Genomic DNA, 52779 nt, shown 5'->3' on the forward strand with positions numbered 1-52779 from the left:
ATCGCGACGGCCACGCGCGCGTGGGCGGACGCCCTGGAGGGCACGAAGACGAAGGTCCGCGACACCCGCAAGACCACGCCGGGCCTGCGCTCCCTGGAGAAGTTCGCGGTCCGCTGCGGCGGCGGCGTCAACCACCGCATGTCGCTCTCGGACGCGGCCCTCGTCAAGGACAACCACGTGGTGGCCGCGGGCGGCGTCGCCCAGGCGTTCAAGGCCGTACGGGAGCTCTTCCCCGAGCTCGCGATCGAGGTCGAGGTCGACACGCTGCACCAGCTCCGCGAAGTCGTGGACGCGGGCGCCGACTTGATCCTCCTGGACAACTTCACGCCGGGGGAGACCGAGGAGGCCGTCGCCATCGTCGACGGCCGCGCGCTCCTGGAGTCCTCGGGCCGCCTGACGCTGGAGAACGCGCGCGCGTACGCGGACACCGGTGTCGACTACCTCGCGGTCGGCGCCCTCACCCACTCGTCGCCGATCCTCGACATCGGCCTCGACCTGCGGGAAGCGGTGCGGGACTGATGCTGCTGACCATCGACGTGGGAAACACCCACACAGTGCTGGGCCTCTTCGACGGCGAGGACATCGTCGAGCACTGGCGCATCTCCACGGACGCCCGCCGCACCGCCGACGAACTCGCCGTCCTGCTCAACGGGTTGATGGGCATGCACCCGCTGCTCGGCGAGGAGCTCGGCGACGGCATCGACGGCATCGCGATCTGCTCGACCGTCCCCTCGGTCCTGCACGAGCTGCGCGAGGTCACCCGCCGCTACTACGGAGACGTGCCCGCCGTCCTCGTGGAGCCCGGCATCAAGACCGGCGTACCGATCCTCATGGACAACCCCAAGGAGGTCGGCGCCGACCGCATCATCAACGCGGTCGCGGCGGTCGAGCTCTACGGGGGACCGGCCATCGTCGTCGACTTCGGTACGGCGACGACGTTCGACGCGGTCTCCGCGCGCGGGGAGTACGCGGGCGGCGTCATCGCCCCCGGCATCGAGATCTCCGTGGAGGCCCTCGGCGTGCGCGGCGCCCAGCTCCGCAAGATCGAGCTGGCCCGGCCGCGCAGCGTCATCGGCAAGAACACCGTGGAGGCCATGCAGGCGGGCATCCTGTACGGCTTCGCGGGCCAGGTCGACGGCGTCGTGCACCGCATGGCGCGCGAACTGGCGGGCGCGGGCGGCGACCCGGACGACGTGACGGTCATCGCCACCGGCGGCCTCGCCCCGATGGTCCTCGGCGAGGCGTCCGTGATCGACGAGCACGAGCCCTGGCTGACGCTGATCGGCCTGCGCCTGGTCTACGAGCGGAACGTCTCGCGCAGCTGACGCACCGTCAAGAAGTCGCGCACAACCATCCCGGCCCTGCAAGAGTCTGCGCAGGGACGGGAATTGGGGCGGTGTCTGATGGGCGTGGCTGGGTGACGAAGACGAAGACCAGGGCGAGACGTACGAGGCGCTGGGCCGCGGCGGCGACGACCGCGGCCGCGCTGACCGCGCTGGCGGGCCAGGCGGCCGCCGCACCCGCCGTCGGCGGACCACCCCAAGTCCGCCCGGACACCGCCCACTTCACGTCGTACGACACCCCAGGTACCCCAGGTGCCCCAGGCACTCCCGGTACCCCAGGCGCCCCCGGCACTCCCGGCGCCACCGCGACGGTGACCGTCACGGAGAGCCCGGCCCCCACCCGCCCGCCGGAGCCCGCGCGCCCGGACGGCGCGCCGCACACCACCAAGGACGCCCCGCTGGCCGACACCGGCGCCGGACTCCTCGTCTGGATCGCGGTCCTCGCGGCGGCGGCACTCGGCGTCGGCGCCGTCGCGTTCGCGCTCTCCCGTCGCCGCCCCGACTGACGCCCGGGCCACGCCAGAAATTGGCGTTAAGAGGATTTTGTCCGATTGGCGCGTAATCTCGGCCCATGCCCACGCCATACGGATCACGCGGAGGCATGGCCTTCGGCGCGGAGGAGCTGCGTGTGCTCCGCCGGGCTCTGGCCCTCGCCCTGCACCCCAGTACTGCTTCCGACGCGGACGTCCAGGACTGCCTCCGCCTCGCCGGCTCGGTCGACGAGGCGGTACGCGAGGCGGCCCGGCTCCGCGCCTTCCTGACGGCCGACCTGGCCCGCTACCGGGCGGCCCTGCCCGGCACCGCGGCCGGCTATCTCACGCTCCTGGAGGAGGTGCTCGGCTCGGGGTACCAGCCGGGCGCCGACGACCTCGCGGCGTTGCGCGCCCTGCGCGGCAACCCCGTGGCGGCCGCCCTCCTCGACCGCTGCCGGATCCTCGCCGAACAGGCCGTGCGCGCCCGCCTCGCGGGCCGCTGCGTCCCCGCGGCGGCGCCCGCCCCGGCCCCGGTGCCCGCGTCGCGCACCCGCCTGCTCGCCCTGCCCGGCGGCCGCGGCGCCGACGACCCCCGCCCCAAGCCGCCCGCCGAGCGCCCCGCCCCCACGCCCGAGCACCCCCGCCCCGTCCCCACCCCGGCCGAGGTCTTCCCTCCCAAGCGCCGCCCCGCCCCGCCCGAGGACCCGGCGCAGCACCTCGAGGCGGGCTAGCTACTCTGGGGGCATGGACTACGTCTCCGCGCTCGTACCCCCCGTAGTGATGGCTGTGTTCTTCATCGGTCTCATCGTGACGATCGTGAAGACCCAGGGCGGCGCCAACAAGGCCAAGGAGGACGCGGCCGTGGACGCCGCCGTCGCCCGCGCCGAAGCCGTCCGGCAGACCCCGAACACCGGCGGCGCCTGACCGGGCGCACGCCCCCGACGCTCACTCAGGGCGCACGACTCGCTCGCATTCCGAGTCGTGCGCCCTTTTTGTTGCGGAAATGGCAGGTATGCCACGTCCAGCACGGCATTAGTGACATCTCCCACTATTGTTCTGCTGTGCCTCGTCCATTGGGAGAACTCGAAGACGCAGTCATGACACGGGTGTGGAAGTGGAACCGCCCCGTGACCGTTCGAGAAGTCCTGGAAGACCTTCAGCAGGAACGGTCCATCGCCTACACCACGGTCATGACCGTTTTGGACAATCTCCACCAGAAGGGCTGGGTGCGCCGTGAAGCGGAAGGGCGGGCCTATCGATATGAGGCCGTCTCCACGCGTGCCGCGTACGCGGCCGCACTGATGAACGAAGCCTGGTCCCAGAGCGACAACCCCGCCGCCGCACTCGTCGCCTTCTTCGGCATGATGTCGCCGGAACAACGAGAAGCGCTCAGCGACGCGATGCGCATCGTGCAAGGACCGGAGAACCCCGGGGCAACGGAGCGGCCCCCGGGGCGATAGCGTCCGTCCATGCCAGCAGAGCCAGCCGAACTCAGCGCGAAAGCGGTTACCGTACGCCGGGCCCGGGCCTCCGATGTTCCGGCCGTGCGCCAGCTCCTCGACTCGTACGCCCGTGAGGGCATCCTGCTCGACAAAGCGACCGTGACGCTTTACGAGTCGATCCAGGAGTTCTGGGTCGCAGAACGCGACGACAACGGGGAGGTCGTCGGCTGCGGCGCCCTTCACGTCATGTGGGAAGACCTAGCGGAAGTGCGCACACTCGCGGTGAGCCCTGTGGTCAAGGGCGCCGGAGTGGGGCACCAGATCCTCGGGAAGTTGCTGCAGACAGCACGTTGGCTCGGTGTCCGACGCCTTTTCTGCCTCACCTTCGAAGTCGAGTTCTTCGCCAAGCACGGCTTCGTGGAGATCGGCGAGGCCCCGGTCGACAGAGATGTCTACAGCGAGCTCCTGCGTTCCTATGACGAGGGTGTCGCGGAGTTCCTCGGCCTCGAACGAGTGAAACCGAACACCTTGGGCAACAGCCGGATGCTTCTGCATCTGTGATCGTCGCGGAGCTATTCCGAGCAGTCCCCTTGCCCCGGTCGCCTATGTCCGAAACGCGCATGTTTCCAGGCCGCTCGGGGCTGTGGGTCTCTCCCAGGGGTTTGTGTTTTTCCAGCAAAAGCGGTTTGCTTTCCGACGTACTGCAGTACTGCATATAACAGGGGACGGCGATTCAGCGGCTCAGCTCACGCCGCGTGGACCGGCCCAGAAGTTATCGATGAAAGGAAATCCGGTGGCACAGAAGGTTCAGGTCCTTCTTGTCGATGACCTCGACGGTGGCGAGGCGGACGAGACCGTGACGTTTGCGCTGGACGGTAAGTCGTACGAGATCGACCTCACCACTGCGAACGCGGACAAGCTCCGTGGCCTCCTCGAGCCGTACCTCAAGGGTGGTCGTCGTACCGGAGGGCGTGCCAGTGGCCGCGGCAAGGGCCGTACGCCCGCCGCGAGCGGCAACCAGGACACCGCGGCGATCCGCGCCTGGGCGAAGGACAACGGTTTCGAGGTCAACGACCGCGGCCGGGTGCCCGCGTCGATCCGCGAGGCCTACGAGAAGGCCAACGGCTGACGGCACATTCGCCGCAGTCGGACCCGGTGGCACTGCGTTGCCGCCGTGTCCACGAGCCGTACCAGACCGGAGCCCGCGGTGCCGCCGCCGGGGAGCGGGCCCTGGCCGTCGGGGGACGCCAGGGAAGGCAGCGCCGGAAGCGTCGGCTCCACCTCACATCCCGGTTCGGGGGGTCGCAGCCAGACAGCGGCCCCCTGTACGTCTGTGAGGCCCGGGTGGCCGCCTGCCAGCTCCGGGGGCAGCGGGGCCTCGATCGTCCCGCCCGCGCCGATCGCGCTGAGATCGAGGGGCAGTCCGCCCCACTCCAGCCAGTCGAGCAGCCCCGGCAGTTCGTCCGCCCCGCCCGCGGCCACCAGGATGCGCATCACCCCGCCCTGCACCGCCACCGGCGCCTTCGGCCCGAGGTGGTGGAGCACCGCGCGGCCCGCCTCCACGGGCAGCTCCAGGACGTCGAAGCGCAGCCCCGTGCGCAGCCGCACCGGGGTGCCCGGAGCGGTCGCCCAGCCGAGCTCGTGCTCGTACCACCGCCGGACCGGATCGTTCCGGTCGAGCGGGGGCCGGGGGTGGGGCACCGTGGGGACCATGTCCGGAGCAACACCCCAAGCCCCCCAAGGGTTACGCCGGGTCGCCACTCGGATACGGTGAGTGTCCGAATTGGGGGCGTGCGAGGTGGTTCGGCGGCGCAAGGGTGTTCGCCCGTAGCGGAGGGAACCGGGGTGCGCCGCATGGAGTGTCAGTCCTTACGGGTAAGACATCCCTTGTGGGGAGGGGCGACACGCTCGCGAAGCAGCCGCACGTTCGCCATCGGCGTAGTGGCGGAGTGGGTAACTGCTTGGCCTGCGGGAACATCGTCTCGCACCATCAGGTTGGAGCAGATGTCGGCGTTCGGGGCAGGAGGCCAAGGACGGGTGTCGGCAGTTGGAATGAGCGGTCCCCGCTTGCGGGACTAAGCTGCGGAAGGACAGGGAGGGGACCGACCCCTTACTGCCTGACCGCTCTGAGGAGCGATTAACGATGTTCGAGAGGTTCACCGACCGCGCGCGGCGGGTTGTCGTCCTGGCTCAGGAAGAAGCCCGGATGCTCAACCACAACTACATCGGCACCGAGCACATCCTCCTGGGCTTGATCCATGAGGGCGAGGGTGTCGCCGCTAAGGCCCTGGAGAGCCTCGGGATTTCGCTCGAGGCGGTCCGCCAGCAGGTGGAGGAGATCATCGGTCAGGGCCAGCAGGCCCCGTCCGGCCACATCCCCTTCACCCCCCGTGCCAAGAAGGTCCTGGAGCTCTCGCTCCGCGAGGCCCTTCAGCTGGGCCACAACTACATCGGCACGGAGCACATCCTGCTCGGCCTGATCCGCGAGGGCGAGGGCGTCGCCGCCCAGGTCCTGGTCAAGCTGGGCGCCGATCTCAACCGGGTGCGGCAGCAGGTCATCCAGCTGCTCTCCGGCTACCAGGGCAAGGAGACCGCCACCGCCGGCGGTCCTGCCGAGGGCACGCCCTCCACGTCCCTGGTGCTCGACCAGTTCGGCCGGAACCTCACCCAGGCCGCTCGTGAGTCCAAGCTCGACCCGGTCATCGGGCGCGAGAAGGAGATCGAGCGGGTCATGCAGGTGCTGTCCCGCCGTACCAAGAACAACCCGGTCCTGATCGGTGAGCCCGGCGTCGGCAAGACCGCCGTCGTCGAGGGTCTCGCCCAGGCCATCGTCAAGGGCGAGGTGCCCGAGACCCTCAAGGACAAGCACCTCTACACCCTGGACCTCGGCGCGCTGGTCGCCGGCTCCCGCTACCGCGGTGACTTCGAAGAGCGCCTGAAGAAGGTGCTCAAGGAGATCCGCACCCGCGGCGACATCATCCTGTTCATCGACGAGCTCCACACCCTCGTGGGTGCGGGTGCCGCCGAGGGCGCGATCGACGCCGCGAGCATCCTGAAGCCGATGCTCGCCCGCGGTGAGCTGCAGACCATCGGTGCGACCACGCTCGACGAGTACCGCAAGCACCTGGAGAAGGACGCCGCGCTCGAGCGCCGCTTCCAGCCCATCCAGGTCGCGGAGCCGTCGCTGCCGCACACCATCGAGATCCTGAAGGGCCTTCGCGACCGGTACGAGGCGCACCACCGTGTGTCCATCACCGACGAGGCCCTCGTCCAGGCCGCGACCCTGGCCGACCGGTACATCTCGGACCGCTTCCTGCCGGACAAGGCGATCGACCTGATCGACGAGGCCGGTTCCCGGATGCGCATCCGCCGGATGACCGCGCCGCCGGACCTCCGCGAGTTCGACGAGAAGATCGCGGGTGTCCGCCGCGACAAGGAGTCCGCGATCGACTCGCAGGACTTCGAGAAGGCCGCTTCCCTGCGCGACAAGGAGAAGCAGCTCCTGGCCGCCAAGGCCAAGCGCGAGAAGGAGTGGAAGGCCGGCGACATGGACGTCGTCGCCGAGGTCGACGGCGAGCTGATCGCCGAGGTCCTCGCGACCGCCACCGGCATTCCGGTCTTCAAGCTCACCGAGGAGGAGTCCTCCCGCCTGCTGCGCATGGAGGACGAGCTGCACAAGCGCGTCATCGGCCAGAAGGACGCCGTCAAGGCGCTCTCGAAGGCGATCCGGCGTACGCGTGCGGGCCTCAAGGACCCGAAGCGCCCCGGTGGTTCGTTCATCTTCGCCGGTCCGTCCGGTGTCGGTAAGACCGAACTCTCCAAGGCGCTCGCCGAGTTCCTCTTCGGCGACGAGGACGCGCTGATCTCCCTCGACATGTCGGAGTTCAGCGAGAAGCACACGGTTTCGCGTCTCTTCGGTTCGCCCCCCGGTTACGTGGGTTACGAAGAGGGCGGCCAGCTCACCGAGAAGGTGCGGCGCAAGCCGTTCTCGGTGGTTCTCTTCGACGAGGTCGAAAAGGCCCACCCGGATATCTTCAACTCGCTCCTGCAGATCCTGGAGGACGGTCGCCTGACCGACTCCCAGGGCCGCGTCGTGGACTTCAAGAACACGGTCATCATCATGACGACCAACCTTGGAACCCGTGACATCTCGAAGGGCTTCAACCTGGGCTTCGCGGCTCAGGGCGACACGAAGTCCAACTACGAGCGCATGAAGAACAAGGTGTCGGACGAGCTCAAGCAGCACTTCCGCCCCGAATTCCTCAACCGCGTCGACGACGTCGTGGTCTTCCCGCAGCTCAGCCAGGACGACATCCTCCAGATCGTCGACCTGATGATCGGCAAGGTGGACGAGCGCCTGAAGGACCGGGACATGGGCATCGAGCTCTCCCAGTCCGCGAAGGAGCTCCTCTCCAAGAAGGGTTACGACCCGGTGCTCGGCGCGCGGCCGCTGCGTCGCACGATCCAGCGCGAGGTCGAGGACACCCTCTCGGAGAAGATCCTCTTCGGCGAGCTGCGCCCCGGCCACATCGTGGTCGTCGACACGGAGGGCGAGGGTGAGAACCAGACCTTCACCTTCCGCGGCGAGGAGAAGACGGCGCTGCCGGACGTCCCGCCGATCGAGCAGGCGACGGGCGGCGGAGCCGGACCGAACCTGAGCAAGGAGGCATAGCCTCCGGGCGCGACCGCGCCCGCATGCTTGAAGGGGCTGCCCCGGACCGTTTCCCACGGTCCGGGGCAGCCCCTTTCTTCAGGGGATTACGCCGTGATCGTGATTCCCTCCGGGACATTCCGCACCCGCGGCAGCCGTGGGTTCACGCGCAGCACCCGCAGGTTCGGGAATTGCGCCAGCCACGCCATGTCGGGGTCCACGGGCCCCGCGTTGAGCCAGAGGTGGGTGAGGCTCTCGCGCTCCAGGCCCTCACGGAGTTCCTCGGTCTCCATGACGCCGACCAGCTCGACCCGGGGCCGCCCGCCCAGGCTCCGCAGCGCCGCGAGCTCGGCCGTGTCGGAGACCGGGAAGTACAGGCCCTTCGGGTCCAGGTGGGCGATGATCTCGCGGGCGTACCGCTCCGTGTCGAAGCGGCGCCAGGAGCGGGCCAGTTCGTTGCGGACGCTGAGGGAGGAGCGGTCGCGCAGCCGGGCCAGGTAGTCGATGGCGGCGTCGTCCTCGACGCGGGTCGCGGTGATGGCGAGCAGCAGCGCCTGCGCGTCGTCGGGGACCTGCTCGGGGTCGGGGAGCTGCTCCAGGACGATCGGGCCGACCCAGCCGAGGCCCCGGGCGGCCAGCTCCGTCGTCGGGCGCAGAAGGTGCTTCGTGCGCTCGTGGACGAGGTCCCGTACCGCCGGGTCGAGCTCCGTGACGTGCTCCAGGCAGGCGACGGCCATCAGACGGCGGTGGTTGACCTGCGGGCGGCGCAGCTTGGGGGCGGCGGACAGGAGCCGCTCCAGGAACTCGGCGCACTCCTCGGGGCGCGCGTGGGCGGCGGCCATGCGGATGACCTCCTCCCAGGCGGGCTTGTGGGCGTGGTCGACGAGGGAGAGCAGCCGGCCGCGGGCCACCAGCTCCTTCGCGGCCAGGTAGTCCTGGAAGGTGCGGTGCGTGAAGTCGACGGAGACGTCCGCCTGTTCGCGCAGCAGGCCGGTGCGGTGCAGGAGATGGCTGAAGATCTTCTCGCCGTCGCCCTGGGCGCGTGCGGAGGGGATCGCGGGCAGCGCCCCGTCGAGGATCGCCACGACCCGCTCGCGCGGCAGCTCCGAGACGCCCTCGTCCAGCATCGCCTGCGCGAGCTTGCGCAACAGGAGCTCCCGCGGGCCCTGTTGGAGGTGCACGTCGTCCGCGTACAGGACGTCGCGCTCCGGGTCGCGGCGCTGCAGGAGCATCTCCAGGGCCGCGTCGTAGAGCTCCTTGCGGCCCTTGGGCAGGGAGCCGGAGCGGTCCCGGTTCAGGGCGCAGATCAGGCCGCACATCAGCGGGTTGGTGGCGAGCTGGCGGAGCTCGCGGTAGAGCCGTACCGAGTGCAGGAGGCGCTGCTCGTACTCCTTCAGCTCGTCCCGGTCGCGCTGTTCGCGGCAGTGGTCGTCGCTGCGGGCCGCCGTGTGCCAGTCGCGGACGAAGCGGGTGACCTGGTCGCGGGACATGGGGGCGAGGGACAGCTCCGCGAAGCCCTCGTCCGCGAGGCGCTCCTCGGCGAGCCAGCCGTCCGCGACGGCGGAGGGCCGCGAGGTGACCAGACAGCCCGTGCCGGAGTAGATGCGCAGCAGACGGCGGAGCTGGTCGCGCAGGGCGCCCCTGGTTTCCTCCGGAGCCTCGTCGATGCCGTCGACGAGGAGGAGGGCGCGGCCCGACAGCAGAGTGCGCACGACCCAGCCCTCCGGGGCCCGGTCGGCCAGCGGGTGGCGCACGGCCTTCAGGAAGTCGTCGGGGGCCGGGAACCCCTCGCGGGCGAACCGGCGTACCGGCAGGACGAACGGGACGCGGGCGCCCGCGCGGGCGGTGGCCACCGCGAGCCACTGCACCAGCGTCGTCTTGCCGGAGCCCGCGACGCCGCGCAGCATGACCCGCTCGTGCCCCTCCAGGGCCCGGTCGGCGAGGAGTACGGTGCGCTGCTCGCCCGCGACGCCGCTGCCGCTGGACTCCTCGGCCTCCAGGCTGAGGTAGGTGTCCTCCAGGGGCCAGCGGTCCGGCGCGTTGGCGAAGTCGACGCCGACGATGCGCAGCCAGCCGTGCTGCCGCACGACCTCTTCGGCGTACGCGGCTTCGAACTCGACGTCCTCGCGCGGGCGTTCGGGCTGGCGGGCGGCGGCCTCGGTGTCGTTGAGGTCCACGAGCTGACGGATCCGGCTGGAGCGCTCCGGGAGGTGGCGCTGGATGTACGGGGAGTGGCGCACGAGGTGGTGCAGGACGTGCAGGCAGACGGCGACGAGCAGTTCGTCGTGGAACCAGGCGGCGTCCGGCGTCAGCGCCCGGTCTGCGCCCTGGACGGCGCCCCGCAGCCGGCGCGCGTAGTCCTGCGGGCCGAGCCGCACCGCGTCGGCGTCCGTGAGGTCGAGCTCTCCGGCGGCGAGCAGCGTCCGCGTCAACACCTGTGCAACGGCTTCGAGTTCGGCCGTCGGGGCGGAGTGGGTCTCGGCGGCCAGCTGGATCAGCTCCCCCGCGATGCGGTGCACGTCATCCGGGCCGGCCGGGGCGTGCGGGCCGCGCCAGGTGGTGCGGGCGGCGATGAGCTCGGGGGCCGTCGGGGGGTCGGGCGGGACCCGGAAGAGCCGTTGGATCAGGGGCGCTGCGCTGGTGGAGGGGATGCGGACGACGGGCTCCATGGGCATGGGGGCGTCCTGGGATCGGTGGTGGGCTCACGTAGTCAGGGGCAAGTAGTCAAGGGTAGGTCAACTCCCTTGGGCAGGCAGGGTGATGACGGTGATTCCGGCCGGTACCCGGGCGTCGGCGGCGACCCAGGACGGGGACAGGTCCACCTCCACGTAGATCTCTTGGAGGTTCGGGAAGGCCGTGAGCCAGGCGAGCTTCTCGACCGGGTCGGGTGCCTCGACCCTGAGGTGGGTGAGCAGGTCCGCGACGATGAGCTCGGTGAGGTCTTCCACCCGGTAGGCGCCCTTGACACGGATGTTCCGCCAGCCGCCGATGGCGCGGAGGGTCTCCAGGTCCTCGCGGCCGTGGACGATGACCGGGTGTTGTCGGGGCAGATGGGCGAGGATGTCCTGGGCGTAGCGCTCCCGGTCGAAGCGGCCCCAGGCCCCGGCCAGGGTCCGCTGGACCTTGGCGCCCGGGTGGCCCCGGAAGGCGACGAGGAAGTCCAGGGCGCTCTCGGTGGCGAGCCGGGCCGCGGCCTCGACCACGCGGTAGGCCGTGGTCCCGCTGTCGATGTCCTCGGGGCCCGGCAGCAGACCGAGGATCAAATCACCGCCTGCTTCGGCCAGTTGGTCGGCCTCCATGAGGGAGCGCGGCGGAATCAGCGACCCCACGCCCTCCTCCACCAGGGCCCGTACGTCCGGTGCCACCTCCGCCGCGTACGGCAGCCCGGCGGCGGCCAGAAGCTTGCCCCGGAACGTGCCCGTCTCCACGAGTCGGCGCAGCATAAACTCGGCCTCCCGGGGCCGCCCGTGGGCGACGGCAAGCAGAATGACGTCCTCCCACTCGGGCTTGTCGGCGTTGTTCAGGAGCAGGTCGAAGTCCAGCTCCTGCACGGCGAGCCGCGCCCCCAGATAGTCCTGGAAGGTCCGGTGCAGGAAGTCCACGCGCCCCTCGGCGGGTTCGCGCAGCAGCCCGGACCGCAGCATCAGCGCGTCGTACACGTCCTCGGGGGTGCCGCCCAGGCCCATCGAGGGCGTCGCCTGCCCGATGATGTGCAGCGCCTCCGAACGGTCCAGCTCCGCCCGGCTGTTGCGGATCAGCCACCAGGCCAGCTTCTGGATGAGCTGGATCTGGGTCGCGTACGGAAGGGCCGCCTCCCTGCGGTGGACCTCCCGCTCGACGTCCCGGCGTTCGAGGAGCATCGTCAGGGCGGCCTCGTACAGGCGCTTGCGGCCCTGGGGCAGGAAGCCGCGCCGGTCGTGGTGGAGGGCACAGAGCATGCCGCACATCAGGGGGTTGGTGGCGAGGCGGCCGAGTTCGTCGGAGATCCGCACGGAGCGCAGCATGGCCGCCCCCACGGACTCGTCGGCCCCGGCGGCGCGGTGCCACCGCCGGATGAAGGTGGCGATGCCGTCGCGGGTCATCGGGGCGAGCGTGACCTCGGCGAAGCCGGTGGCGTCCAGCCAGTTCTCGGGCACGGCCGAGGGCCGGGACGCGACCAGCCACAGGTTGCCGGGGAAGGTCTCGGCCAGCTCGCGCAGCCACCGCCTGGCGGACTCGCGGCGCTCCTCGGAGATCTCGTCGATCCCGTCGACGAGGAGGATGCCGCGCCGGGCGCGCAGGACCCGCTCCACCCAGCCGGGCGGCTGTTCCCCGGCGATCGGGCAGCTGACGGCCCGTAAGAAGTCTCCGGGGATGGGGAGTTCGGATGCGGGGCGCACGATCCGCCGCATCGGGAGCACGAACGGCACGCGCCCGATGAGATGGGTCAGCCCGTGCTCATACGTCCGGTCCGCCGCCTTCACCGCGAGCCACTGGATGAGTGTGGTCTTGCCGGACCCGGCGACGCCGCGCAGCAGTACCTGCTCCTGCATGGCGAGGATCCGCTCGGCGGCCACCGGGGCCCCGTCCTCGCCACCGTCCCCGAACCGCCCCCGCTCGGCCTCCAGGCTCAGATACGCGGTGTCCAGCGGCCACTCGCTGGTCCCGGCGTAGATGTCGAGCCCGTAGATGGTGAGAGTGCCGTGCCGCTGGGTGATGTGCTCGGCGTACCGCGCCTCGAACGCGGCGTCCTCGGCGGACTGCGACGGCAGGCGTTCCAGGAGTACGTCAACTGCCTTGATCAGACGGCCGAGTTGCTGGGTCTGCCGGGTCTGCTGGCGGGCTATGTACGTGGAGCGCTGCGTGAAGAAGTTCAGGATGTGGAGGGCGGCGGTGTGCAGAAGGCGCTCGTAGAAGAGCTCGCCGCTCTCACTGAGCCGGGAGGCGCTGATGAAGGCGCCGGACTGCTGCCGCAGCGTGCGCGCGAACTCCTCGGGGCCGAGCGCGACCGCCTCGTAGTCCTCGATGGTGAGGGTGCCGAGACCGGCGAGGGAGTGCGCGAGGGCGTTGCGGACGGAGAGGGCCTCGGAGGCGTCAACGGGGCGTTCGTGGGCGGGTGTTGAGGTGAATGCCCGGCGCACGAGCTCGTCGGCGATCTTCTGGACGTCCTTCGGCGTGACGCTGTTCTTCTCCCGCCGGAAGGAGACAAGGCCGGATATGCGTACGGGTTTGTCGACGAGGGCCGCGCCTGGCTGGTCCGTGACGAAGAGCTTCTTGATGAGGGGGGTGAGAGTGGAGGAGGCGAGGCGGGCACCGAGGGCTGCTGCATCGACCATGGGATGAGGGTAGGTCAACCGGCGTCTGCTGAACGGGTGTTGTGCGTCCCGGCCGGGCTCACGGAGTCGATGGCGTTCTGGACGACACGGGACAGGTCCTCTTCGGTGGGGATCAGTTCGCGCTCCGCTGGTGCGAGGGTGGAGTAGGAGGGGACAGCCATCGGGTTGTTGCTGGCGTCGAGGGCCAGCTGGACCGCGGCCCTGTTGTGGCGGGCGCCGATGAGGAAGCCGATGGTCGCGTCGTCGCGCTGCGGGTCGCGCACCATCTGGTCGACCACGCTCACATAGAAGTTGAGCTTCCCGACGTGCTCGGGGCGCACGTCCTTCGTCTTGAGCTCGAAGACGAAGTAGCGGTGCAGCCTGAGGTGGTAGAAGAGCAGGTCGATGCGGAACTCGTCGCCGCCGATCTCGACGGGGTACTGGCGGCCCACGAAGGCGAACCCGACGCCGAGTTCGGTGAGGAAGCGGATCATTCCGTCGACGATGGCCGTTTCGAGCTCGCGCTCGGCGTGGTGCGCGTCGAGTCCCAGGAAGTCGAGGCGGTACGGGTCCCGGGCGAGCTCTTTGAGAGCGTCGGAGCCGTCGGGGACGGTCGCGGCGAAGTTGTTGGCGGCGGCGCCCTGGGTGAGGTGCAGCTTCTGGTGGATGAAGCGGTCCAGGAGGGCGCGGGACCAGCCGTTGCGGACGGCTGCGGTGGCGTAGAAGTCCAGCTCGGGGCGGGTTTCGAGCTTGCTCATTAGGACGGTGATGTGGCCCCACGGCAATTGTGCAACGGCCTGTTGCACAATTGGCTCCGGCCAGGTGCGGGCCATCTGCTGCATGTACATCAGGTTGCGGCGCGAGAAGCCGCGCTGATTGGGGAAGGTCGCCTTCAGGTCCGCCGCGAGCCGCGCCACGACCTTGGTGCCCCAGCCCTCCTTCTCCTGGCGGGCCAGGATGAGCCGGCCGATCTGCCAGTACGTGTGGACCAGCTCTGTGTTGACGGCCCGCTGGGCGCGGATCCTCGCGCCGGTGACGGTTTCCTTGATCTCGGAGAGTAGGTCGCCGTACCAGGAGGGGAGGGCCGTCTGGGTGTTCTGCTGGGTGCTCGGCTCGGTGTTCTGCTGGGCGGGGATGGTCTTGGCCTCGGGCCTCGTGTTCTTGTTCACGGGGCTGAGATTTGCGTAAGAGGGATTTACAGGTGGGGAGTTGGTGTCATGTCATCCGAACGTGTGGGTGGGTGGCGAGGGTTCGTATGAGGGCGGCGAGGGCCTCGGGTGTGGTGGTGAGGATGGTGTTCGGGGTGTCGCTTTCGCGGAGGTGGATGGTGTCGGTGTCGGGGTTCGCTGCGACGTAGACGCAGTTGGCACCTCCACCTTCGCTGAAGGAAGACTTCTGCCAGGTGAGCTCGGTCATGAGTGGCCTCCGCTGTGCGTGTACAGGATGTGCTGAACGAGGCCCAGTGAGTCCCGTTCTTCGTGGCGGTCGGGTGCGACCTCGTTGTCGATGGGCGGCAGTGCACTGTGGACCAGGGCGTCCAGGGTCGCCTGGTATTGGGACACGGCCTCGGCGTCGTGCAGGGTCATCCCTGCGGCCGGGTGCTCGACGAAGACTGTCTCCAGGCCCGTGATGCCGGGATCGAGGAGGAGGAACGGGGCGCTTCGCCACGCCTGCGTTCCCTGGTCGAAGGGCAGGACCTGAATCGTCACCTGTGGGTTGGCGGCCATGCGGATCAGGTGTGCCAACTGGCCGCGCATGATCGGGGGGTTGCCTACGACCATGCGCAGTGCGGCCTCGTGAATGACGACGTGGAACTGGGGTGGATGCTCCCCGGCGAGGACGCGTTGGCGTGCGAGGCGGAAGCGTACGAGAGTGTCGATCTCTGTGGGGGTGGCATCCGGGCGTGCGTTCTGGAACAAGGTCCGCATGTACGGCTCGGTTTGCAGCAGCCCCGGTACCAGCAGTGTCTCGTAACTCGCGATGACAGTTGCGCGATCCTCCAGTTCTGCCAGATCGAGCATCTGCTGGGGCAGTGCCTTGCGGTACTCGGACCACCAGCCTTTGCCGCTGCTCTCCGACATGCGCACCAGCTCATTAATGTACGGCCCACTAGTAGCACCGTAGCGACTGACGAGCGCGCGGAGGCGTTCCGTGGACATCCCGGTCTTGGCCGCCTCGATGTGGGTCAGCTGCGGGCGCCCCATGTTGATGAGTGCCGCCGCCTCGATGAGGTTGAATCCGGCGTTCTCGCGCAGCTTTCTGAGCTCGATGCCAAGCCGTCGCTGTCGCTCGGTGATGTGCAGCCGCAGAGCCAAGGGTCGTCCTCCTGGGAGTTCGCGCTCAGTTTGCCGCTTTGGGGGCGAAGGATCCACCGATCGAGGCAAGTAGGTTGCACTAGTGGCCCGATGAAGTCTACGTTGAGTGTGGCGACGCTCACACAGCGATGTCGGAAGCCTCGCTGTCGACACAGCAGTACCGCCACGCCTGCCCGGCCCCTGCCCTGCCCGCAGAAGCGCACCGCCCGATCCAACTTCCCGTTCCGGACGAGGAGTTGTTCGTGAGGAGCGGTAGAGCCACTGCGGCCGGGGCGAGGGCGGCGGCCATCCATCCGTCGATCAGTCGAAGAGCGACCCATCGCCTTGGAGGCGCCCCATGGGGCTACCCGACGTCGTACCGCAAACCGGAGTCGATGCCGAACTCCCCTGTAGCTACACCCTGTTCGCTCCCAGTAATCCCCAATCCGTCAAGATCTGCCGCGACTTCGTCCGTGGCGCCCTGGAGGCCCTCGGTCTCTCTCATCTCGGTGACGCCGCCGCGCTCTGCACCTCGGAGCTGGTCACCAACGTGCATCGGCACGCCAAGGGGGACGTTCATCTGAGAGCCGCCGTCGGGGCGAAGCACGTACGCATCGCCGTGTATGACGGGAGTTCCCGGCTGCCGTCGCCCCGGCGGGCGGACGCCGAAGACGACGGTGGGCGGGGGCTGTTTCTCGTGACCGCGTTGTCGGATCTGTGCGGGGTGACGCCCGCGGGGGTGGGGAAGGGGGTGTGGTTTCAGCTCAATCGGTGACGAGGTCGTAAGTCCGTACCTCGACATGGGAGGGGAGGGCGTCGATGCCGGTCACCTGTGGGGCCGGGACGAACATGTGCCGGAGGTTCGGCGGCAGTGCCAGGCGCGTGAGGTCGGCTGTGGCCTGGACGGGGAGCGAGTTCAGTTGCAGGCGGGCGAGGCCCGGAAAAAGGTCCGCGACGAGGGACGCGCCGATGTCCCAGCCTTCGGTGCTGCTCAGCACCAACTCGTGGACATGCGGAAAACGGGACCCTGAAGGCGCCGTCGCGAGTAGGGCGGGTGACAAGGACAGGTGCCTGAGGTGGGGGAGCTGGGCGAGGGCCTGCCACGTTGTGTCCGAGTTCGGACCCTCTCCGGGGCCGAAGCGGACCCAGTCGAGCTCCGCCCACCTGTCGATGTCCTGGAGATCGGCGAGGTGAACCTGCGAGTCGAAGATGCCGAGCGTACGCAGCGGAGCCTCGGCCGGGAACAGGGAGAGGCTCCAGGGTTCATTGATGTTGATGACGCGCAGGTGGTCCAGCTCGTCCAGTGCGGCGAGCGCCTCTGGGGTCAGCTGGCTTGGGGGGATCGCCAGCGCCAGCTGGGTGGGCTTGCAGGCGATGAGCAGGCGGGAGGCGACCTTGGGGGAGACGGCGGCCCGTAGGTCCAGAAGCCTTGGGCGCAGGCCGAGGCGGTCCAGCTCTGCGACCTGCTCGTCGTTGTGGATGTTGAACTCCGTGGTGCTGACGTCGAGTTGGGTGATGACCTGCTCCGCGTACGTGCGGCAGTCATGGCGGGTCCACCCCCACATGACTTGACCGCCTGCGGCGGGATCCGGGTGGCGGGCGAGTCGGGAAAGGAAGGGGATCGCGGCGTCCGAGGGGACGTGAGTCGCGGTGATCGCCACCCGCCAGGCATCCTCGTTGCTGAGCCCGTCCGGGGCGGGCAGCAAGTCGAGGACCATGGGGCCGGCGGTCGCCAGCTCTTGGGCGTCCTTCCGGTTTCGCGGCGGGATGAGCCCCGCCGCCCGCAGCTCCACCTTCTCCCGTACGGCGGGCGTCAGCTCCGCCGCGTGCTCCAGGCAGGCGGCGGCGAGCAGGTGGACCCGCATGCGGTCCGACTCGTCACGGGCATCCCCGAACGCGATCAACTCCTCCAGGAGCTCCGCCCGGTCCCGCGGCCGCCCCTGCGCCACAGCCATCCGAATGACGTCCGCCCACTGATCGTCCGCCCCGTGCCGCGCGAGCACCCCGAAGTCGCCCTCGTCGACGGCGGCCCGCGCGCCCAGGAAGTCCTGGAACGTACGGTGGACGAAGTCGACCGTGTCCGGGCCCGGTTCGCGGAGCAGGCCGCTTCGCTGGAGGAAGTGGTCGAAGACGGCGTGCGCGTCGCCGAGCGCGGCGACCTCCGGCACGGACGGGAGCGCGTCCGCGATGATCGTCTCTGCCCGTGAACGGTCCATCACCGTACGGCCGTTGCGTATCAGCCAATACGCGAGCCGCTGGAGGAGCTGGAGCTGGGGCTCCTCGCGCAGATCCGGCACGTTCATGTGGCGCTCGCGGTCCCGGCGGGTCAGGAGCATCGACAGGGCAGCCGTGTAGAGGTCTTTCCGACCGAGAGGGAGGAAGCCGCGCCGGTCCCGATGGAGGGCGCAAATGAGGCCGCACATCAGGGGGTTGGTGGCGAGGCGGCCCAGATCGGGCTTGGTCCTGACCGCTTCGAGCAGCTGATTCTCGTACGAGGAGAGGGCGGCGTCCTCGTCGGGGGCGCCCGTCGTCGCGGCGCTGTGCCAGCGCTTGATGAAGGCGGCGACCTCGCGTCGGCCCATGGGGGAGAGGGTGAGCTCGGTGAACTCCTCGTCGGCGAGCCAGTCCTCGCGTACAGCGGAGGGGCGGGACGTGACCAGCCAGCGGTTGCCGGGGTACGCGTCGATCAGGTCGCCGAGCCAGGCGCGGGTGCGGGCGCGCTCGGTGTCCGGGACCTCGTCGATGCCGTCGATGAGGACGAGGGCGCGGCCTGCTCGTAAGACCCGGGACTCCCAGCCGCCGGGCTGCTCGCCCGAGAGGGGGCAGTCCACGGCGGCCAGGAAGTCCTTGGGGGCGGGGAGCCGCTCGCCGTGGCGGGTGAGGGTGCGCAGGGGCAGGACGTAGGGGACGCGGTCGTGGAGGTGGGCCATGCGTTCGTCGGCCGGGGCGTCCTGCCGGGCCGCGCTCACCGCGAGCCACTGGACCAGCGTCGTCTTGCCGGAGCCCGCCTCCCCGCGCAGGAGGACGCGGTCGTGGGTGATGAGGGCCTGGTCGGCGGGGAGGGGCTCCTCTGCCCACGGGTTGTTTCCGCTTCCGGACGACAGGTCGTTCCAGGCGGTCAGGTCCTGCCTGCGCGCCGTCGCCTCCAGCGACATGTACGCCACATCCAACGGCCACTTCCCCGGCGAGTTCGCCAGATCGATCCCGAAGATCGTCAGCTGCCCGTACTTCCGCGCCACATACGCCAGATACCGCTCCTCGAACCCCACGTCCTCCGCCCCCGGCAACGGATTCCGCGCGATCAACTCATCGACGAGCGCGATGAGTTCACCCTGCCTCCGGCTCTGCGCCACCAGCGTCGCCGCCACGAACGTGGAGCGCCGCGTGAAGAAGTGCAGGATCTGGAGGCAGGTCGCGGTGAGCAGGCGCTCGTAGAAGTACGTGGCGTCCGCCGAGAGGTGCCCCTCGGGGGAGCCACTCGCGGCCCGCAACCGACGCGCCAGCGCCTCATGCCCCAGCTCGACCGCCTCCACATCCGTGAGCGAGAGGTCACCCAGCGCGTGCAGCGTCCGCGCGAGGGCGTCCGCGACCGCCCGCTGCTCGTCGGGGGCGATGGGGCGCTCGCCCGCCCGCAGGGCCTGGTGGACCAGTTCCCGGGCGAGCTTCGCCAGGTCCTTCTCGGTCAGCTTCCGCTTCTCTCCCGTGAAGGAGATGAGAGCGTCGAGGCGTACGGGCTTGTCGACCAGGCCCGCGCCCGGTCCCGGCCGTACGAACAGCTTCTTCACCAAGGGGGAGACAGCCCGCGAGGCGAGCCGCGAGCCGGTGCCGATGACCGCGGGATCCATGCGCGTGAGCGTAGTGGCCGTCACATTCGCGGGGCAGTGGATCTTAGGGCGCGGTGACATGACGCACAGGCGATTTGTCCGGTACTAGGCGGAATAGTGGATGCGCCCGTGCGCGACGTCGGGACTTTCGGTCCGCAACCTCCGGGACCTTCGTCGCGTCCGGCGTGACGAGCGGCCGGGCCGCAGGTGGCGGGGGAGCGGGGCGGGTGCGACCTGGGGCCAAACCTTCGCGGCCCGAGAGATTTCGATACGAGACCGATGGGTGTTTGTCCCATTTTGGTCGTGTCAAGGAGGGGAAATCCGGACCTTTCACTACGGCTTTGGGTAGTAGAAGGGCGTTTTGGGCGGGGGTGGGGCGGCGGGTTACCAAGGTGAGGCCGACCCGGCGACACGTGCTGCACGTGGGCCGGGTCCCGTCGTGTCTGTCATGGCCGCCATGCCCCCAGGGACCCCCGGGATGTGGCGGCCCCACGTACCCCCTCAGCCGTAAAGCCCCGGAGGTCATTCGAAATGTCGAAGCGCGCCAAGTCCCACCATCCCGGCTCCCCCCTGCTCCGCACGCGGGTCGCGGCCGTCGCCGCGGGCGTCGGAGTCACCGCGATGCTGGGTGCCGGCGTCGCCTCCGCCGCGGACGGCGACGTCCAGGCCGGTGCGCTGCCCGCCGTGGCCGCTTCCTCCCTCGACGCGCAGGCCGCCGCCCAGGCCAAGGCCGCGGGCCAGGCCCAGCAGGCCGCCGCGAAGAAGGCCGCCGCCTGGCAGGACCCGGTGCAGCACTACACGCTCTCGGCGACCTTCGGTCTCGGCGGCAGCATGTGGTCCCACAAGCACTCGGGCCAGGACTTCGCGGTGCCGGTCGGCACCCCTGTCTCGGCCGTGCACGGCGGCACCGTCGTGAAGGCCGGCGGCAACGGCGCCGGTGACGGCCCGGCGTACGGCAACGCGGTCGTGATCAAGCACAGCGACGGCACGTACTCGCAGTACGCGCACCTGTCGCGGGTCGACGTCCGCATCGGCCAGGCCGTCGGCACCGGCCAGCAGATAGCCCTCTCCGGCAACACGGGCAACTCCAGCGGCCCGCACCTGCACTTCGAGATCCGCACGACGCCGAACTACGGCTCCGCGGTCGACCCGGTCGCCTTCCTGCGCGCGCAGGGCGTGACCGTCTGACGGACCCCCCGTATCCGCGTCTGTGTCACGCGCCCTCGTGTGCGCGCGTGACCAGTTCGACGGCGACTTCGAGGATGGCCTTGCGCTTCTCCTCGGGGTCGCCGTCGACGTCTTTGAGGGCGAACATGCCCGCGTGCATCGTGAACAGGGCGCTGAAGCAGCGCACTTGGTCCGACATGGGGGCGTCCGGATCCTTGAGGATGTCGTACAGCGCGAGCATCCGGCCGCGGAACTCCTCGCCCGACTTCAGGTCGCGGACCGTGCCCTGGTTCTCCTGCATGAAGCGGAAGAGCGGGGCCGCCGAGACCAGGATGGTGCCGTAGCGGCGCAGCAGCTCCTGCTTCGTCTCCAGGGTGCGCGGCTGCTCCTTGCCCCAGACGATCAACTCGTCGATGGGGCCGGTCAGATCCTCGAAGAGGCTGCTGAGGATGTCCTCCTTGGTCTTGAAGTGGTAGTACAGCGCCGCCTTCGTGACCTCGAGCCGCTCCGCGATCTCGCGCAGTGACGTCTTCTCGTACCCCTGCTCGGCGAAGAGCTCCAGGGCCACGTTCTGAATGCGCTCGCGGGTGTCCCCGCGTCGCTGCTGCTTGCCAGTGCCCGTGCCCATCGTGGTGCTCCTCGTGCCGATGTATGCCCGACGTCTGCCCGCCCGTCATGAACTTACTTGACGCCCGGCTAGTTAGGGGTCTACCTTCCCTCAGTGTAGTCAACTTGCCGGGCGGCAAGTAAGTAGCTGGGGAACCGGACCATACGGGGAGTGGGGATCATGACGACGGAACTGAAGAAGCCGGGGGAGACGGAAGGGGCGGCCGCGGCCGCGGCCGGTGCCGCCGAGCCGCAGCCGCGCAGTCTGCGCGTCGTGCTCATGGCGCTGATGATCACGATCCTCCTCGCGATGCTGGACAACATGATCGTGAGCCCCGCGATGCCGACCATCGTCGGCGACCTGGGCGGCATGGAGCACCTGTCGTGGGTGGTCACCGCCTACACGCTCGCGACCGCGGCCTCCACCCCGATCTGGGGCAAGGTCGGCGACATGTACGGACGGAAGGGCGCCTTCCTCTCGTCCATAGTCATCTTCCTGGCCGGCTCCGCGCTCAGCGGGATGGCCCAGGACATGGGGCAGCTGATCGGCTTCCGGGCGATCCAGGGCCTCGGCGCGGGCGGACTGATGGTCGGCGTCATGGCGATCATCGGTGAGCTGGTCTCGCCGCGCGAGCGCGGCAAGTACATGGGCATGATGACGGCCGTCATGGGCGTCGCGATGATCGGCGGACCGCTCGTCGGCGGCACCATCACCGACCACCTCGGCTGGCGCTGGGCCTTCTACATCAACGTCCCGATCGGCATCGTCGCCCTCGCGATGGTGACCGCCGTCCTGCACCTGCCCAAGAAGCGGGCCGAGGGACGGATCGACTACCTGGGCGCCGCGCTGCTCACCATCGGCATCACCGCGTTCGTGCTGGTCACCACCTGGGGCGGCACGGAGTACGCCTGGGGCTCGGCCATGATCATGGAGCTCATCGGGATCGGCATCGCCTCGCTCGTCGGCTTCGTCTTCGTCCAGCGCAAGGCCGCCGAGCCGATCATGCCGCTGCACATCTTCCGCAGCCGCAACTTCTCGCTGATGTCCGTGATCGGCTTCATCACCGGCTTCGTGATGTTCGGCGCGATGCTCTTCCTGCCGCTCTACCAGCAGGCGGTGCAGGGCGCCTCGGCCACCAACTCCGGCCTGCTGCTCCTGCCGCTGCTGCTCGCGATGATGGCCGTCTCGTTCTTCGCCGGCCGCTTCACCACCAGCACCGGCAAGTACAAGCTCTTCCCGATCGTCGGCGGCGTGTTCATGGTCGCCGGGCTCGTGCTCCTCGCGCAGATGGACACCGGCACCTCGCGGTTCACCACGGGGCTGTACATGGTCGTGCTCGGCATCGGCATGGGCTGCCTGATGCAGATCACCATGCTGGTCGCGCAGAACAGCGTGGAGCTCAAGGACATGGGCGTCGCCTCGTCCTCGGCCACGCTCTTCCGCACCCTCGGCTCGTCCTTCGGTGTCGCGATCATGGGCGCGCTCTTCAACAACCGGGTGCAGCACGAGATGGCCGAGCGGGCCGGTGCGACGGGCGGCCAGGCCACCGAGAAGTCGGCGCAGCTGACCAAGGAGGCCCTGGAGAAGCTGCCCGCCGTCGCGCGGGAGGCGTACCAGCACGCGGTGTCGTCCGGCACGCACGCGGCCTTCCTGCTCGGCTCCGCGATCGCGGTGGCCGTGCTCATCGCGGCCCTCTTCGTGAAGGAGACGCCGCTGCGGGGCTCGGGCCCGTCCGAGTCCGGCGACAAGGGACCGGCCGGGGGTGCGGCTGGGGACGCCGCACCTGAGGCGCGCGACAAGGCGGTGGCAGAGGCCGTCTGACCCGCCCGTCACTTCCCGGCCGCGCAGGCCCCTGGCGTCCCCCCGGCGCCGGGGGCCTGCGCATGTCCGGGGGTCTGCGTATGTCCGGGGCGGGCGCTGCGGGGTGCGGGCATCGCAGTTCTACGGGGGTACGGCGGTACGGCGGTAGGGCGGTACGGGGATGTGGGGGCCTGGCCGCTCAGTGGGCCTGTGTCTCAACGGCCGCCCGGCGCCCGGCAGTTGCTACTTGACCCACTTGCTCGGCTTGTCCGGGAGCTGCAGCATCGGGAAGCTGCCCGTGTTCGTCGGGGCGTGCTCCGGGAGCCAGAGGACCGCGACGGCGCCCTCGGCCGGGGCGTGCGCGACGCCGCCCGGGGGGCGGATGTTGCGGAAGGTCAGGCGGGCGCCGAGCACCCGGGCCTGGCCCGCCGCGATGGTCAGACCGAGCCCGTGGCCGTGGCCCGCGCGGTCGGCGCTGCCGGTGCGGAAGCGGCTGGGGCCCTCCTCGAGGAGGGACTCGGGGAAGCCGGGGCCGTGGTCGCGCACCCGGACCACCCGGCCCTCGACGCTGACCTCGAAGGGCGGCTTGCCGTGCTTCGCGGCGTTGGCCAGGAGGTTGCCGAGGATGCGCTCCAGGCGGCGCGGGTCGGTGGTGACCTCCGACTCGTGCACGACAGTGACCGTGATGTCGTCGTTGAGCACGCCGATGCGGCGGGTGACGAACTCGCCGAGCATGATGTCCTGCAGCTCGGCCCGCTCGGACGCGCCGTCGAGGCGGGCCACTTCGAGGACGTCCTCGACCAGCGTGCGCATCGCCTGGGCGCGGTCCTTGACCAGCTCGCTCGGGCGGCCCGGCGGCAGCAGTTCGGCCGCCGTGAGCAGCCCCGTCACCGGGGTGCGCAGCTCGTGCGCGATGTCCGCGGTGACCCGGCGCTCGGCCTCCAGGCGCTGCTTGAGGGCGTCGGCCATGGCGTCGACGGCGCGCGCGAGGTCGTCCGTCTCGTCCCGTACGACACCGCCGATGGCGTCCCGCACCCGTACGTCCGACTGCCCCTGCGCCACCTCTCCCGCCGCGGCCGCCGCCTTGCGCAGCCGCCGGGAGAGCTGGCCGCCGATCAGCACGCCCAGGGCGCAGCCGCCGAAGATCACCGCGACGCCGCCGATCACCAGGGCCTGGTCGAGGTCCTTCATCACGGTGGAGCTGCGGTCCGTGAAGCGGTCGTGCACGGACAGGATGTGGCCGTTGCTCAGCGGGACGGCGGCCCAGATGTCGGGCACCCCGTCCGAGTTCTCCTTGATGTACGTGGCGCGCCGCCCCGGAGCGATCTTCGCCCGCAGCTCCATGGGCAGCTCGGGGTCGTCGATCTTCTGGCCGAACGGGTAGGGGGTCAGCTTGCGCTTGGGCGACCCGCCCGCCTCGTAGTTCCGCTGGGCGATCTGGACGCGCTCGTCGGCCAGGTCGCGCGCGTTGTCGAGCATCGTGACGCGCGCGGAGTTGTGCACGACCAGGCTCAGCGCCACCGCGACCAGGGCGCTGACCGCGGCGACGGCGGCACTGATCTTCCAGCGCACGCCTGTGCGCAGCCCCTCGCCGAGCGCCGTGCGGACGCGCTCCCGCAGGCCCTCGTCACCCTTGCCGAGTGCCGAACGCACCCGGTGGCGCAGGGTCCCCGCTGCCCCGCTGTTCATTCCGGTCCCCCGTCAAGCCTTGAGCTTGTAGCCGAAACCGCGGACGGTCTCGATGCGGTCCTGGCCCACCTTGGTCCGCAGCCGCTGCACATGGACGTCCACGACGCGGGTGTCCCCGCCCCAGCCGTAGTCCCACACGCGCTCCAGGAGCTTGTCGCGGGAGAGCACCGTGCCCGGCGCCGAGGAGAACTCCAGCAGGAGCCGCATCTCGGTCGGCGTGAGGGCGACGTGCTCGCCGCCGCGGCGCACCTCCATGCCCTCCGTGTCGATCTCCAGGTCGCCGAAGTGCAGCACCCCGCCGTCCCCGGGGGCGCCCTCCTCGCCGGCGGGCGCGGGCGAGCCGGGGCCGCCCGCGTGGCCGAAGCGGCGCAGCACGGCGCGGATGCGGGCGACCAGGACCGCCCCGTCGAACGGCTTGGTCACGTAGTCGTCGGCGCCCGCCTCGAGGCCGAGCACCACGTCGATCGAGTCGGCGCGGGCCGAGAGCATGATCACCGGGACCGTCGACTCGTCCCGGATGCGGCGGCACAGACTCACGCCGTCCAGGCCCGGCACCATCACGTCGAGCAGGGCGATGTCGGGGCGGTCGGCCCGGAACGCCTCGAGGCCCGCGAGGCCGTCGGGCATGGCGGTCACCGCGAAGCCGTCCCGCTCGAGGGCGAGCTGGGTGGCCTCGCGGATGACGTCGTCGTCCTCGACGAACAGGACATGTGTCTGTTCTGCCATCGGTGCTCTCAGTCTCCGGGGTTGTTCTGGTCGGTGCGGTGGTGCGGTGGTGCGGTGGTGCGGTGGTGCGGTGGTGCGGTGGTGCGGTGGTGGTGCGGTGCTGTGGTGCGGTGGTGCGGTGGTGGTGCGGTGCTGTGGTGCGGTGGTGCGGTGCTGTGGTGCTTCGGTGGTGCAGTTCCGTGTGAAGCGGTGCTTCGGTCCCAGTGTGAAGGGGCGGCGGTCAGCTGTCCGGAGTGGGGTCGCTGCCGTTCGTCGTGTTCCCGTAGTCGTTCCGGACCGGCTTGCCCTGCTGCCGGAACCTGCCCTCCTCGCTGTCCCACCTGAACGTGGTCACCAGCTGGCTGGAGGGGTACGCCAGGTCGTCGTCCTTGTCGTACAGCTGCCGGGTCACGACCAGCTCGCCCCGGTCGATCTCCGAGTAGGCCGACGGGTCCTCGGCCCGGAAGACATTCTGGTACTTCTTGCCCTCTTCGCGATACACGTAGGTGCCGACGCCGACGGCGTCTCCGCAGGTCATCACGTTCACGATGATGTCCGGGGCCGATCCGCCGGTCAGGTCCCCCGAGCTCACGTCGACCGGGTACTCGTCCGCGACGCAGGGCTGCAGGTCGCGCTTGATGGACTCGCTGACCTTGGGGTCGTCCTTCACCAGCTTGACGGCCTCGCTGTTGTTCATCGCCGTCGCGGACGGGGCGGGCTCGGCGGGGACGGCGGAGTCGGGGGCCGCGGGGCGCACCGAGTTCGCGGGGTCCGTGCGTGCCGGTCCCTCGTCACGCGTGCCGGAGCCGCCGGTCGAGCAGGCGGTGATGAAAAGCCCGAGGGCGGCGAGCACGACCGCTGCCGTGCTCCCCGCCTTCAACGCTGTTCCCCAGACCCACCTGGAAGGTGGACCCGGGGGTGGCTCGTTGGCCCCAGTACCTAGGCCGCGCAACGCTCCCGCTCCTCACGTTCGAACGCGCGGGCAGCGGGCCCAGCCGACTCCTCGTCGGCGGCGCGGCTCTCCAGCTCCTGACGGAGCCGGGCCAGGGCCCGGTGCAGCGTGCTCTTGACCGTTCCGGCCGACATGCCGAGTGCGGCGGCCGTCTCCTCGGTGGACATCTGCTCCCAGTGTCGCAGCACCACGACGCTGCGCTGCTTCGGTGCGAGCACCTTCATGATGTCCATCAGGAGGGCGCGGTCGGCGTGCTGCTCCGTGGAGTCGTCCACGGAGGCGTCCGGCAGCTGCTCGGTGGGAACCTCTTCGAGCTTGCGGGCGCGCCACCACTCCGTACGCGTGTTGATCATGACGCGGCGGAGGTAGGCGTCGGCCAGCCGCTTGTCGGCTATGCCCTCCCAGCGGCCGTACGTCCGCACCAGCGCCGTCTGCAGCAGGTCCTGGGCGTCCACCGGGTCCGGGACCAGGCGCCGGGCACTGCGCAGCAGGGCGTCCTGCCGAGTGCGGACGTACTCTTCGAACTCGAGCACCTCGCCGTGCGCCATACCCAACCGCCTCCGTTCCGACCCGTTGCCTCGTCGTGTCTCGCTGACAGAAATGAAGCTACGGAGGCGTTGTCACGAGGCTGTGCGGAGCAGCCAGCGGAGGGCGCACGGCTGTCCGTCGGTTGTGTAACAGAAGTAGGCGACGCGTAAACCTGCAGGTGAGAGCGGGGTTTTATGCGGCGTTATGCCCGTTTTGCGGGTCGGGGTGACGGTCGGGTGGGCGCGGGTGAAGCGTTACGAGCGATGCGTGTGTGTTGCGCGGTGTGTTGCGGGTGTTACGTGAGGGGTAGTCGGTACAGGCCGTCGGGCAGGGGTTCCACCAGGCCGTCGGAGACCAGGCCGTCCAGGGCGCGGGCCCGCTGCACCGGTTCGTCCCAGACCCGGTCGAGCACCGCCTGCGGCACCGGTGCGACGGCTTCCCGCAGGACGGCGAGCAGCTTGCCGCGGACCTGCCGGTCGGTGCCCGCGTAGGTCTGGGCCCGGCGTGCGGGACCCTCGTGCGCGGGTTTGCCCGCCCCGTGCCAGGCGCACTGGGCGGCGATGGGGCAGCGCGCGCAGTTCTCGTTCTTGGCGGTGCAGACGAGGGCGCCCAGCTCCATGGAGGCGGCGGCCCAGCGCGAGGCGGTCCGCTCGTCCTCGGGCAGCAGGGCGCGGGCGAGCTTGCGCTCGGCGGCGGTGGTGGCGTTCGGCGGGTACTGGACGCCCGTGACGGCGCGGGCGAAGACCCGGCGCACGTTCGTGTCCAGGACCGCGTGCCGCTGTCCGTACGCGAAGGAGGCGACCGCGGCGGCGGTGTACTCGCCGATGCCGGGCAGCGCGAGCAGCTGGGAGTGGAGAGCGGGGACGTCGCCGCCGTGCCGTTCCGTTATGGCGACGGCGGCGCCGTGCAGGCGCAGGGCGCGGCGCGGGTAGCCGAGCCGGCCCCAGGCGCGGACGGCCTCGCCCGGCGCTTCCTTGGCCAGGTCGGCGGGGCGCGGCCAGCGGGCGAGCCACTGCTCGTACACGGGCAGGACGCGGCTGACGGGGGTCTGCTGCAGCATGAACTCGCTGACCATCACTCCCCAGGGGCCGGCGTCGGGGCGCCGCCACGGGAGGTCCCGGGCGTTGGCGTCGAACCAGGCGATGACGGGGGTGTGCAGCGGGGCGCCGTCGGGGGTCGGGGCTGCGGACGGCCCGGACGGCTCGATCGGCTCGGTCGGCTCGGAGGGCTGGGGCGGCATGGGCTTCGTGGGCGCAGTCATGGCACGCCCGATCCTGCCACGGGGGCGGTGGGGGTGGGGACAACGGCGCGGGGGTGGGTGGCGGGTGCTGGTGGGCGGGTGCTGGCGGGCGGGTGCTGGTGGGTGGTGGGGCGGGGTGGGGACGCGGCGGTATGTCCGTCCTCGAAACGCCTCGGGCGCCGGACGGGTGCATGAGTACTGGCTTGGGTGGGGTGCTGTACTGCGGGCGGACATACCGCCGCGTCCCCACCCCTTGCGCCGGTCCTCCGTCTGCAGGCCGTCTCGCCTTGCTGCGCGGGGCCCTCCCCCCCCATCCCGCGCGAGGGCAGGCCCCTTCAGCCTCGGGGGGGGTCTTTCAGCCCGTCCGGCGTTTGAGGACGAGGCGCGTTCAGCGCCGATGGGGGGTCCGGGGGCGCAGCCCCCGGCAGGGGCACCCGCACCCTGACGATCGGCAGGGGCGCCGCCCCCACCCGCCCCCGTACCGTCGGCACCGTGAAGAGCCCTCGCCTCGCCGACGCCCTGCTCTGGGCCGCCCTCGCCACCCCCGCGCTCTCCGTGGACCGGCTGGGCTTCAACGAGCCGACCGGCCCCGCACAGCAGCTCGCCTCGCTCATGGCCCTCGCCCTGGCCTGCGCGGTCCGGCGCAGGAACCCCCTGCTCGCCTTCCTGCTCGCGGCGGGCCTCGGCCTGGCCGCGGGCCCGTCCCTCTTCTCGCTCTCGTACGGTGCCGCGCTCGCCGTCTTCGCCTTCCAGCTCGGCCGCCGGGCGCGCCGTGAGCGGCCCGCGCTGCTCGCCTTCGGGGCGGTCGCCCTGGTGGGCACGGCCAAGATCGTCGTACGGGACGTGGATCCCGTCGTGGAGTGGCTCGTCCTCATGGGGACGTTGCTCTTCGGGGCGGTGTTCCCGTGGCTCGCGGGCCGCTACGGGCGCCAGGGCCGCGAGCTGACCACGGCCGCGCTCGCCCGCGCCGAGCAGCTGGAGCAGGAGCAGCGCATCGTCGCCGACCGGGCCCGGCTGCGCGAACGGGCCCGCATCGCCCAGGACATGCACGACTCGCTGGGCCACGAGCTGAGCCTGATCGCCGTCCGCGCGGGCGCCCTCCAGGTCGCCCCCGACCTGCCGGACCGGCACCGCGAGGCCGCCGCGGACCTGCGTGCCGCCGCCTCCGACGCCACGGACCGGCTCCACCGGATCATCGGCCTGCTCCGCGAGGAGGACGACGAACCGGCCCCGCTGGCCCCGCCCGGCGAGACGGTCGAGGCCCTCGTGGCGCGCGCCGCGGAGTCGGGGCTCGACGTGCGCTACGTCGGCGGGGAGCGGGCCGGCGAGGAGGCGGGCGAGGAGGCGGGCGATGAAGTGGGTGATGAGGTGGGTGATGAGGTGGGTGACGGGGGAGTTCGGGAGTTGACCAGGGGCGATCGCATGGCCGGTCGCCACCACATGGTCCACCGGGTCGTCCAGGAAGCCCTCACGAATGCCGCCAAGCACGCACCCGGCGCGCCCGTCGAGGTCAGCGTCGACCACGAGCCCTCCGCCACCCTGGTCACGGTCACCAACGAACGCCCCCGGCAGGCTGGTTCAGGACTGGGCGGGGGCTCCGGTCTCGCCGGGCTGCGGGACCGGCTCGCGGCGCTCGGCGGGAGCCTCGACGCGGGGCCGCACGGTGACGGCGGGTTCCGGATCCGGGCCCGCGTCCCGGCCGGGGGCACCCCGCGAGTGCCGGAGGAGCCGCGGGGCACCCCCGGCACCGTGCTCGCCCTCGCCCGGCGCCGCACCGCCCTCGCCTTCGGCGCCGCCGTCGGCACGGGAGTGCTGCTCGTGGGCGGGGCCTTCGGCTGGTACGCGTACTCGCGCTCGCACTCCGTCCTCGACCCCGACGACTACGCGCGCCTGCGTCTCGGCGCCGCCCTGACCGACGTACAGCCCCTGCTTCCGGACCGGGCCGAGGACGACCCGCCGGCCGACCGGGCACCCCGCGCCCCGGCAGGCGCCGACTGCCGCTACTACCGCGCCAGCGGCCAACTCTTCACCACGGTCGCGCACTTCAGGCTGTGCTTTGCGGGGGCCGGACCCGACGGGCCGAGGCTGGTGGCGAAGAGCGTGATCCCCAAGGCCGGTACGGGACAGGAAGTGCAGGAGGAGGAGAAGGAGTGGATGCGGTGAGCGTGGTGAGCGCAGTGATGCGAGTGGTGCGTGTTGGTCGTGGACGTGGCAGTGATGAGGATGGCCGCGTGGTGCGGGGGGCGGTGTCGGGTGCCTGCCCGGCGGCCGAGGAGGGTGCGTCGTGATCCGCGTCCTGCTCGCCGATGACGAGGCCATGATCCGGGCGGGCGTGCGGGCCATCCTCGCCGCCGGGCAGGACATCGACGTCGTCGCCGAGGCCGCCGACGGGCGTGCGGCGGTCGCCCTCGCGCAGGCCCACCGGCCCGACGTCGCCCTGCTCGACATCCGCATGCCGCGTCTCGACGGGCTCGCGGCGGCGGAGGAGATCGTCCGGACGGTACCGGGGAGCGCCGTTGCCATGCTGACGACCTTTTCCGAGGACGCCTACATCGCGCGGGCCCTCAGCGGTGGTGCCACCGGGTTTCTGCTCAAGTCCGGTGATCCGCATGAACTCATCGCGGGCGTACGGGCGGTGGCGGGCGGCGCGGCCTTCCTGTCGCCGAAAGTGGCCCGCCACGTGATCGACGGCTTCGGCGCCCAGCGGCTCGGCCGGGCCGCCGAGGCCCGGGCCCGCACCGAGGTCCTGACGCCGCGCGAGCGCGAGGTGCTCGGGCTCGTCGGCGAGGGGCTGTCCAACCCGGAGATCGCCGACCGGCTCGGCCTCGTCGAGGGGACGGTGAAGGCGTATGTGAGCGCGGTCCTCGACCGGCTGGGGGTCAAGAACCGCGTCCAGGCGGCGATCGTGGCGTACGAGGCGGGCCTCGTGACCCGGTGACGGTGAGCCGGGCTCAGCGGCGGTGCGGGCGGCCGTCCGAGGGCGTGTGCGCCTGGCCGTCGGACGGTGCGTGGGGGGCGTGGCCCGCGGACGGTGCGTGGGGGTCGTGGCCCGAGGCCGGTGCGTGGGGGTGGTGGCCTGCGGCGGGCGTCTGTCGGGGGTCGTGGCGCGGCAGCGTCATCGTCGGGGTGTCGGGGACCTGCGGCGGGGCCGTCGTGAGGTGGGCGGGGCGGGCCGGGCCGGGGCCCGCGAACCAGCGCACGAGCCCCGTCGAGGACCCGCGCATCGCCTCCACCACCCGCGTCGCCGGACGCGTCGCGAGCCGGACGACGACAAAGGCGAGGACGGCGCCGAGCACCAGGCCGACCGCCACGTCGTGCGGGTAGTGCACGCCGACGAAGACCCGCGAGAAGGCCATGAGCACCGCCATCGGCACGGTCAGCGCCGCGATCCGCGGCCAGGCGAGCGCGAGCCCGATCGCCGCGGCCGCCGCGATCGTGGAGTGGTTGCTGGGGAACGACCAGTCGCCGTGCGGCGGGCACTCGACGAGCGAGGTCACGGCGCCCGAGACCGCCCGGCAGGGCCGCTCCTCGTCCACCGCGGACTTGATCAGCTCGCTGCAGACGTACGCCACCGCCGTGGCCAGCGGAGCGAGCACCGCGACCGCGACGGCGCGCGGATCACCGCGCCGCGCCCGCCACCACGCGACGACGAAGAGCACGCCGAAGAGCAGCAGGCCCAGCTCCGTCCACACCTCGGCGAGGTGCTGCACCCACGAGGGAGTGTCGTGGGCGAAATCGGTGATGTCGCGGTAGAGATCGTCGTCCATGGTGTCCATGATTACGGACGGTACGGAGTGGACCCGAATCGTCACACCTGGCGATCGGCCCCTCGTACCCCTGACGAAAGACAGGGGAGACGCCCGGATCCGGGATGATGATCGGCAAAAGATGTGGCCGAGGGCGGCGGGTGGGGCAGGAGAAGCCGCGGATCTCTCGTAAGGTTTGGGCCGTGGGATCTCTGCGCAATCCGGTCGGGCCGCTTCCCTCCTCCATCTACTGGCGACGGAGGGCCGTTCTGCTGTCCGTCCTCGGACTGCTCCTCCTCCTCGTCCTATGGGTCGTCACCTCCGGTGGCGGGGACGGGAAGAACGGTGCGGGTGGACCCAACGACAAGGGCCCCGCGACCTCCATCACCCCCGGCCCCTCGGGCTCCGGGCCCGCCATCAGCGAACACCCGGGCGGGCGCGACGAGTCGAGCGGCAGCGGTGCGGGAGACGGCGGCGGTGACGGCTCCGGTTCGGGGGGCGGCGGGGGTGACGGGTCCGGCTCCGGCGGGGCCGACGGCTCCGACGACGGCGCGAAGGGCGGAGGCGGCTCGGGCGACCGGCTGCCCGCCGGGTCCCGCCTCCCCAACTGCACCAGCGGCGACGTGAAGTTGACGCTGCGCAGCGTCAAGAACTCGTACGAGGTCGGGGAGAAGCCCAAGTTCGAGGTGACCGCGACGAACGGCTCGGGCGGGGCCTGCAAGCTCGATCTCGGCGGCGCCGAGACAGTGCTGACGATCACTCAGGCCGACACCGACGACGAGATCTGGTCCTCGGACGACTGCCCGGGCGGCAGCGGCTCCCTGCTGCTGCGCGTCCCCGCCGACGGCAAGGTCACCCACGCCGTGGAGTGGGACCGCAAGCCGAGCGCGGACCACTGCGCGACGCCGCCCGCGGGCTCCGCGAAGCCGGGCACGTACCTGGTGGAGGCGAAGGCGCCGGGCCTGGGGTCGGCGCGGGCGTCGTTCGTGCTGGAGAAGGACTGAGGCTCACGGAGTCTTACGGAGGTGCGGCGCCCCAACTCCCTTGAGGGCGCCGACCGTTACACGTAGCGCTCGAGGATCGAGGACTCCGCGAGCCGGGAGAGGCCCTCGCGCACGCTGCGGGCCCGGGCCTCGCCCACGCCGTCCACCGTCTGCAGGTCGTCCACGCTCGCGGCGAGCAGCTTCTGCAGGCCGCCGAAGTGCTCCACGAGGCGGTCGATGATGGCCCCGGGGAGGCGGGGGACCTTCGCGAGGAGGCGGAAGCCGCGGGGGGAGACCGCCGAGTCCAGCGCCTCCGGGGAGCCGGTGTAGCCCAACGCGCGGGCCACGATGGGCAGTTCGAGCAGCTCCGCGTGGCTGAGCGAGTCCAGCTCGGCGAGCGCCTCGTCCACCGTGCGGGAGCGCTTGGCGGTGGGCTCGGGGACGTAGTCGCGCACGACGAGCTCGCGCTCCGGCTCGACGCCCGCGATCAGCTCGTCCAGCTGGAGGGCGAGGAGGCGGCCGTCGGTGCCCAGCTCCACCACGTACTCCGCGATCTCCGTGGCGATGCGGCGGACCATCTCCAGGCGCTGGGCGACCGCGGTGACGTCCCGCACGGTCACCAAGTCCTCGATCTCCAGGGCGGAGAGGGTGCCCGCGACCTCGTCCAGGCGGAGCTTGTAGCGCTCCAGGGTCGCGAGGGCCTGGTTGGCGCGGGAGAGGATCGCCGCCGAGTCCTCCAGGACGCGGCGCTGGCCGTCGACATAGAGGGCGATGAGGCGCATCGACTGGGAGACGGAGACGACCGGGAAGCCGACCTGCTTGCTGACGCGGTCCGCGGTGCGGTGGCGCGTGCCCGTCTCCTCCGTGGGGATCGTCGGGTCCGGCACCAACTGGACGCCCGCGCGCAGGATTTTGGTGATGTCCTTGTCGAGGACGATGCCGCCGTCGAGCTTGCAGAGCTCGCGCAGGCGCGTCGCCGTGAACTCGACGTCCAGGTTGAACCCGCCCGTGCACATCGACTCGACGGTCTTGTCGAAGCCGAGGACGATCAGGCCGCCCGTGTTGCCGCGCAGGATGCGCTCCAGGCCGTCGCGCAGGGCCGTGCCGGGCGCGACCGCGCTCAGCGAGGCGCGCATCAGACCATCGGCACCAAAGGCGCCACCGGGCTTGCCGGGGCCTGCTGCCCGGTCGTTGGCTGCCACTGCACTCCTCGGGTCGCAGGTTGTCCAAGCCCCCCGCCGCACGCCTTGCTTCGTACGGATGGGCGAGACCAGGGCAAAGTCTACCGGCGGTCTTCCTCCTCCCGTGGGGCCTCTCGGCGACGGGACCGGGGAAGGACACGCAGCGCGTCCCCCATGTCGGCGACTTCGGTGACCTTCATACCGGGCGGGACCTTGCCGGGGTCGGCGGGGACCAGGGCGTGGGTGAAGCCGAGGCGGTGCGCCTCGGCCAGCCTGCGCTGCACGCCCGTGACCCTTCTGACCTCGCCCGCCAGGCCCACTTCTCCGATCGCGACGAGATTCTTCGGCAGCGGGGTGTCGCTGGCCGCGCTGGCCAGGGCGAGGGCGACCGCGAGGTCGGCGGCGGGCTCGGAGAGCTTCACGCCGCCCACCGTCGCGCTGTAGATGTCGCGCTTGCCGAGCGCGCTGATGCGGCCGCGCTGCTCCAGGACGGCCAGCATCATCGAGACGCGGGAGGTCTCCAGGCCGGACGTGGTGCGGCGGGGGGAGGGGATCTGCGAGTCGACCGTGAGGGCCTGGACCTCGGCCACGAGGGGGCGGCGGCCCTCCAGGGTGACCGTGAGACAGGTGCCGGGGACGGGCTCGGCGCGGCGGGTGAGGAAGAGGCCGCTGGGGTCGGCGAGGCCGGTGATGCCCTCGTCGTGGAGCTCGAAGCAGCCGACCTCGTCCGTCGTCCCGTACCTGTTCTTCACGCCGCGGACCAGGCGGAGGCGGGCGTGGCGGTCGCCTTCGAAGTGCAGCACCACGTCGACCAGGTGCTCCAGGAGGCGGGGGCCGGCGATGGCGCCGTCCTTCGTGACGTGGCCCACCAGGAGGGTGGCCATGCCGCGCTCCTTGGAGGCCCGGATCAGGGCGCCCGCCACCTCGCGGACCTGGGCCATGCCGCCCGGCGCCCCGTCGATCTCCGGGGAGGCGACCGTCTGCACCGAGTCGAGGATGAGGAGGGACGGCTTCACCGCGTCCAAGTGGCCGAGGACGGCGGCCAGATCGGTCTCCGCCGCCAGGTACAGGTGGTCGTCGATCGCCTTGATGCGGTCGGCGCGCAGGCGGACCTGGCTCGCCGACTCCTCGCCGGTGACATAGAGGGTGCGGTGGTCGTCGCTGGCCGCCTTCGCCGCGACGTCCAGGAGCAGCGTCGACTTGCCGACGCCGGGCTCGCCCGCGAGCAGCACCACGGCGCCGGGCACCAGGCCGCCGCCGAGGACGCGGTCCAGCTCGGGCACGCCGGTGGAGCGGGCGGTGGCCTGGCGGCCGTCGACCTGGCCGATGGGGACCGCGGAGGAGGTGACGCGGCCGGGGGCCGTCGTGCGCACAGCGGGCGCGCCGTACTCCTCGACCGTCCCCCACGCCTGGCACTCGGGGCAGCGGCCGAGCCACTTGGCCGTCTGCCAGCCGCACTCGGTGCAGCGGTAGGACGGCCGGTCCTTGGTCGATTTCGTACGGGCAGCCATGCACGGAACCGTAGCGGGGGAGACTGACAGTCCCGCTCGCGCTCCCGAGTCAGGGGCGCGTGGTCGCCGGAATCTGCGCTTCCTGTCCCCTTTTGAGGGATCTGTTCACCCGTAAGGATTAAAAGTGCTCAAGGGGGGAGAAGGGCCCGGCATCATCCGCCTACGGTCGCACGGGTGATGAGCAGCAGGCCGGAAACCTCCCCGTACGCAACCGGCGCACACCGGGCGCACAGAGACGCGCGAAAGCGCGCGCCGTCCCGGTCCGCGGCGCGCTCGGCGAAGAGTGCGCCCGAATCATCCGCCGCGTCCTCGTCGGCTTCCCCGTCGACCCCGCGCCACGAGCCGTTCCTGGACGGCCTGTTCACGTACTGCCTCTCCGTGCTGTGCGACCACGACGCCGCCACCGCCGCCCTCGCCGACGTCCTCACGCTCGCCGAGAGCCGGGGCGCACGCGCGCACGCTCCGGCTGCCGAAACGGATCTGCGCCCCTGGCTCTACGCCCTCGCGCGCTGGGTCTGTCTGCGCCGGCTCGCCGAGGCCAAGCGCGGCCGCCAGGCCCACGCCGCCACGGCGGTTCCCGCCCCCGCCTCCGTCCCGTCCCGCCGTCACTCCCGCGACCCCGGGCCCGCCCCGCTGTCCCCGGAGGCCGAGCGGCAGCGCACCCGCGAGCTGGCCCAGCTGGCCTGGCCGGAGGCGGCGGGCACAACTCCCGAGCAGCGCGAGGCACTTGAGCTCGCCGTCCGCCACCAGCTCGGCCCCGCCGAAGTGGCCGCCGTCCTCGGCATGGACCCCGCCCGCGCGCGCGAGCTGCTCGCCTCCGCGGCCTGCGAGGTCGAGCGCACCCGCGCCGCGCTCGCCGTCGTGGAGACCGGCACCTGCCCGGCCGTGGCCCGCCTCACCGGCGACAACCAGCTCCTCCTCGGCACCGCCCTGCGCCGCGAGCTCGTCCGGCACGTCGACGACTGCCCCCGCTGCCGCCGCACCGCCGAGCGCGCCGGAGCGGGCACCTGGCCCGGCACCGCCGCCACCCCGGCAGGGTCCTCGGTGCTTCCCGTGCTCGAAGCCCCGCGCGCGGCCCTGCACATGGCGCTCGCCCACGGCCCGCGCGCCGGCCGCAGGGGCGGGGCGCCGCGCTTCGACCGGCGGGGCTTCCCGATGGACCCGAAGGACCACGCCGCCCGCCGCGACCGCCTCCGCGCGCGTGCCGTCACGACGACGGTCGTCGCCACCGTCGTGGCCGCCCCCGTGCTCGCCCTCTGGGCCGCCTACCGCGGCCCGCTCACCGGCGAGGGCCAGGGCGGCAGCTCGGTCTCCGCGAGTGAGGCCGAGGACCCGGGCGGCATGGACGGCGACCGCGCGCGGGACCGGTACGAGAACGCGGGCAACGCCGACACCACCCCCGACCCCCGCTTCACCGCGGGCAGCCGCTCACCCGACGTCTCCGTAGAGGTCATCAGCGGCGGCGAGGCACCCAGCGACTCCCGTACGGGCCCCGGGCGGCTCACCGTGGAGGCCCAGCCCAGCGGCGGCACGACGCTCATCACGCTGACGGCCTCCGGGGGCGCACCGGTCCACTGGTCGGCGCGCACGGGCGCCTCCTGGCTCTATCTGAGCCAGTCCTCCGGGACGCTGCGGCCGGGCGAGACGGTCACGATCCAGGTGTACGTCGATCAAAGAAGGGAGCCGTCGGGCCACTGGCGCGCGCGCATCGCGATCGCCCCCTCCGGAGCGGTCATCTCCATCGACGGCCACGGCAGCGGCGGTTCGACCTCGCCGCACCCCACGGACCCCACCACCCCCACCGACCCCGGCACCCCCACGGACCCGACGCCGACAGACCCCACGCCCACGGACCCGACCCCGACGGATCCGACCCCCACGGACCCCACGCCCACGGACCCCACCCCGACCGATCCGACCCCCACGGACCCGACCCCGACGCCCACCGACTCGGACCCCACGACCACCCCGTCCGACCCGGGCGACACGTCGCCGCCGCCCAGCGACAGCGGCGACCCGGGCCCGAGCGGCAACTGACCTCCGTAAGACGTCCTAGCGCGGATCCGCCGGATGCGGTGCCAGCAGCGGGAGTTGAGAGGCGAGCCGCTCCTCGCACAGCTCGGCGAGCCGGTCGTAGCCCGCCTTGCCCATCAGCTCGATCAGCTCCGGCCGGTACGAGACGTACACCGGCTCGCCCGCGCCGTGCGCCGACGTCGCCGAGGTGCACCACCAGTGCAGGTCGTGGCCCCCGGGGCCCCAGCCCCTGCGGTCGTACTCCCCGATGGAGACCTGGAGGACGCGGGTGTCGTCGGGCCGGTCGATCCACTCGTAGGTGCGCCGCACCGGCAGCTGCCAGCAGACGTCCGGCTTGGTCTCCAGCGGCTCGCGGCCCTCCTTGAGCGCCAGGATGTGCAGCGAACAGCCCGCGCCGCCCTTGAAGCCCGGCCGGTTCTGGAAGATGCAGGAGCCGTTGTACGGGCGGGTCTGGCGCTCGCCGTCCTCGTCCTCGGACACCCAGCCCGTCTCCGTGCCGATGTCGTGGTGCTGCCAGATGTCGGGCGTGAGGCGCGCCACGAAGCCCGCCACGCGCTTCTCGTCGTCCTCGTCCGAGAAGTGCGCGCCCAGCGTGCAGCAGCCGTCGTCCGCGCGCCCCGCCTGGATGCCCTGGCAGCCGCTGCCGAAGATGCAGGTCCAACGAGAGGTCAGCCATGTCAGATCGCAGCGGAAGACCTGCTCGTCGTCCGCCGGATCCGGGAACTCCACCCAGGCACGGGCGAAGTCGAGGCCCTTCTCGTCCGGCGCCGGACCCTTGGCGTTCTTCGCGCCCTTTGCCTGCTTCGCGTCCTTCGGCTTCCCCGACTTCGATGCCTTCGTTTTGTCGGTCTTCGCCTTTTTCGTCTTTGGCACGACTCAAGGGTATGCGCGCTGAAGCCTGGCCGAAGACCGACGGAGCCCCGACCCGGCGTAGCGTTCCGTACATGAGACTCGGAGTCCTCGACGTCGGTTCGAACACGGTGCACCTGCTGGTGGTGGACGCCCACCCCGGTGCCCGGCCGCTGCCCGCGCACTCGCACAAGGCCGAGCTGCGCCTCGCCCAACTCCTCGACGACGCCGGGGCGATCGGCCCCGAGGGTGTGGACCAGCTCGTCGCCACCGTGCGGGAGGCGCTGCAGGCCGCCGAGGACAAGGGCGTCGAGGACCTGCTGCCGTTCGCGACCTCCGCCGTGCGCGAGGCCAGCAACGCGGACGAGGTCCTCGGCCGCGTCCGCGAGGAGACCGGCGTCGACCTCCAGGTCCTGACCGGCGAGGAGGAGGCCCGGCTCACCTTCCTCGCGGCCCGCCGCTGGTTCGGCTGGTCCGCGGGCAAGCTGCTCGTGCTCGACATCGGCGGCGGCTCCCTGGAGATCGCGTACGGCATCGACGAGGAGCCCGACGCGGCGGTCAGCCTGCCGCTCGGCGCCGGGCGGCTCACCGCGTCCTGGCTGGCCAAGGACCCGCCGGACGCCGCCGACGTGAAGGCCCTGCGCCGCCACGTCCGCGCCCAGATCGCCCGTACGGTCGGGGAGTTCAGCAGGTTCGGGAAGCCGGACCACGTCGTGGCGACCTCGAAGACCTTCAAGCAGCTGGCCCGGCTCGCGGGCGCCGCCCGCAGCGCCGAGGGACTCTACGTTCAGCGGGAGCTCAAGCGCAGGTCCCTGGAGGAGTGGGTGCCCCAGCTCGCCGGGATGACCGCCGCCGAGCGCGCGGAGCTGCCCGGGGTCTCCGAGGGCCGGGCCGGACAGCTGTTGGCCGGGGCGCTGGTCGCCGAGGGCGCCATGGACCTCTTCGGCGTCGAGACGCTGGAGATCTGCCCGTGGGCGCTGCGCGAGGGCGTGATCCTGCGGCGCCTGGACCACCTGCCGACGTAGGGGGACGGGGAGAGGCGGGGACGCGTATCGGCCGAGACCGGATGCCCCGGATCCCCCGGGCTCCCCGGGGCGAAGCGAGGGCCCGTACTCTGTCCCTCGTGGCAGAACCAGTGGTGCGCATCCCGGATGCGAAGGTCGCCCTGTCGACGGCCTCGGTCTATCCGGAGTCGACGGCGACGGCCTTCGAGATCGCCGCGCGCCTCGGCTACGACGGTGTCGAGGTCATGGTCTGGACGGATCCCGTCAGCCAGGACATCGAGGCGCTGCGCCGCCTCAGCGACTACCACCAGATCCCGATCCTCGCCGTGCACGCGCCCTGCCTGCTGATCACGCAGCGCGTCTGGTCCACCGACCCCTGGGTGAAGCTCCAGCGGGCCCGGGCCGCCGCCGAGAAGCTGGGCGCCTCGACCGTCGTCGTGCACCCGCCGTTCCGCTGGCAGCGCCAGTACGCCCGCGACTTCGTCACGGGGATCTGGCGGATGGCCGACGAGACGGATGTGCGGTTCGCCGTCGAGAACATGTACCCGTGGCGCTACCGCGACCGCGAGATGCTCGCCTACGCCCCCGACTGGGACGTCACCAAGGACGACTACCGCCACTTCACGGTCGACCTCAGCCACACCGCGACCGCCCGCACGGACGCGATGCAGATGATCGACCGCATGGGCGACCGGCTCGGCCACGTCCACCTCGCCGACGGCAAGGGTTCCGCCAAGGACGAGCACCTGGTCCCGGGCCGCGGCACCCAGCCCTGCGCCGAGCTCCTGGAGCGCCTCGCCACCACCGGCTTCGACGGCCACGTGGTGATCGAGGTCAACACCCGCCGCGCCATGTCCAGCGCCGAACGCGAGGCCGACCTCGCCGAGGCCCTCGCCTACACCCGCCTGCACCTGGCCTCCTCGGCGACGGCCTCGCGCCCGTGACGGCCACCGCTCCGCGCCGCAGGGGACGGCCCTCCCGCACGGAGTCGGCGGCGGGGCCGGCCACCCGCGACCGGATCCTCGCGGCGGCCCGCGAGGAGTTCGCGCAGCGCGGGTACGAGAAGACGTCGGTGCGCTCCATCGCCAAGGCCGCCGGGGTCGACTCGGCGCTCGTGCACCACTACTTCGGCACCAAGGAACAGGTCTTCGAGGCGGCCGTGGAGGTGGCCTTCCTGCCCGCGCTCTCGGCCTCCGGGGCGATCGACGAGGGCCCGCTCGACGGCGTCGGGGAGCGCCTGACCCGCTTCATCTTCGGCATCTGGGAGAACCCCGCGACCCGCGCCCCGCTGCTCGCGATCGTGCGCTCCGCGGTGAACAACGAGACGGCGGCCGCGGTCTTCCGGCGCCTGGTCGCGGCCCAGCTGCTCGGCCGGATCGCCCGCCGCGTTCAACTGCCCGACGCCGAACTGCGGGCCACGCTCGCCGCCGCCCAGCTCGTGGGCACCGCGATGCTCCGCTACGTGATCAAGGTCGAGCCGCTGGCGTCGGCGGACGCGGAGCAGGTCATCGCCCGGGTGGCGCCGGTGGTGCAGGGGCATCTGACGGGGGACTGAGAGACCCCGGCCCGCACCTGGGGATCTGGTCGCTCAGCGAGACAGCCGTCCCGTCATCCGGACAGCCTGTCCAGATCTTGGAGCGGCGGCGTACGCTCGACCGCAGTCTTAACGTCACGTCTCTGACGTCCCTGAAGGAGCGAGCGACGATGCCCGAGCTGAGGTCCCGCACAGTCACCCACGGCCGCAACATGGCGGGCGCACGCGCCCTGATGCGAGCCTCCGGGGTACCGGGCGCGGACATCGGCAGGAAGCCGATCATCGCGGTCGCCAACTCCTTCACCGAGTTCGTGCCGGGCCACACCCACCTCGCCCCCGTAGGCCGCATCGTCAGCGAGGCGATCACGGAGGCGGGCGGCATCCCGCGCGAGTTCAACACGATCGCGGTCGACGACGGCATCGCGATGGGCCACGGCGGCATGCTCTACTCGCTGCCCTCCCGCGACCTGATCGCGGACAGCGTGGAGTACATGGTCGAGGCCCACTGCGCCGACGCCCTGATCTGCATCTCGAACTGCGACAAGATCACCCCGGGCATGCTGAACGCGGCTCTCCGCCTCAACATCCCCACGGTCTTCGTCTCCGGCGGCCCGATGGAGTCCGGCCGCGCGACCCTCGTGGACGGCACGGTCCGCACCCTCGACCTGGTCGACGCGATCTCGGACGCGGTGAACGACAAGGTCTCGGACGAGGACATCCTCCGCATCGAGGAGAACGCCTGCCCGACCTGCGGCTCCTGCTCCGGCATGTTCACGGCCAACTCCATGAACTGCCTGACCGAGGCCATCGGCCTGAGCCTGCCCGGCAACGGCTCGGTCCTCGCCACGCACACCGCCCGCCGCGCGCTGTACGAGAACGCGGGCCGCACGGTCGTCGAGCTGACCAGGCGCTACTACGAGCAGGACGACGAGACGGTCCTGCCGCGCAACATCGCCACCTTCGACGCCTTCGAGAACGCGATGGCGCTCGACATCGCGATGGGCGGCTCCACCAACACGATCCTGCACCTGCTGGCCGCCGCCCAGGAGGCGGGCGTCGACTTCGGCCTGGACGCCATCGACGCGGTCTCGCGCCGGGTCCCGTGCCTCGCCAAGGTCGCCCCGAACGTGGCGAAGGACCGCACGTACTACATGGAGGACGTGCACCGCGCCGGCGGTATCCCCGCCCTCCTCGGCGAGCTCTACCGCGGCGGCCTGCTCAACGAGGGCGTGCACACGGTCCACTCCGCCTCCCTCGCCGACTGGCTCAAGACCTGGGACGTGCGCGGGGGTTCGCCCTCCGCCGAGGCCGTCGAGCTGTGGCACGCGGCGCCCGGCTGCGTCCGCTCCGCCACCGCCTTCTCCCAGTCGGAGCGCTGGGAGGCCCTGGACACGGACGCCGAGGGCGGCTGCATCCGCTCCGTCGAGCACGCCTACTCGAAGGACGGCGGCCTGGCGGTCCTCAAGGGCAACCTCGCCGTCGACGGCTGCGTGGTGAAGACGGCGGGCGTCGACGAGTCGATCTGGACGTTCGAGGGTCCCGCGGTGGTCTGCGAGTCCCAGGAGGAGGCCGTCGAGAAGATCCTCAACAAGCAGATCACGGACGGCGACGTGGTGGTCATCCGCTACGAGGGCCCCAAGGGCGGCCCCGGCATGCAGGAGATGCTCTACCCCACCTCCTTCCTCAAGGGCCGCGGCCTCGGCAAGACCTGCGCCCTGATCACGGACGGCCGCTTCTCCGGCGGCACGTCGGGCCTCTCGATCGGCCACGCGTCGCCCGAGGCGGCCTCGGGCGGCACGATCGCCCTGGTCCGGGACGGCGACCGGATCCGCATCGACATCCCGGGCCGCACGATCGAACTCCTGGTCGCGGACGACGAGTTGACCCGCCGCGAGTCCGCCCTGAACGGGGTGTACGCCCCCGCGAACCGCGAGCGCAAGGTCTCGGCGGCACTGCGGGCGTACGCGGCGATGGCGACGAGCGCGGACAAGGGCGCGGTCAGGGACGTCTCCCGACTGGGGTGACCGTCCGGGGGCTTCGCCCCGAGCCCTTAAGGCGATATCGGGTGCCCCGGGGCCGACGGAGTCGGCCCCGCGCGCGGAGCGCGCCAATAGATGCAGTCGGGAAGGGGCGGGACCGGGGAAAGGAAACGCAACCAGCCCACCCGCCCCAGACGTCTCCGCCCCCGACACCACACACACGGGGGAGACACCCATGAGCGACCAGCTCGCCAGAGAGACCGTCACCGAGGCCGCCGCCACCGGGGCCAAGTCCTACCCCCTGGCCGCAGACGTCAACGTCCGCTCCGGCCCGGGAACCTCGTACCCCAAGATCGGCCACCTGCCCAAGGGCACCCGCGTCACCATCACCTGCCAGCGCCCCGGCGAACTGGTCAAGGGCCCCACCGGAACCTCCCGGATCTGGGACCGCATAGGCAGCGGCCGCTACGTCTCGGACACCTACGTCCGCACCGGCAGCGACGGCTACGTGGCCCCGCGCTGCTGAACGGCTCCGCGCTGCTGAACGGCTCCGCGCTGCTGAACGGCTCCGCGCTGCCGAGTGCGGCGGAACTCCCAGCCGGAAAAGCCCCGGGTCAGCCGGACTCCGGCGGCCGCACCGCGTCGAACGCGAACACCACGTTCTTGTCCGCCGCCACCACCACGACCCGCCCCGCGACCGCCACCCGCCCGCTCGCGTTGGACTCACCCGTGAGCCCGTCCGTCCGCGGATCCGTCGTCCACAGCCGGGCCCCGCCCCGCTCGGCCAGCGCCGTGACCCGGCCGCTGGCCGAGCTGACGTACAGGACGCCGTCCGCCGCCACCGGCCCCGACGCCCCCTCGATCCCGGACTGCCGCGACCACTTCAGCGCCCCGCTCGCCGGGTCGAACGCGGTGACCTGCCCGGTCTGCGCGGTCACGTACACCGTCCCGTCCGCGAGCCCGGGCGTCCCCGGATACGTCTTCTTCAGCGGCTCGTACGTGGCGGAGCCGCTCTTCGGGTCCACCCGCACCACCGCGTCGTACCCCAACAGCTCCGGCCCCTTCACGCGCTGGCGCACCAGCACGAGCGAGCCGTCGTCCGCGGTCCCGAGCGGCTGGAGCTGGCCCTTCAGCGCGATGGTCCGGCCGAGCTCGCCGGAGGAGAGGCCGAGCGGGTGCAGGGAGGGGTGGCGCACCGCGGTGCTGTCGGTCTCGCCGAGCGGCGCGCACATCGCGTACGCCCGCTTGCCCGCCGCCACCGGAGTGCACTCGGAGCCCGCGGGGAACGGCGCCCGCCAGCGCAGCTTGCCGCTGTGCGCCTGCCGGGCCTCGATGTGGGTCCGGCTCCCGTCGACGGTCAGGACGGTCGAGCCGGCCACCACCGCGTCCTGCGAGCGGCCCCCGGCGACGGCGGCGGACTGGGCGCCGGACGGCGCGGACCACAGCTCGTCGCCCTTCTCGGCGTCGAGGGCCACCACTTCCTCGCCGCCCTCGGCGGGGATGCGGTAGCCGAGCACGGTGTCGGAGGTGACCCCGACCAGGTGCAGGCCGCTCACCGGTACGCCGGGGCTCTTGACCGTCCACACCCGGGAGCCGTCGGCGGCCCGCAGCCGGGTGCCGACGACGCCGCCGCCCCCGCAGAACACCGAGTCGTCGCGCGCCACACAGCGCAGCTCGTCCGGCATCGAGCCGCCGCGCACGGTGTGGTGCCAGGGCTTGAAGTCGCCGGGCAGCGGCTGCTCGGCCGCCGCGAGGGTGCGGCCCTTGCCGTCCCGGCCGCTGTCCTTGCTGACCCGGGCCCCGGACCCGTCGCCGCCCGCCGTGAGCGCCGCGATCCCGCCGCCGATCGCCGCGACCGCGACGGCGGCGGCGAGCACGGGCCGCCACCGCTTGCGCAGCCGCTGCCGTATGAGGGTCCGCTCGGAACCGGAACCGGAACCGGGACCGGGACCGGAGGCGGTCCCGGAGGCGGGGGCTGGTTCTGATGCTGGTTCTGGTTCTGGGTCTGATGCGGCCGAGGGCTTGCCCCGCCCGTGCGACGGCGGCCCCGCGTGCTCGGTGTCCATGTCCCGCGTACGACGGACGCCGCTCCCGGTTCCCGCGGCACCTGCTCCCGCCCCGCCGAGGTCCGTCGGCAGGTCCCGCAGCTGCTCCAGGAGCCCGTTCGCGGAGGGCCGCGTGTCCGGCGTCTTCGCCAGACACGGCTCGACGACGGCCCGCAGCACCTCCGGGACGTCCCCCAACTCCGGCGCCTCATGAACGACTTGATAGGCCGTCATGTACGGGCTGTCCGCGTCGAAGGGCCCCTGCCCGGTCGCCGCGTAGACGAGCAGCGTGCCCAGCGAGAACACGTCGGAGGCGGGCCCGACGCCGCGCGGCGCCTGGAGCTGCTCCGGCGACATGAACGGCGGCGTGCCGATGACCCGGCCCGTCATGGTGAGCGTCTGCTGGTCGGCGGCGCGCGAGATGCCGAAGTCGATGACGCGCGGGCCCTCGGGGGAGAGGACGACGTTCGACGGCTTGAGGTCGCGGTGCACGACGTCCGCGCGGTGGATGTCACGCAGCGCCTCGGTCAGGCCGATGGCGAGGCCGCGCAGCTCGGCGCCGCCGACGGGGCCGCGCCTCGCGATGCGCTGGGCGAGCGTGGGGCCCTCGATGTAGGTCGTGGCCATCCACGGCTGCGCGCCCTCGGTGTCGGCGTCCACGACGGCGGCGGTGAAGGCGCCGCTGACCCGGCGGGCGGCGGCGACCTCCTGCCGGAAGCGGGTGCGGAACTCGTCGTCGGCCGCGAACTGCTGGTGGATCAGCTTGATCGCCACGGGCCGCCCCGACGCGGTGCGCGCCAGATAGACGGTGCCCATCCCGCCCGAGCCGAGGCGCGCCTCGAGCGGATAGCCGCCGATGTCCTGCGGATCTCCCTCGCGGAGCGACACAGTCTCCGACCTCCCCTGTGCGGCCCCGGCCGCCCGTACTAGTGCTGCTACTGCTGACCGCTGCCGCTACGCGTCTGCACTTACTTGTCTGCGCTTGTACTTGTCTGCGCTTGCTTGTCTGAGCTTGCTTGTCTGCACTCGTGCTGCCTGTGCGCACAAAGTAGCGGTCCGGCCCCCTGGCGAGGCAAGGAGGGGGACGAATAGGGCGAGCCCGCGGGCGGCCCGGCGACGGCGGCCGGGCGATAATCGAAACGTGAGCGATGTGAACGAGGCAGACCAGGTATCAGCGCCGGGCACCCCGCCCGGCCCGCAGCCCGAGCCGATCCGGTTCTTCGGCACGACCTGGGTCGGCCACGACAACGGCTACGGGGCGCGCCGCGCGGGCGTCGCCGCCGGGGCGCTGCTCGCCGCGGCAGCGGGCTGCTTCGTACTGCGCTTCGCGTACCAGGGCCTCGCGATCGCCGACGTCGGCAAGTTCGTGAACCTCCTGGTCGTGGTGATGTTCGCGATCTGCAGCGCGATCGCGTTCCGGCGCACGTGGGACGGCTTCTCCAAGCGCCACGACCCGCAGTCGGTGGCGTCGATGCGCAGCCTGATGACGATCGGCTTCATCGGCGTCCTGCTCGCCTACTTCTTCCGCTCCCTGACCGAGGCCCCGGGCGAGAAACTGCACCGCGAGGAGTACGAGACGGCCCGCGACCAGTACGAACGCCGCACGTCGCGCAGGACGGGCAACCCGTCGAAGAGCTCGAAGAAGAAGCGCAAGAGCTAGCGGCGTGCCGCCGGGGACGGCTGAGGGGGCTGAGGCCGAGGGGCCGGCGGCTGAGAGGGCCGGCGGTTGGTGGGGCTGACGTCTGCTGGGACTGACGTCTGCTGGGACTGACTGCCGTACGGGCTGACGCCCCCAAGCCCGGTCGCCAAGATGGCCCCATGCCGGACACCTCCCGTACCTCCCAGCCCGAGCCCACACCCCCTCACCACAGCGCCGCCCCCGACGCCCCCTCGGCCCCGTCCGCCCCCACCACCCCTGATCACCCCGGCCACCCCGGCGACCCCGGCCACCCCGACCGACCCAGCCAACTCTCCGAACCCACCGGCGACTTCGCCCTCTCCTTCGACTCCGTAGCCGCCCAGTACGCCGCCGCCCGCCCCGGCTACCCGCCCCACCTCTTCGCCGCCATCGAGGAACTGGCCCACCGCCCGATCCACGGCGCCCGCACCGTGGACGTCGGCGCGGGCACCGGCATCGCCACCCGCCTCCTCCTCGACCACGGCGCCCGCGTCGTCGCCGCCGTCGAGCCGGGCCCCGGCATGGCCGCCCAGTTCCGCACCGGCCTGCCCGCCGTCCCCCTGATCCGCGCCACCGGCGACGCCCTGCCGCTCGCCGACGCCTCCGCCGACCTCGTCACCTACGCCCAGGCATGGCACTGGACCGACCCGGCCCGCTCGCTCCCCGAGGCCCTGCGCGTGCTGCGCCCCGGTGGATCCCTCGCCCTCTGGTGGAACGTGCCCGACCCCGACGTACACACGTCCGTCGCCCAGGAGGAACGCCTCAAGGCCCGCCTGTCCGGCTACCACGCGCACGGCATCACGGGGGAGGCGCCGGCGATCATCCGGGGACTCGCCCCCAAGCTGTCGGCGACTCAAGGCCAGGCCCAAGGCCAGGCCCAAGGTCAGAAGCAGGGCCCAATCACGGTCGCGTCCCGGCGCCTGCACTGGCGCCGCCGGGTCCCCGTCGACGTCAGCCTCGCCCACCTCGGCAGCCGCTCGTACTTCGCTGTGCTCGGGCCGGAGGCGGCGGCGCCCGTCCTGGAAGACGAGCGCAGGCACCTCCTGGCCGCCTTCCCGGACGGGATCGTCGAGGAGGCGTACGCCGTGGACGTGACGGTCGTACGCAAGGAGGGCCCGCACTCGTAACGGCGCAGCCCGTACCTCCAAAGCGGCGGCACCCGAAAGCGACGGCACTCCAAAGCGGCGGCACCCGTAAGCCCGCTTGACCCCGCACCCCCGCACGCGCAATATTCATCGCATGGTGAATATTGCGCGTGACCCCGCCACCACGGAAACCGCCGCCGCCACCCCGGCCGTGGAGGCCGAGGCCCTCACCGTCGTCCGCGGCCCCCGCACCGTCCTGAAGGGCATCAAGTTCACCGTCCCCCCAGGGCAGATCACCGGCCTGCTCGGCCCTTCCGGCTGCGGCAAGTCGACCTTGATGCGCGCCGTCGTCGGCACCCAGGCCAAGGTCAGCGGCACCCTCCGCGTCCTGGGCCGCCCGGCGGGCGCCGCCGAGCTGCGCTCCCGTATCGGCTACGTGACCCAGAGCCCGTCCGTCTACGACGACTTGACGGTCCGTCAGAACCTGGACTACTTCGCCGCCGTCCTCGACCCGGGCCGCGGCGCCGCCGCCGAACGCCGCCGCGCCCACGTCGCCCGAGCCATCGAGGACGTCGACCTCACCTCGCACGCCGACTCCCTCGCCGGCAACCTCTCCGGCGGCCAGCGCGGCCGCGTCTCCCTCGCCGTGGCCCTGCTCGGCACCCCCGAACTCCTCGTCCTCGACGAGCCGACCGTCGGCCTCGACCCCGTGCTCCGCCGTGACCTGTGGCAGCTCTTCCACACCATCGCCGCCGAGCGCGGTGCCGCCCTCCTCGTCTCCTCGCACGTCATGGACGAGGCCGAGCGCTGCCACCGCCTGCTCCTCATGCGCGAGGGCGAGATCCTCGCCGACGACACCCCCGACGCACTCCGCGCCCGCACCCGCTCCGAAACCGTCGAGGAGGGCTTCCTCCACCTCGTGGACGAGGCGAACAGAGCGAACAAGGCGAGCGAAGCCATCACAGCAACCCCAGCCCCCCGCGACGCCAACCCCCGCCACCCCGAATCCAGGTGACGCCATGAACCCCCACCGCACCCTCGCCACCGCCGCCCGCGTCCTGCGCCAGCTGCGCCACGACCCCCGCTCCATCGCGCTGATGATCCTGGTGCCCTGCGTGATGCTCCTGCTCCTGCGCTACGTCTTCGACGGCAGCCCGCGCACCTTCGACTCCATCGGCGCCTCGCTCCTCGGCATCTTCCCGCTCATCACGATGTTCCTGGTGACCTCCATCGCCACCCTCCGCGAGCGCACCTCCGGCACCCTCGAGCGCCTCCTCGCCATGCCGCTGGGCAAGGGCGACCTCATCGCCGGCTACGCCCTCGCCTTCGGCGGCCTCGCCATCGTCCAGTCCGCCCTCGCCACCGGCCTCGCCCTGTGGGCCCTCGGCCTGGACGTGACCGGCTCGGCCTGGCTGCTCCTGCTCGTGGCGCTGCTCGACGCGCTGCTCGGCACGGCGCTCGGCCTGTTCGTCTCGGCGTTCGCGGCCTCCGAGTTCCAGGCCGTCCAGTTCATGCCCGCGGTGATCTTCCCGCAGCTCCTCCTCTGCGGCCTGTTCACCGCACGCGAGAACATGCAGCCGGTCCTGGAGAAGATCTCGAACGTCCTGCCCATGTCGTACGCGGTCGACGGCATGAACGAGGTCCTGCGCCACCCCGCCGTCACCGGCGCCTTCGTCCGCGACGCCGTCATCGTCGCGGGCTGCGCGCTCCTGGTCCTCGCCCTGGGCGCGGCCACGCTCCGGCGCCGTACCGCTTGAGCGGGCCCGATGCGAGGATGACCCCGGAACACGACACTCCCGGAGGGCCCGCGCATGAGCAGTCAGAAGGTCGCCGTACTCGGCACAGGGAAGATCGGTGAAGCCCTGCTCAGCGGGGTGATCCGCAGCGGCTGGGCCCCCGCCGACCTGCTGGTCACCACCCGCCGCCAGGAGCGCGCCGACGAGCTCCGCACCCGCTACGGCGTCGAGGCCGTCTCCAACCCCGAGGCCGCCAAGCAGGCCGACACCCTGATCCTCGCCTGCAAGCCGCAGGACATGGCCAGGCTGCTCGACGAACTCGCCCCGCACCTCACCCCCGACCGCCTGATCATCAGCGCGGCCGCGGGCATCACGACGGCCTTCATCGAGGAGCGCCTGCCCGACGGCGTCGCCGTCATCCGCGTCATGCCGAACACCCCGGTCCTGGTCGACGAGGGCATGTCCGTCATCTCGGCGGGCAGCCACGCCAACGCCACGCACCTGGCACACGCCGAGCAGATCTTCGGCGCCGTCGGCCAGACCCTCCGCGTCCCCGAGACCCAGCAGGACGCCTGCACGGCGCTCTCGGGCTCCGGGCCCGCGTACTTCTACTACCTGGTCGAGGCCATGACGGACGCGGGCATCCTGCTCGGCCTGCCCCGCGACAAGGCCCACGACCTGATCGTCCAGTCCGCGATCGGCGCGGCCACGATGCTCCGCGACAGCGGCGAACACCCGGTCAAGCTCCGCGAGAACGTCACGTCACCCGCGGGCACGACCATCAACGCCATCCGCGAGCTGGAGAACCACGGCGTACGGGCGGCCCTCATCGCCGCCCTCGAAGCGGCCCGCGACCGCAGCCGCGAACTGGCCACCGGCAACAACAACTGACACCGGGCCGAGAGGGGGCGGGCTACCGCCCCAGGACGACGTGCAGCTGCCGCGCGACATCCCGCCCCGCGCGCAGCCGCCGCTCCATGGCCCGCGCCTCGTCCGCGTCCCCCCGCGTCCGCAGCCGGTGCACCTCGGCCTCCATGCGGGCATTGATCCGGTCCAGCACATGCAGCCGCAGGACGACGACATGCACCTTGTGATCCTGACCCGCGGCACTCACCGCACTCACCGCACTCACGGCACTCACGGCACTCGCCGGGGCCGCCGACGCCGCCACGCTCAGGGCGACGGCGGCCCACAGCACGGCCGTACGAGAACGCGAGCGCGGACGCGACTGCATCGGCGGACTCCAACCAGAAGAGACTCAAACCAGACAAAGCTTGCCTGAGTCACCCTAAGCCTCTTAAAACCAGCCACTATCGTCCAAAAGTACGGTCTATGGGCGGCCTACGAGCTCCCGCGTCGTCACGACCTTCGCGAACCCGCCCCCATGAAGCGACACCGCCGTCGCCTCCGCGAGCTCCTGCGCACTCCGTCGCCAGCCGAAGGGGCCTTCGAGATCGAAGGTGTGCGTCGCGTCCAGCGGGACGATCACCTCGTACCCCAGATTCCCGCCCATCCGCGCGGTCGTCTCCACACACATGTTGGTCTGGATCCCCACCACGACGAACTGCGCGACACCGGCCCCCTTCAGCCACGCGTCGAGATCCGGCTCCCCGTAGAAGGCCGAGTTCACGCTCTTCGTCACCAGCAGCTCGGCCCCCGCCCCCTTCCCGCGCCGCTGCTCGACGTACTCCTTGAAGCCGTTGCCCGCGTACCCGGGCCGCAGCGGCGACTGCGGCTTGGGCGAGTCATGCCGTACGAAGACGACGGGCCGCCCCGCCTCCTGCCAGGCATCGATGAGTGAGGCGATGTTGTCATCGGCCCCGGGATTGTTCCGAGCTCCCCAGAACCCCTCCTCCTCGAACCCCTGCTGCACATCGACGACGACCAGCGCTGCGTTCTCTGCGATCTCCATGCCCACGATCCTGCCGCGCGGCCCCACACCTTCCCAGGCCACCAAAAGCCACTGATCGATGGTTTACTGCCAGTCACCGCCGCGCCCGCAGGCACCCCGTCGCTGGGCGACTCACGAGCAGGAGGGCCACCAAGATGCAGCCCAGGTCCACCGACCAGCCGGCTCAGCGCATCGCCATGCTGGCCTTCCCCGGGGTGAGACCCTTCGACGTCTCAGTGATCCAAGAGGTCTGGGGCACCCCCCGCACCGACCGTGGCGCACCCCCCTTCTCCCTCCACCGCCCCGCAGCGAGCCCCACGCCCATCCCCCTCCGCGGCGGCCTCACCCTCACCCCCGACCGCACGCTCTCCTGGCTGAACCGCCTCACCCCCGCCGACCTGATCGTCGTCCCCGGCCTCGACGACCACCTCGGCCCGGCCCCCGCCCCCCTCCTCGACGCCCTCCGCCGCGCCCACACCCGCGGCATCCCCATCGCCGCCCTCTGCGGCGGCGCCTTCACCCTCGCCCAGGCGGGCCTCCTCGACGGCCGCCGCGCGATCACCCACTGGCGCCTCACCGACCTCCTCCGCACCCAGTACCCCGAGGTCACCGTCGTCCCCGACGCCCTCTTCATCGAGGACGGCAACATCTGGACGGCGGCCGGCACCGCCGCGGGCATCGACCTCTGCCTCCACCTGGTCCGGCTCGCCCACGGATCGGAGGCCGCCGCCACCATCGCCCGCTCGATGGTCACGGCCCCCTTCCGCACCGGCTCCCAGGCCCAGTTCATCGAGCACCCCACGCCCCGCGCCGACCGCGACGCGGACACCCTCGCCGCCGTACGCGAGTACGCGCTCCGCAACCTCCAGGACCCCCTCACCGTCAAGGACCTGGCCACCCGCGCAGGAATGTCCCCCCGCTCCTTCGCCCGCCACTTCACCGCGGCCACCGGCACCACCCCCCTCAGCTGGCTCCTGGACCAGCGCATCGCCGCGGCCCAGAAGCTCCTCGAGCAGACCGACCTGCCCATGCCCGAGGTGGCCCGCCGCGCGGGCTTCGGCAGCGAGGTCACGATGCGCCAGCACTTCGCGGCCCGCCTGACCACCAGCCCCCGCGCCTACCGAGCCTCCTTCACGGGCCCCCGGCGGCCCGGCAGCCGAGGTTGACAGCCCCTACCCCGATACGTAGTGTTCTCCGAGTTGCCCGACGTGAGCGCCGACCACTTGGCCGGTCCCCGGGCAGCCATTCCGCAAGACCCACTCAAGTGATCGATGTCGTGCCTCATGGCTCGTCGTCGTTTCATTTCCGTGCGCTTTTACGGAATGTGGAATCCGCGTTCGAAGGACGCAGCCCGATTAGGTCGGGAGCCGAGATTCCGCTAAAGTCTCACTCGTCGGAACGGCCCAACAGCCGCAAAGACAGCCCGAGTTGACCGGGAATCAGGCCCGAAAGGATCTGATAGAGTCGACACCGCCGGAAGGCCGAAAGGCCGGAAAGCGGAGCAAGACCCCGAA

Annotated in this window: 46 protein-coding genes and 1 pseudogene (1 of these 47 cut by a window edge); 27 read left to right on the top strand and 20 right to left on the bottom strand. The window is 71.6% G+C overall.

The features are described from left to right. The 8 genes from nadC to ACQB60_RS30560 form a co-directional block, all read left to right on the top strand. On the top strand, nucleotides 1–519 hold the 3' portion of the coding sequence (gene nadC, locus ACQB60_RS30525) for a carboxylating nicotinate-nucleotide diphosphorylase (protein ID WP_496929323.1). Its footprint begins 498 nt before the window's first position; only the last 519 of its 1017 coding nucleotides appear in the window; its start codon lies beyond the left edge, outside the window; its stop codon occupies nucleotides 517–519. After that, on the top strand, nucleotides 519–1325 hold the full coding sequence (locus ACQB60_RS30530) for a type III pantothenate kinase (RefSeq protein WP_384835159.1): 807 nt from the start codon (nucleotides 519–521) through the stop codon (nucleotides 1323–1325). Before nadC ends, ACQB60_RS30530 begins: the two co-directional genes overlap by 1 nt. Nucleotides 1326–1417: 92 nt before the next feature. Continuing rightward, complete coding sequence (locus ACQB60_RS30535) at nucleotides 1418–1849, top strand: LAVTG motif-containing sortase-dependent surface protein (protein WP_496929324.1); 432 nt, start codon at nucleotides 1418–1420, stop codon at nucleotides 1847–1849. Between the two features lie 95 nt (nucleotides 1850–1944). Continuing rightward, on the top strand, nucleotides 1945–2547 hold the full coding sequence (locus ACQB60_RS30540) for a hypothetical protein (RefSeq protein ID WP_496929367.1): 603 nt from the start codon (nucleotides 1945–1947) through the stop codon (nucleotides 2545–2547). A gap of 13 nt (nucleotides 2548–2560) precedes the next feature. Then, complete coding sequence (locus tag ACQB60_RS30545) at nucleotides 2561–2740, top strand: hypothetical protein (protein WP_384835168.1); 180 nt, start codon at nucleotides 2561–2563, stop codon at nucleotides 2738–2740. Between the two features lie 137 nt (nucleotides 2741–2877). Next, nucleotides 2878–3276: a BlaI/MecI/CopY family transcriptional regulator gene (locus ACQB60_RS30550; RefSeq protein WP_496929325.1), complete on the top strand. Its 399-nt coding sequence runs from the start codon at nucleotides 2878–2880 to the stop codon at nucleotides 3274–3276. 9 nt (nucleotides 3277–3285) lie between these two features. Next, nucleotides 3286–3819: an amino-acid N-acetyltransferase gene (locus tag ACQB60_RS30555; RefSeq protein WP_384835175.1), complete on the top strand. Its 534-nt coding sequence runs from the start codon at nucleotides 3286–3288 to the stop codon at nucleotides 3817–3819. Between the two features lie 232 nt (nucleotides 3820–4051). Further along, the gene (locus ACQB60_RS30560) at nucleotides 4052–4387 is read left to right on the top strand and encodes a histone-like nucleoid-structuring protein Lsr2 (protein ID WP_384835178.1); all 336 of its coding nucleotides are present in this window, start codon (nucleotides 4052–4054) and stop codon (nucleotides 4385–4387) included. Here ACQB60_RS30560 and ACQB60_RS30565 read toward each other — a convergent pair. After that, the gene (locus tag ACQB60_RS30565) at nucleotides 4366–4971 is read right to left on the bottom strand and encodes an SCO3374 family protein (protein WP_496929326.1); all 606 of its coding nucleotides are present in this window, start codon (nucleotides 4969–4971) and stop codon (nucleotides 4366–4368) included. The genes ACQB60_RS30560 and ACQB60_RS30565 overlap by 22 nt on opposite strands. A 430-nt stretch (nucleotides 4972–5401) precedes the next feature. Here ACQB60_RS30565 and ACQB60_RS30570 point away from each other — a divergent pair, with 430 nt between their 5' ends. Then, nucleotides 5402–7930: an ATP-dependent Clp protease ATP-binding subunit gene (locus ACQB60_RS30570; protein ID WP_496929327.1), complete on the top strand. Its 2529-nt coding sequence runs from the start codon at nucleotides 5402–5404 to the stop codon at nucleotides 7928–7930. A gap of 86 nt (nucleotides 7931–8016) precedes the next feature. Here the strand turns inward: ACQB60_RS30570 and ACQB60_RS30575 are convergent, their stop codons facing one another. The 5 genes from ACQB60_RS30575 to ACQB60_RS30595 are packed head-to-tail and all read right to left on the bottom strand — an operon-like array spanning nucleotide 8017 to nucleotide 15518. Then, a complete protein-coding gene (locus ACQB60_RS30575) occupies nucleotides 8017–10584 on the bottom strand; it encodes an NACHT domain-containing protein (RefSeq protein WP_496929328.1) in 2568 nt (855 codons plus the stop codon). Between the two features lie 60 nt (nucleotides 10585–10644). Continuing rightward, nucleotides 10645–13224, bottom strand: a complete 2580-nt coding sequence (locus ACQB60_RS30580; RefSeq protein WP_496929329.1) for an NACHT domain-containing protein — start codon at nucleotides 13222–13224, stop codon at nucleotides 10645–10647. 14 nt (nucleotides 13225–13238) lie between these two features. Continuing rightward, nucleotides 13239–14372, bottom strand: coding sequence for a PDDEXK nuclease domain-containing protein (locus tag ACQB60_RS30585; protein WP_496929330.1), 1134 nt, complete (start codon nucleotides 14370–14372; stop codon nucleotides 13239–13241). A gap of 46 nt (nucleotides 14373–14418) precedes the next feature. Further along, on the bottom strand, nucleotides 14419–14619 hold the full coding sequence (locus tag ACQB60_RS30590) for a DUF397 domain-containing protein (protein ID WP_496929331.1): 201 nt from the start codon (nucleotides 14617–14619) through the stop codon (nucleotides 14419–14421). Further along, nucleotides 14616–15518 (bottom strand): helix-turn-helix domain-containing protein, encoded by a 903-nt coding sequence (locus tag ACQB60_RS30595; RefSeq protein ID WP_496929332.1) that lies wholly within the window; start codon nucleotides 15516–15518, stop codon nucleotides 14616–14618. The genes ACQB60_RS30590 and ACQB60_RS30595 overlap by 4 nt, the downstream gene beginning before the upstream one ends. Nucleotides 15519–15855: 337 nt before the next feature. Here ACQB60_RS30595 and ACQB60_RS30600 point away from each other — a divergent pair, with 337 nt between their 5' ends. After that, nucleotides 15856–16272, top strand: coding sequence for an ATP-binding protein (locus ACQB60_RS30600; RefSeq protein ID WP_496929333.1), 417 nt, complete (start codon nucleotides 15856–15858; stop codon nucleotides 16270–16272). Here the strand turns inward: ACQB60_RS30600 and ACQB60_RS30605 are convergent. Then, entirely contained in the window at nucleotides 16262–19342 is a 3081-nt protein-coding gene (locus tag ACQB60_RS30605; RefSeq protein WP_496929334.1) for an NACHT domain-containing protein, read from the bottom strand. The two genes, ACQB60_RS30600 and ACQB60_RS30605, sit on opposite strands and share 11 nt — an antisense overlap. A gap of 510 nt (nucleotides 19343–19852) precedes the next feature. Here ACQB60_RS30605 and ACQB60_RS30610 point away from each other — a divergent pair. After that, complete coding sequence (locus ACQB60_RS30610; RefSeq protein WP_496929335.1) at nucleotides 19853–20509, top strand: M23 family metallopeptidase; 657 nt, start codon at nucleotides 19853–19855, stop codon at nucleotides 20507–20509. A gap of 25 nt (nucleotides 20510–20534) precedes the next feature. Here ACQB60_RS30610 and ACQB60_RS30615 read toward each other — a convergent pair whose 3' ends face one another. Further along, a complete protein-coding gene (locus tag ACQB60_RS30615; RefSeq protein ID WP_496929336.1) occupies nucleotides 20535–21116 on the bottom strand; it encodes a TetR/AcrR family transcriptional regulator in 582 nt (193 codons plus the stop codon). 159 nt (nucleotides 21117–21275) lie between these two features. Between ACQB60_RS30615 and ACQB60_RS30620 the strand changes: the two genes are divergently transcribed. Continuing rightward, complete coding sequence (locus tag ACQB60_RS30620; RefSeq protein ID WP_496929337.1) at nucleotides 21276–22916, top strand: MDR family MFS transporter; 1641 nt, start codon at nucleotides 21276–21278, stop codon at nucleotides 22914–22916. Nucleotides 22917–23138: 222 nt separating this feature from the next. Here ACQB60_RS30620 and cseC read toward each other — a convergent pair whose 3' ends face one another. From cseC to ACQB60_RS30645, 5 genes are all read right to left on the bottom strand, one after another. Further along, nucleotides 23139–24584 (bottom strand): two-component system sensor histidine kinase CseC, encoded by a 1446-nt coding sequence (cseC, locus tag ACQB60_RS30625; RefSeq protein ID WP_496929338.1) that lies wholly within the window; start codon nucleotides 24582–24584, stop codon nucleotides 23139–23141. 12 nt (nucleotides 24585–24596) lie between these two features. Next, entirely contained in the window at nucleotides 24597–25310 is a 714-nt protein-coding gene (gene cseB / locus ACQB60_RS30630) for a two-component system response regulator CseB (RefSeq protein WP_384835205.1), read from the bottom strand. A gap of 220 nt (nucleotides 25311–25530) precedes the next feature. Beyond that, nucleotides 25531–26169 carry a hypothetical protein gene (locus ACQB60_RS30635; RefSeq protein ID WP_496929339.1) on the bottom strand — a complete coding sequence of 213 codons (639 nt, stop codon included), beginning with the start codon at nucleotides 26167–26169 and terminating at the stop codon, nucleotides 25531–25533. A 59-nt stretch (nucleotides 26170–26228) separates the two neighbouring features. Continuing rightward, entirely contained in the window at nucleotides 26229–26789 is a 561-nt protein-coding gene (locus tag ACQB60_RS30640; RefSeq protein ID WP_384835211.1) for a SigE family RNA polymerase sigma factor, read from the bottom strand. 275 nt (nucleotides 26790–27064) lie between these two features. Then, a complete protein-coding gene (locus ACQB60_RS30645) occupies nucleotides 27065–28030 on the bottom strand; it encodes an HhH-GPD family protein (RefSeq protein WP_496929340.1) in 966 nt (321 codons plus the stop codon). A 471-nt stretch (nucleotides 28031–28501) separates the two neighbouring features. Between ACQB60_RS30645 and ACQB60_RS30650 the strand changes: the two genes are divergently transcribed. Both ACQB60_RS30650 and ACQB60_RS30655 read left to right on the top strand, forming a co-directional pair. Further along, a complete protein-coding gene (locus tag ACQB60_RS30650) occupies nucleotides 28502–30172 on the top strand; it encodes a sensor histidine kinase (RefSeq protein WP_496929341.1) in 1671 nt (556 codons plus the stop codon). A gap of 121 nt (nucleotides 30173–30293) precedes the next feature. Continuing rightward, on the top strand, nucleotides 30294–30947 hold the full coding sequence (locus ACQB60_RS30655) for a response regulator transcription factor (RefSeq protein ID WP_496929342.1): 654 nt from the start codon (nucleotides 30294–30296) through the stop codon (nucleotides 30945–30947). A 220-nt stretch (nucleotides 30948–31167) separates the two neighbouring features. Here ACQB60_RS30655 and ACQB60_RS30660 read toward each other — a convergent pair. Then, a pseudogene (locus ACQB60_RS30660) lies at nucleotides 31168–31785 on the bottom strand (phosphatase PAP2 family protein); the annotation flags it as partial. Nucleotides 31786–31958: 173 nt separating this feature from the next. Between ACQB60_RS30660 and ACQB60_RS30665 the strand changes: the two are divergent. Beyond that, nucleotides 31959–32759, top strand: coding sequence for a hypothetical protein (locus ACQB60_RS30665; RefSeq protein ID WP_496929343.1), 801 nt, complete (start codon nucleotides 31959–31961; stop codon nucleotides 32757–32759). 56 nt (nucleotides 32760–32815) lie between these two features. Here ACQB60_RS30665 and disA read toward each other — a convergent pair whose 3' ends face one another. Then, on the bottom strand, nucleotides 32816–33940 hold the full coding sequence (disA, locus tag ACQB60_RS30670) for a DNA integrity scanning diadenylate cyclase DisA (protein ID WP_496929344.1): 1125 nt from the start codon (nucleotides 33938–33940) through the stop codon (nucleotides 32816–32818). Between the two features lie 80 nt (nucleotides 33941–34020). Continuing rightward, nucleotides 34021–35430, bottom strand: coding sequence for a DNA repair protein RadA (radA, locus tag ACQB60_RS30675; protein WP_496929345.1), 1410 nt, complete (start codon nucleotides 35428–35430; stop codon nucleotides 34021–34023). 177 nt (nucleotides 35431–35607) lie between these two features. On the opposite strand from radA, the gene ACQB60_RS30680 reads away from it, so the two are divergent. Further along, nucleotides 35608–37467: a BACON domain-containing protein gene (locus ACQB60_RS30680; RefSeq protein ID WP_496929346.1), complete on the top strand. Its 1860-nt coding sequence runs from the start codon at nucleotides 35608–35610 to the stop codon at nucleotides 37465–37467. A gap of 15 nt (nucleotides 37468–37482) precedes the next feature. Here the strand turns inward: ACQB60_RS30680 and ACQB60_RS30685 are convergent, their stop codons facing one another. Next, entirely contained in the window at nucleotides 37483–38337 is an 855-nt protein-coding gene (locus tag ACQB60_RS30685) for a DUF3109 family protein (protein ID WP_496929347.1), read from the bottom strand. Between the two features lie 71 nt (nucleotides 38338–38408). On the opposite strand from ACQB60_RS30685, the gene ACQB60_RS30690 reads away from it, so the two are divergent. The 5 genes from ACQB60_RS30690 (at nucleotide 38409) to ACQB60_RS30710 (ending at nucleotide 43356) form a co-directional block, all read left to right on the top strand. Then, nucleotides 38409–39338 carry a Ppx/GppA family phosphatase gene (locus tag ACQB60_RS30690; RefSeq protein ID WP_496929348.1) on the top strand — a complete coding sequence of 310 codons (930 nt, stop codon included), beginning with the start codon at nucleotides 38409–38411 and terminating at the stop codon, nucleotides 39336–39338. 98 nt (nucleotides 39339–39436) lie between these two features. Continuing rightward, the gene (locus ACQB60_RS30695) at nucleotides 39437–40261 is read left to right on the top strand and encodes a sugar phosphate isomerase/epimerase family protein (protein WP_496929349.1); all 825 of its coding nucleotides are present in this window, start codon (nucleotides 39437–39439) and stop codon (nucleotides 40259–40261) included. Further along, a complete protein-coding gene (locus ACQB60_RS30700) occupies nucleotides 40258–40872 on the top strand; it encodes a TetR/AcrR family transcriptional regulator (RefSeq protein WP_496929350.1) in 615 nt (204 codons plus the stop codon). Before ACQB60_RS30695 ends, ACQB60_RS30700 begins: the two co-directional genes overlap by 4 nt. A gap of 149 nt (nucleotides 40873–41021) precedes the next feature. After that, a complete protein-coding gene (ilvD, locus tag ACQB60_RS30705) occupies nucleotides 41022–42875 on the top strand; it encodes a dihydroxy-acid dehydratase (RefSeq protein WP_496929351.1) in 1854 nt (617 codons plus the stop codon). Nucleotides 42876–43065: 190 nt separating this feature from the next. Continuing rightward, the gene (locus ACQB60_RS30710; protein WP_496929352.1) at nucleotides 43066–43356 is read left to right on the top strand and encodes an SH3 domain-containing protein; all 291 of its coding nucleotides are present in this window, start codon (nucleotides 43066–43068) and stop codon (nucleotides 43354–43356) included. A gap of 88 nt (nucleotides 43357–43444) precedes the next feature. Here the strand turns inward: ACQB60_RS30710 and ACQB60_RS30715 are convergent, their stop codons facing one another. After that, complete coding sequence (locus tag ACQB60_RS30715) at nucleotides 43445–45763, bottom strand: protein kinase domain-containing protein (RefSeq protein WP_496929353.1); 2319 nt, start codon at nucleotides 45761–45763, stop codon at nucleotides 43445–43447. 253 nt (nucleotides 45764–46016) lie between these two features. Here ACQB60_RS30715 and ACQB60_RS30720 point away from each other — a divergent pair, with 253 nt between their 5' ends. The 5 genes from ACQB60_RS30720 to proC all read left to right on the top strand — a co-directional run bounded on the left by ACQB60_RS30720 (nucleotide 46017) and on the right by proC (nucleotide 50265). Next, nucleotides 46017–46535 (top strand): EamA/RhaT family transporter, encoded by a 519-nt coding sequence (locus ACQB60_RS30720; RefSeq protein WP_496929354.1) that lies wholly within the window; start codon nucleotides 46017–46019, stop codon nucleotides 46533–46535. 158 nt (nucleotides 46536–46693) lie between these two features. Then, nucleotides 46694–47680 carry a class I SAM-dependent methyltransferase gene (locus tag ACQB60_RS30725; protein ID WP_496929355.1) on the top strand — a complete coding sequence of 329 codons (987 nt, stop codon included), beginning with the start codon at nucleotides 46694–46696 and terminating at the stop codon, nucleotides 47678–47680. Nucleotides 47681–47792: 112 nt separating this feature from the next. After that, on the top strand, nucleotides 47793–48653 hold the full coding sequence (locus tag ACQB60_RS30730) for an ABC transporter ATP-binding protein (RefSeq protein ID WP_496929356.1): 861 nt from the start codon (nucleotides 47793–47795) through the stop codon (nucleotides 48651–48653). 4 nt (nucleotides 48654–48657) lie between these two features. Beyond that, a complete protein-coding gene (locus ACQB60_RS30735; protein WP_496929357.1) occupies nucleotides 48658–49395 on the top strand; it encodes an ABC transporter permease in 738 nt (245 codons plus the stop codon). A gap of 54 nt (nucleotides 49396–49449) precedes the next feature. Next, entirely contained in the window at nucleotides 49450–50265 is an 816-nt protein-coding gene (gene proC, locus ACQB60_RS30740; RefSeq protein ID WP_384851301.1) for a pyrroline-5-carboxylate reductase, read from the top strand. Between the two features lie 22 nt (nucleotides 50266–50287). Here the strand turns inward: proC and ACQB60_RS30745 are convergent, their stop codons facing one another. Together ACQB60_RS30745 and ACQB60_RS30750 are read right to left on the bottom strand one after the other, a co-directional pair. Then, nucleotides 50288–50608: a hypothetical protein gene (locus tag ACQB60_RS30745; RefSeq protein WP_496929358.1), complete on the bottom strand. Its 321-nt coding sequence runs from the start codon at nucleotides 50606–50608 to the stop codon at nucleotides 50288–50290. A gap of 96 nt (nucleotides 50609–50704) precedes the next feature. After that, on the bottom strand, nucleotides 50705–51286 hold the full coding sequence (locus tag ACQB60_RS30750; RefSeq protein ID WP_496929359.1) for a cysteine hydrolase family protein: 582 nt from the start codon (nucleotides 51284–51286) through the stop codon (nucleotides 50705–50707). 134 nt (nucleotides 51287–51420) lie between these two features. Between ACQB60_RS30750 and ACQB60_RS30755 the strand changes: the two genes are divergently transcribed. After that, nucleotides 51421–52431, top strand: coding sequence for a GlxA family transcriptional regulator (locus ACQB60_RS30755; RefSeq protein ID WP_496929360.1), 1011 nt, complete (start codon nucleotides 51421–51423; stop codon nucleotides 52429–52431). The last annotated feature ends 348 nt before the right edge of the window (nucleotides 52432–52779 follow it).

Source organism: Streptomyces odontotermitis (assembly GCF_050510915.1).
In the GTDB taxonomy this organism is placed as follows: domain Bacteria; phylum Actinomycetota; class Actinomycetes; order Streptomycetales; family Streptomycetaceae; genus Streptomyces.

Bases quoted from the DNA above. Each gene is read 5' to 3' on its own strand.
- ACQB60_RS30530 (WP_384835159.1), top strand. From the start codon at position 519: ATGCTGCTGACCATCGACGTGGGAAACACCCACACAGTGCTGGGCCTC.
- ACQB60_RS30540 (WP_496929367.1), top strand. From the start codon at position 1,945: ATGGCCTTCGGCGCGGAGGAGCTGCGTGTGCTCCGCCGGGCTCTGGCC.
- ACQB60_RS30545 (WP_384835168.1), top strand. From the start codon at position 2,561: ATGGACTACGTCTCCGCGCTCGTACCCCCCGTAGTGATGGCTGTGTTC.
- ACQB60_RS30555 (WP_384835175.1), top strand. From the start codon at position 3,286: ATGCCAGCAGAGCCAGCCGAACTCAGCGCGAAAGCGGTTACCGTACGC.
- ACQB60_RS30565 (WP_496929326.1), bottom strand. From the start codon at position 4,971: ATGGTCCCCACGGTGCCCCACCCCCGGCCCCCGCTCGACCGGAACGAT.
- ACQB60_RS30570 (WP_496929327.1), top strand. From the start codon at position 5,402: ATGTTCGAGAGGTTCACCGACCGCGCGCGGCGGGTTGTCGTCCTGGCT.
- ACQB60_RS30575 (WP_496929328.1), bottom strand. From the start codon at position 10,584: ATGCCCATGGAGCCCGTCGTCCGCATCCCCTCCACCAGCGCAGCGCCC.
- ACQB60_RS30580 (WP_496929329.1), bottom strand. From the start codon at position 13,224: ATGGTCGATGCAGCAGCCCTCGGTGCCCGCCTCGCCTCCTCCACTCTC.
- ACQB60_RS30590 (WP_496929331.1), bottom strand. From the start codon at position 14,619: ATGACCGAGCTCACCTGGCAGAAGTCTTCCTTCAGCGAAGGTGGAGGT.
- ACQB60_RS30600 (WP_496929333.1), top strand. From the start codon at position 15,856: ATGGGGCTACCCGACGTCGTACCGCAAACCGGAGTCGATGCCGAACTC.
- ACQB60_RS30605 (WP_496929334.1), bottom strand. From the start codon at position 19,342: ATGGATCCCGCGGTCATCGGCACCGGCTCGCGGCTCGCCTCGCGGGCT.
- ACQB60_RS30610 (WP_496929335.1), top strand. From the start codon at position 19,853: ATGTCGAAGCGCGCCAAGTCCCACCATCCCGGCTCCCCCCTGCTCCGC.
- ACQB60_RS30615 (WP_496929336.1), bottom strand. From the start codon at position 21,116: ATGGGCACGGGCACTGGCAAGCAGCAGCGACGCGGGGACACCCGCGAG.
- ACQB60_RS30620 (WP_496929337.1), top strand. From the start codon at position 21,276: ATGACGACGGAACTGAAGAAGCCGGGGGAGACGGAAGGGGCGGCCGCG.
- cseC (WP_496929338.1), bottom strand. From the start codon at position 24,584: ATGAACAGCGGGGCAGCGGGGACCCTGCGCCACCGGGTGCGTTCGGCA.
- cseB (WP_384835205.1), bottom strand. From the start codon at position 25,310: ATGGCAGAACAGACACATGTCCTGTTCGTCGAGGACGACGACGTCATC.
- ACQB60_RS30640 (WP_384835211.1), bottom strand. From the start codon at position 26,789: ATGGCGCACGGCGAGGTGCTCGAGTTCGAAGAGTACGTCCGCACTCGG.
- ACQB60_RS30645 (WP_496929340.1), bottom strand. From the start codon at position 28,030: ATGACTGCGCCCACGAAGCCCATGCCGCCCCAGCCCTCCGAGCCGACC.
- radA (WP_496929345.1), bottom strand. From the start codon at position 35,430: ATGGCTGCCCGTACGAAATCGACCAAGGACCGGCCGTCCTACCGCTGC.
- ACQB60_RS30680 (WP_496929346.1), top strand. From the start codon at position 35,608: ATGAGCAGCAGGCCGGAAACCTCCCCGTACGCAACCGGCGCACACCGG.
- ACQB60_RS30690 (WP_496929348.1), top strand. From the start codon at position 38,409: ATGAGACTCGGAGTCCTCGACGTCGGTTCGAACACGGTGCACCTGCTG.
- ilvD (WP_496929351.1), top strand. From the start codon at position 41,022: ATGCCCGAGCTGAGGTCCCGCACAGTCACCCACGGCCGCAACATGGCG.
- ACQB60_RS30710 (WP_496929352.1), top strand. From the start codon at position 43,066: ATGAGCGACCAGCTCGCCAGAGAGACCGTCACCGAGGCCGCCGCCACC.
- ACQB60_RS30725 (WP_496929355.1), top strand. From the start codon at position 46,694: ATGCCGGACACCTCCCGTACCTCCCAGCCCGAGCCCACACCCCCTCAC.
- ACQB60_RS30730 (WP_496929356.1), top strand. From the start codon at position 47,793: ATGGTGAATATTGCGCGTGACCCCGCCACCACGGAAACCGCCGCCGCC.
- ACQB60_RS30735 (WP_496929357.1), top strand. From the start codon at position 48,658: ATGAACCCCCACCGCACCCTCGCCACCGCCGCCCGCGTCCTGCGCCAG.
- proC (WP_384851301.1), top strand. From the start codon at position 49,450: ATGAGCAGTCAGAAGGTCGCCGTACTCGGCACAGGGAAGATCGGTGAA.
- ACQB60_RS30745 (WP_496929358.1), bottom strand. From the start codon at position 50,608: ATGCAGTCGCGTCCGCGCTCGCGTTCTCGTACGGCCGTGCTGTGGGCC.
- ACQB60_RS30750 (WP_496929359.1), bottom strand. From the start codon at position 51,286: ATGGAGATCGCAGAGAACGCAGCGCTGGTCGTCGTCGATGTGCAGCAG.
- ACQB60_RS30755 (WP_496929360.1), top strand. From the start codon at position 51,421: ATGCAGCCCAGGTCCACCGACCAGCCGGCTCAGCGCATCGCCATGCTG.